Origin of the sequence: Vibrio sp. TRT 17S01 (assembly GCF_050113695.1) — a bacterium.
Taxonomy (GTDB): domain Bacteria; phylum Pseudomonadota; class Gammaproteobacteria; order Enterobacterales; family Vibrionaceae; genus Vibrio.
Window position 1 is genome coordinate 1 of record NZ_JBNJOG010000001.1, and the last position, 57,671, is coordinate 57,671.

The following is a 57,671-nucleotide window of genomic DNA, read 5'->3' on the forward strand; positions in this document are numbered from 1 at the left end:
AATGGCAGGTCTACCTGGATTCGAACCAGGGAATGGCGGCATCAAAAGCCGCTGCCTTACCGCTTGGCGATAGACCTGCAGGCGATAGTCGTAAAGACTGATCAAATTAGAAAAGTATGGTGCGGAAGGAGAGACTTGAACTCTCACACCTTGCGGCGCCAGAACCTAAATCTGGTGCGTCTACCAATTCCGCCACTTCCGCATCTTTTCCTAAAGGCTTTTATTAAAAGCACTTAGGAATGGTGGCTACGACGGGATTCGAACCTGTGACCCCATCATTATGAGTGATGTGCTCTAACCAGCTGAGCTACGTAGCCATACCATGTTTTCTTCCTTTCAAAACCATATCAGTCTCGTCGGGAACGGGGCGCATTATGCGGATCTGTGTGAGAACCGTCAACAGTTTTTTTGAATAAATCCCGACAAATGAATCGTTCGGTTTCTTTTTGAACAAAGAGGCGCGTTAATGATCGAAAAGTGCAAATAATTTGGCATCAGTTTATGGATTTTATTTCTACGGAGTATAAAAAAAGCCAGTGATAGCACTGGCTTTTATATGCACTCTAAGAGAGTAAAATCATCGAGTTACTTAAACGTTGAAGCGGAAATGAACAACATCACCATCTTTAACGATGTATTCTTTACCTTCTAGACGCCATTTTCCTGCTTCTTTCGCGCCATTTTCACCGTTAAATTGAATAAAGTCGTCGTAACCAACGACTTCTGCACGGATGAACCCTTTTTCAAAGTCGGTGTGGATCTTACCCGCTGCTTTTGGTGCAGTTGCTCCAACAGGGATTGTCCATGCGCGAACTTCTTTCACACCAGCCGTAAAGTAAGTGTGAAGTTCCAATAGTTCGTAACCAGCACGAATCACTCGGTTTAACCCCGGCTCTTCGATGCCCATGTCTGCAAGAAACTCTTCACGATCTTCATCTTCTAGCTCTGAAAGCTCAGACTCGATTGCCGCGCAAACAGGAACAACAACGTTGTTTTCTTTTTCTGCAAATTCGCGTACGGCATCTAGATATGGGTTGTTTTCAAAACCATCTTCATTTACGTTCGCGATGTACATAGTTGGTTTTAATGTTAGGAAGTTCAGGTAGCCAATCGCTGCCAACTCTTCTTTTGCCAACTCAACTGTACGAGCCATACCACCTTCAGTTAATACTGGAAGCAGTTTTTCTAGTACGGTCAGCTCAAACTTAGCATCTTTGTCGCCGCCTTTTGCTTTCTTAGCGTTACGTTGGATCGCACGCTCACAAGAGTCAAGGTCAGCCATAGCAAGTTCAAGGTTAATCACTTCGATATCTTCGATAGGTGATACTTTACCTGCAACGTGAACAATGTTTTCGTTTTCAAAACAGCGAACAACGTGACCGATAGCATCAGTTTCACGGATGTTTGCCAAGAATTTGTTACCTAAACCTTCACCTTTTGATGCGCCTGCTACTAGGCCAGCGATATCCACGAATTCCATAGTGGTTGGTAAGGTTTTCTGCGGGTTAACGATTTTCGCTAGCGCATCCAGACGAAGATCTGGCACCGGAACCACACCAGTGTTTGGTTCGATTGTACAAAACGGGAAGTTAGCGGCTTCAATACCCGCTTTAGTGAGTGCGTTAAACAGAGTTGATTTACCAACGTTTGGTAGACCAACGATGCCACATTTAAAACCCATGATAGTAACCTTATTCAGCTTTGAACGTGTGTAAGCGGTTTTGTGCTTTGGTTAAGCCGTCTTTTAGCAAGATATCTAAGCAACGGACAGATTCATCGACTGCTGCGTCTAAAAGCTCTTGCTCTTTTGCAGGCGCTTTTCCTAATACAAAACCAGCAACTTTGTCTTTGTGTCCCGGATGGCCAATGCCGATTCGAAGACGGTAGAAATCTTTGTTATTAGCCAGTTTGCTGATGGTGTCGCGTAAGCCATTGTGCCCACCGTGCCCACCGCCTTTTTTAAACTTAGCTACCCCTGGCGGCAAGTCGAGCTCGTCGTGTGCCACCATGATTTCTTCGGGTTTGATTTGATAGAACTTTGTCAGTGCAGCGATCGACTTTCCTGACAAGTTCATAAATGTTGTTGGGATAAGCAAACGGAGGTCTTGACCATTCATCATAATGCGCCCGGTGTAACCGAAAAACTTCGATTCCTCTTTGAGCGTTGTGTTATGAACGCGAGCTAACTCTTCTACTACCCATGCGCCCGCATTGTGGCGTGTTTTTTTATACTCAGGGCCTGGATTGGCTAATCCGACAAGAAGTTTGATTTGTTGACTCAAGGTTGGGATCTCTCTGCAATCTCAAAAAGCGCAGTATGATAGCACAGAAAACTGGCCTGATGACAGGTGATTGGTTTTGCCTCAAATAAAAAGCGCTTCCATCGGGAAGCGCTTTAAAAATTCAGTGTTTATAACAATCGTAAGATTAGTTAAACATTGCTGAGATAGACTCTTCGTTGCTGATGCGGCGAATTGCTTCTGCCAGCATGCGAGATAGGCTAAGTGTGGTGACTTTGCCTGTCGCCGCCATCTCTTTAGAAAGAGAGATAGAGTCAGTGACAATCACTTGATCAAGAACAGAGCTCTTGATGTTTTGCGCAGCGTTGCCAGAGAAAACAGCGTGTGTCGCGTAAGCGAAAACGCGTTTAGCACCACGCTCTTTTAGCGCTTCAGCCGCTTTACATAGAGTGCCACCTGTATCGATCATGTCATCAACGATAACGCAATCGCGTCCTTCAACATCACCGATGAGGTTCATCACTTCAGAAACGTTAGCGCGTGGGCGACGTTTGTCAACGATAGCGATGTCGATATCACCTAATGCTTTTGCTGTTGCACGAGCGCGTACAACACCACCAAGATCAGGAGAAACAACAACAGGGTTTTCAAGACCACGGTTTTCCATGTCTTCTAGAAGAACAGGCGTACCGAAAATGTTGTCTACAGGAACATCAAAGAAACCTTGAATCTGTTCAGCGTGTAGGTCAATAGTCAGAACGCGGTCAACCCCAACGTTAGAAAGAAAGTCAGCAACAACTTTTGCAGTGATTGGCACACGCGCAGAACGTACACGACGGTCTTGGCGAGCGTAACCAAAGTAAGGGATAACTGCTGTAATACGGCCCGCTGAAGCACGGCGCATTGCATCAATCATTACAACCAATTCCATTAGGTTGTCGTTGGTTGGTGCGCATGTTGATTGGATAATGAAAACATCACTACCACGTACGTTTTCGTTAATTTGAACAGCGACTTCGCCATCAGAAAAACGAGAAACAGTAGCGTCACCAAGGGAGATGTATAGACGATCAGCAATACGTTGGGCTAGTTCAGGTGTTGCGTTACCAGCAAATAGCTTCATATCAGGCACGGTGGAAACCTCAGGGTTGCGTCCAGTTTTAGATAATTGAATTGTGGGCTGAGCGATGCTTAGCCAATGTCTCATGTAGAGGCGAAATATTACGCCCTTTAGCTACAAAAGCAGAGACAGTGTCAGGTAGTTTTTCCAAAACCGAACGAGCGTCGTCTTCACTGGAAAACTCAGCAAACACGCACGATCCAGTCCCGGTCAATCTCGACGGCGCGTATTGTAGCAGCCATGAAAGTTGCTTATCAACCTCTGGGTACAGCATTCGAACAATTTTTTCGCAATCGTTTTCGTAAGGAGTGGAAAGAAGTGTTGCCAGCGCTCGCTTCGGCGTATCTCGTGTTAATTGTGGGTGAGTAAAAATATCTGCCGTTGCGATAGCCACATTTGGACGAACGACTAAATACCATTGTTCTTTAGGTTCGGCTTGGGTGAGTTTTTCACCAACACCTTCTGCAAATGCGGCGAAACCTCGGACAAATACTGGGACATCGGCTCCTAAGTGCAGGCCAATCTGAGCAAGTTCGTCATCGGATAGCGCTAACTGCCACAAATAATTGAGCGCAACCAATACGGTTGCCGCATTGGAAGAGCCACCGCCAATCCCCCCACCCATAGGCAATATTTTATTTAGCTCAATATGAGCCCCAAATTCACAACTTGCGTATTTCTGCAGCGCAGTCGCGGCTTTCCAAATAAGGTTGTCTTGTAGTGGAACGCCGGGTATTTCAGGGGTGAGTGTAATGTCACCGCTGGAATTCGCGGTGATGATCAATGTGTCACCATGATCGACAAACTGAAATAAGGTTTGAAGTTCATGGTACCCATTTTCACGTTGGCCAGTGATATACAAAAATAAATTGAGTTTTGCGGGAGAAGGCCATTGAGTTGTGCTGGTGATCATTGGGTTAAAGTCCACTTAGATACGATGATGTTAATTTTGGTGCTGGCTTGTTGAAGCTTTAATTTTTGTGGAAGCGGGAGAGGAAGGCCATTAAAAGGCTCATCTCGATAATTAAGGTAATCAAGTTGCCACGTTCGTGATTCAAGCGTTTTGCTTAATGAGGCTAAGGTGTTGTGGGCGTTGGTCGTAAAATGTTCAACATTGCCAGGTTCTCCGAGCAACCAATGATTGAGATCTTTAAATGGAATGGCTAAACCGGTTAATTGGTAGATCAACGTATCAGCATCATCGGCAGTCAGGGTTTGATCATCGTAGGTTTCAACGACGGCACCTTTTGGTGTGACTGATAAATTAAGGACAGTTTGCCCTAAGAATGTAGAAAGGCGCAGCTCGCTATTTTGCGGAGAATGTTTCCATTGGAAGTTAAGGGATTGGCGTTGGTCTGGGGAAATATAGCCAATTTTACCAACCGCTTGATAATGAGAAATGCTCGCAAGGCGCTGTTGGTGAGTTTGCCATTCGACGTTGGTGGTGCTGTTTTGCACGGCGGCACAACCCGATAAGAACAAAAGAGTTAAAGCCCAGATTAACGGCAAACGAAATCGTATTTTCATCGTTGGATAACTGCTCAATCAATACCTTTGAATGGCGCTACTATATCATTGATATCACGAAGTCACGAAAACATATCCTCGTTACCCTTTCAATAACCGAGGCCATCAAGTAAAATTCCGCCCTGTTTGCTTTTTATCTGACCCAGAGAATCATCCATACATGTCATTGCTTGCCATTGGTATTAATCACAATACGGCATCGGTAGAACTGCGAGAGAAAGTCGCGTTTGGCCCTGAAAAATTGCCAGTTGCACTAACGCAGCTTGGCGATAACCCAAACGTCAACGGCTGCGTTATCGTCTCTACCTGTAACCGGACCGAAATTTATTGTGATGTAAAACCATCTGGCAAAAGTAAGTTGATTGACTGGATTTCTCAGTTTCATCAAGTGAGTCCTGAAGAATTAAAACCAAGCCTTTATATTCATGAAGAGCAGGCGGCTATTCGTCATCTGATGCGCGTTTCCTGCGGTTTGGATTCTTTGGTGCTTGGTGAGCCTCAAATTTTAGGGCAGGTTAAACAATCCTATTCGGATGCCCGTGAGCACAAAGCCGTTGATACATCAATCGAGAAGCTGTTTCAGAAAACATTTTCTGTCGCTAAGCGTGTTCGCACTGAAACGGACATTGGTGGCAATGCTGTCTCCGTTGCGTATGCAGCGTGCACGTTAGCGAAACACATTTTTGAATCTCTGGAAACGTCAACGGTCTTATTAGTTGGCGCTGGTGAAACGATTGAATTAGTTGCGAAGCATTTATCTGCCAATGGATGCCAGAAAATGATTGTAGCCAACCGAACGCGAGAGCGGGCGTTACCACTTGCGGAAGAGTTTGGTGCGGAAGTGATCAGTTTAGAAGAAATTCCTACTCACTTACCGCGTGCAGATATCGTGATCAGCTCAACAGCAAGTCCCTTGCCTATTATTGGTAAAGGCATGGTCGAAACTGCGTTGAAAGCCCGTCGTTGTCAGCCTGTTTTATTGGTTGATATTGCGGTTCCTCGGGACATTGAAGCACAAGTCGGTGAGCTCAATGATGCTTATCTCTACACAGTAGATGATCTGCAATCAATCGTTGACAACAATATCGAGCAACGGAAAGTTGAAGCCATTCAAGCTGAAGCGATCGTCAGTGAAGAAAGTGCCGCATTTATGACATGGATGCGCTCATTGCAAGCGGTTGATAGCATCCGAGAGTTTCGGAAATCGGCCAATGACATTCGTGAAGATCTGCTGAGTAAGAGTCTCCAGTCATTGGCATCGGGTGCCGATCCAGAAAAAGTGTTATTAGAGCTGAGTAACAAGCTCACCAACAAATTGATCCATGCTCCTACCCGAGCGCTACAAAGTGCAGCGGAGCAAGGAGAGCCAGCTAAACTGGCCGTAATTAGACAGAGTTTGGGTCTTGAAGACTCATAATCAAAATAACCCCTGAGTTTAAGAAAACTATGAAAGCCTCCATTCTTATCAAGCTAGAAACGCTTGTAGAACGTTATGAAGAAGTTCAGCACCTACTTGGTGATCCTGATGTTATTGGTGATCAGGATAAATTCCGTGCATTGTCGAAAGAGTACTCTCAACTAGAGGAAGTGACGAAGTGTTTTCAAGCCTATCAGCAAGCACAAGAAGATCTTGTTGCTGCCGAAGAAATGGCAAAAGAAGACGATGAAGAAATGCGCGAGATGGCTCAGGAAGAAATCAAAGACGCAAAAGAAGCGATTGAGCGTTTAAATGACGAACTGCAAATTCTTTTATTGCCAAAAGATCCAAATGACGACCGCAACTGTTTCTTAGAAATTCGTGCAGGTGCTGGTGGTGATGAAGCAGGCATTTTTGCGGGTGACTTGTTCCGCATGTACAGCAGATTCGCTGAGAAAAAAGGCTGGCGTATTGAAGTGATGTCTTCCAATGAAGCGGAGCATGGCGGCTATAAAGAGATGATTGCTAAGGTCACTGGCGATGGAGCATATGGTGTGCTGAAGTTTGAATCTGGTGGTCACCGCGTACAACGTGTACCAGCGACAGAATCGCAAGGTCGTGTACATACTTCGGCATGTACGGTTGCGGTGATGGCAGAGATCCCAGAAGCTGAAATTCCTGAGATTAAAGCCGCTGATCTGAAAATCGACACCTTCCGTGCATCAGGCGCGGGTGGTCAGCACGTTAACACCACAGACTCAGCTATCCGTATTACTCACTTACCAACAGGTACCGTTGTAGAGTGTCAGGACGAGCGTTCACAGCATAAGAACAAAGCGAAAGCGATGGCAGTACTTGCTGCACGTATTATTCAGGCAGAAGAAGCCAAACGTGCTGCTGAAGTATCAGACACACGTCGTAACCTGCTTGGTTCAGGTGACCGTAGTGACCGTATTCGTACCTATAACTACCCTCAAGGACGTGTTTCGGATCACCGTATTAACCTGACGGTTTACCGCCTAAATGAAGTCATGGAAGGTGATTTGGCGAGCTTGGTTGAACCTGTTATTCAAGAACACCAAGCAGATCAGCTAGCTGCTCTGGCGGAAAACAACTAATTCAATGTCTGCACAATGTCGTGTTGAAAACACATTAAAGCAGGCAATCGCCCAGCTTCAGGAGAGTGGCAGTGAATCGCCTTCTCTTGATGCTGCGGTATTACTTTGCCACACCCTTAAAAAACCACGCTCCTTCCTACTGACTTGGCCTGACAAAGAACTGTCACAACAAGAGTTAAATGCCTTCTCTTTATTGCTAGAACGTCGTCTTTCCGGTGAGCCTGTTGCCTATATTGTTGGGGAGCGCGAGTTTTGGTCATTACCACTTAAGGTATCGCCATCAACGTTGATCCCAAGACCGGATACGGAAAGGTTGGTGGAAATCGCTTTGGATAAAGCGGAAGAGAATGACGGCCATCTCCTTGATTTAGGTACCGGTACGGGGGCGATTGCACTTGCACTTGCTTCAGAGCTACCTAAGCGACATGTGATAGGGATCGATTTGAAAGTTGAGGCGCAGCAACTCGCAAGAGAAAATGCAGCGAACCTTAACCTTACGAATGCCGCTTTTTATGCAGGAAGTTGGTTCGAACCTTTGGAAACAGGTACGAAGTTTGCTTTGATTGTGTCAAATCCTCCTTATATTGATGAGCACGATCCACACTTGGTGCAAGGCGACGTGCGGTTTGAGCCTCGTAGCGCCTTGGTCGCTGCTGAAAATGGCTTGGCTGATATTCGTCATATCATTGACAAGGCGAGGGAATACTTGTGCGAAAATGGTTGGCTGCTTTTTGAGCATGGATATCAGCAAGGGGAAGCGGTAAGGAAGCTATTTACGGAGTTTGGCTACGGCCAAATTTCTACAGAAAAGGACTATGGTGGAAATGACCGAGTAACATTGGGTCAATGGAACACCAAAAAATAAGAGAGAATGTCGATGTACGAAGGTTTAAAGCACTTTCACCTGTTTACGATTGTATTGAGCGCAACGTTATTATCCGTTCGTTATGCTTTGATGATGGCGAATTCAACGCTGCAAGAGAATAAGTTTTTAAAAGTCTTCCCTCATATCAATGACACTTGCTTGTTGCTGTCAGGGATCGGCTTGATTCTTATCACTGGATTTATTCCTTTTACTGCGGCAGCTCCGTGGCTGACAGAGAAAATTACCTGTATTTTGGCGTACATTGCGCTAGGTTTATTCGCGCTTAAACTGGGCAAGAACAAATTGCTACGTACATTCTCATTCTTTGGTGCATTAGGTTGGTTAGCCATGGCGGGAAAAGTTGCCGTGACTAAAGTTCCAATGTTCTTAGGTTAAAATTTTCGAGTAATTTGAGGTAGATCATCAATCATGCTTGAGCTATTTGATGAAGACTTTGATGCAATGGAACTTGCTGAAGGGGCGCTGGTATTAAATAAGGCCATCAATCCAGAGACAGAAGTTCATTGGGCTGAGTTAGAGCTGGCGCGTTTATTGTCAGCAGCAGAGCTTGAATTGGTACATGAACCCAATGAGAAGCAGCGGTTTGAGCGTTTTATTCGTCTCTTCTATACCGAGTGGGGTTTCTCTGGCGATCAAGAAGCGTATTATGATTCGGCCAATGCTTTTATGGATAAAGTACTGCAACGCCGAAAAGGTATTCCCGTCAGCCTTGGTGCACTATTGCTCTATTTTGGTAAGAAACTCGGGTTTCCACTAACCGGTGTGACATTCCCAAGCCAGTTTTTATTGCGCGTTGAATGGTATGGTGAGAAACCTCAATATATCAATCCTTTTAATGGCGAATATGTTTCTGAGCATACACTAAGCGCATGGCTTGTTGGACACAGTGGTCCATTTTCTACGCTGAAAGAAGAACATCTAAAAGAAGCGGATAATCCAACGGTTATTGGACGCTGGCTGGCGTTGATCAAAAGCGCGTTGCTGCGCGAAGAGCGTTATACTCTTGCACTACGTTGTACTGATCTGGCGTTAACCTTTGTGCCTGATGACCCGTATGAGATTCGTGATCGAGGGTTTATCTATCAACAATTGGATTGCCATCAAATCGCGATGACGGATTACCAGTACTTTATTGATCAGTGTCCAGATGATCCGGCGGCTGAGCTACTAAAGAATCAAGTTAATGCAATGGGTAACCCGCAAGTTATTTTGCATTAACTCAATAAATAAAGAGAGAAGATGATGGAACAAAAAATCGTTCATGTTGGTGATATTCCAGTAGCTAACGATAAACCTTTTACCTTGTTTGCTGGAATGAACGTTCTGGAATCCCGCGATCTGGCAATGCAGATTTGTGAACACTACGTAAAAGTAACTGAGAAACTGGGTATCCCTTATGTATTTAAGGCGTCGTTCGATAAAGCGAACCGCAGTTCAGTGCATTCATACCGTGGTCCGGGTCTTGAAGAAGGAATGAAGATCTTCCAAGAGCTTAAAGACACGTTTGGTGTGAAAATCATCACCGATGTACATACTGAGGCTCAAGCTCAGCCTGTGGCTGATGTGGTTGATGTTATCCAGTTGCCAGCATTCCTAGCCCGTCAAACTGATCTTGTCGAAGCGATGGCAAAAACAGGCGCAGTGATTAACGTCAAGAAACCCCAGTTTATGAGTCCTGGTCAAGTGGGCAATATCGTTGAGAAGTTCGCAGAATGTGGCAACGAGAACGTGATCCTATGTGAACGTGGTTCATGCCATGGCTATGATAATTTGGTTGTGGATATGCTGGGCTTTGGTGTTATGAAGAAAGCCTCAAACGGCAGCCCAATTATTTTTGATGTGACTCACTCTCTACAAATGCGCGATCCGTCTGGTGCGGCTTCAGGTGGTCGTCGTGAGCAAACGGTTGAGTTGGCAAAAGCAGGCTTAGCAACAGGTATTGCAGGTCTATTTATTGAAGCGCATCCAAACCCAGAGCAAGCACGCTGTGATGGCCCATCAGCATTGCCACTAGACAAGCTCGAGCCGTTCTTAGCGCAAATGAAAGCGCTAGATGATCTCATTAAAGGTTTTGATCATATCGATATTCGATAGACATATTTAGAAACAATAAGGCTGCCTAATAGGCAGCCTTTTTTGTGCAAAAATCGATGATATTTTCGATATTTGTTGTAAATGCGACCACTTTATCATCAACCAATGAATCGGCGTATTTCACAGTAAAACGTTTGCTTGTGATCGTTTCTCTTCTCAGGTGTAAGCTGTGAGCGTTGTTGCAAGTTATTGACAATAATATCGTGATCAAATCGTCATAAATATGAAAACGAACTGTCTGACGTTTTCAGTTAATTTAAACTATATCAAGTTTTATAGGTTCCACAGGCTTAGTTTTCTTTGTGCAAGAAGCAATAGTTATTAATTCTCTGTATAGAACCTATATTCAAAAGCAGTGGAAATCCCCAAAAGTTCAAAAGGTATGACAATGAAGCAACGCCTGATCGTAAAAAGCGCAATTAGCGCGGCAATTTTGGCTACTCTAGCGGGTTGTGCAACAGCACCTCAGCATGAGTGGGAAGCTGATACAACCTATAAGCTGACAGTTCTTCACACTAATGACCACCACGGTCGTTTCTGGCAAAACAAATACGGCGAATACGGCATGGCTGCACGTAAGACGCTGATTGATGAACTGCGCGCTGAAATTGCAGCAGAAGGTGGCAGTTCGCTACTGCTTTCTGGTGGTGATATCAACACAGGTGTACCAGAGTCAGACCTTCAAGATGCTGAACCAGATTTTAAAGGCATGAGTAAGATTGGTTACGATGCGATGGCGCTGGGTAACCACGAGTTTGATAACCCGTTAGAAGTTCTATTTAAGCAGAAAGAGTGGGCCAACTTCCCAATGCTTTCAGCAAACATCTACGACAAAGCAACTGGTGAGCGCATGTTCCAAGCGTACCAGATGTTTGACAAGCAAGGCATCAAGATTGCTGTTATTGGTCTAACGACTGAAGATACAGCGAAAATCGGCAACCCAGAGTTTATCGGTGGCATCGATTTCCGCGACCCTAAAGAAGAAGCGAAAAAGCTAATCGCTGAACTTGAGAAAACTGAAAAACCAGACCTAATTTTCGCTGTGACACACATGGGTCACTACGAAGATGGTAACCGTGGTATCAACGCTCCGGGTGACGTAGCATTGGCTCGCTACCTAGACGAAGGTTCTCTAGATATGATCGTTGGTGGTCACTCTCAAGAACCTGTATGTATGGAAGCGCCAAACGTTGTTAAGAAAAACTTTAAGCCTTCTGATGAGTGTAAGCCAGACATGCAAAACGGTACTTACATCGTTCAGGCTCACGAGTGGGGTAAATATGTTGGTCGTGCTGATTACGAGTTCCGTAACGGCGAGCTAACCATGGTAAGCTACGATCTGATCCCAGTTAACCTGAAGAAGAAGGTTAAAATTAACGGTGAGAAGAAGCGCGTTCTGATTGAAGATGAAATCAAACAAGACGCAGCACTACTTGAGTTCTTACGCCCATACCAAGAGCAAGGCCAAGCACAGTTAAACGAGAAAATCTCTGAAACTAACGGCAAGCTTGAAGGTGACCGTAACGTTGTACGTTTCCAACAGACTAACCTAGGCCGTTTAATCGCGACTGCTCACATGGAGCGTGCAAAAGCTGACTTTGCTGTGATGAACTCTGGTGGTGTCCGTGACTCTATTGAAGCGGGTAACGTTACATACAAAGACGTACTGACAGTTCAACCATTTGCAAATATCCTGACATACACAGACATGTCTGGTCAGGAAGTGCTTGATTACCTAAACGTTGTAGCAACGAAGCCAGTTGACTCTGGTGCTTACGCGCAATTTGCAGGTATTTCAATGACTGTTGCTGACGGTAAAGTGTCTAATGTCTTCATCAGTGGCAAGCAATTACGCCTAGATGAAACTTACCGTTTCACAGTACCAAGCTACAATGCGGCTGGTGGTGATGGTTATCCGAAACTCACGGATCACCCAGGTCACGTAAACACTGGTTTTGTGGATGCTGAAGTATTGAAAGAATACCTAGAAGCCAATAGCCCAGTTGATGTGAACAAATACGCACCTTCAGGTGAAATCGTATATAAATAAGCATTAAAACGTTTGACTCAATCAGCGTGATATTTTTAACTAAAAGCGCCGCAATTGCGGCGCTTTTTTGTGTTTAGAAACCAATAAAAAGTTTCGTAAAGTTTAACTATATAAATACCAATATAACCATTTGAGTTACGATTCACAGCGCAGGTGGTTATGTTGGTGGGTATAAGGACAACGTCGTATGACCCCAGCAATTAATTTGGCTAAAAAAAAGAAAATTACCCACAAAGTTCACCAATATGAGCACGACCCACGCGCGCAGAGTTATGGCTTAGAAGCAGCACAAGTGTTGGGGCAAGATCCGGCAAAGGTCTTTAAAACGCTGCTATTTTGTTTAAATGGTGAAGCAAAAAATCTCGCAGTAGCCGTCATCCCAGTTGCTGAAAAGCTAAACCTTAAACTTGCTGCTAAAGCGGCAAAAGGAAAGAAAGCAGAAATGGCAGATCCCGATATCGCACAAAAAACAACAGGGTATGTAGTGGGGGGGATCAGTCCGCTAGGTCAGAAGAAAGCCTTGCCGACATTCATTCACCAAAGTGCATTAGAGCAGGGCAGTATATGTGTCAGTGCAGGCAAAAGAGGGTTAGAGATAGAGCTCGCGGCGCAAGATTTAGCGACATTGACGCGGGGACAGTTTGTGGAGCTGTGCTTATAAGCGGTTGAGTGTTTGTATAATGGTTATGATACGAAGGGTTGGCTGATATATGCCAACCCTTTTTCTTTTAGTTCACTATTTTGCTTCTTCTTCCATTTGAGCATTGTCCACAACGTGGTTCTCGCCTAAATCTTTTGGCAAAACTAGGTTTAGAAGAATTGCTACGATACCGCAAAGGCTAACGCCTTGAAGGCTGAATTCGCCAATACCAAATGCCATACCACCGATACCAAATACGAGCGTGATAGCCACAATCACTAAGTTGCGAGATTTATGTAGGTCGACATTGTTCTTAATCAGAGTGTTTAAACCAACGGTGGCGATGGAGCCAAACAGAAGAATCATGATACCGCCCATTACTGGCATTGGGATGGTTTGTAGTACAGCTCCAAGCTTGCCAACTAGAGCAAGTACAATGGCTGTTACCGCAGCCCAAGTCATGATCACAGGGTTAAACGCTTTGGTTAGCATTACGGCACCAGTAACTTCGGAATAAGTGGTGTTTGGTGGCGCGCCTACCATGGAAGCGGCGATAGTCGCGACGCCGTCACCAGTAATGGTGCGATGTAGCCCTGGTTTTTTGATGTAGTTTTTACCAGTCACATTAGAGATGGCTAACATGTCGCCCACGTGCTCGACCGCAGGTGCAATGGCCACAGGAATCATAAATAGAATTGCGTTGATATTGAATTCAGGCATGGTGAAGTTCGGTAAGGCGAACCATGCAGCTTCTTTTACAGGAGTAAAATCCACAATGCCATATCCTAGGCTTAAGCTGTAACCAACGACGATACCGCCCAGAATTGGCGTCAGTTTCAAAAAGCCTTTCGCAAAGACGCTGAGGATTATGGTGGTCAGTAGTGATGCAACCGAAATAACCAGTGATGCGTCAGCATCGATCACTTGAGCGCCATCCACTTTACCTAAAGCCATGCTGACAGCAACAGGCGCTAAGCCGAGACCAATCACCATGATCACAGGACCAACCACAACAGGTGGCAGTAATTTATGAATAATTTCTACCCCACGTACTTTGATCAATGCACCCATCGCGACGTAGACAAAACCCGCTGCCATCAAACCACCCATAGTGGCAGGAATACCCCAAGTCTGAACCCCGTATAGGATAGGTGCGATAAAAGCAAAAGAAGAAGCAAGGAAAATTGGCACGGTACGGCGAGTGACAAATTGGAAAAGAAGGGTTCCGATACCTGCGCCGAATAGAGCAACGCTTGGGTCTAGGCCTGTCAATAACGGCACTAACACGAGGGCCCCAAATGCGACAAAAAGCATTTGTGCGCCTTGGATGGCATTTTTCATATTGTTCTTCCTTTAGGTGGCGGTAAGTAGTAATTACTCTACAAAAATAAAATTCGCGGGATTCTATCACTGTTGCAATCGATTACAATCTGAATCAGATCAAATATTGATGATTAATTAGTAAATTATGATCTTATTCTGAGGGGCAGATAAGACTTTGTAACCGTATTGATTAGTCCTTTAGTTGCTCTGCCTGAAATTGTTGCTTATCATCGGTGTTCGCTGACATGAATGTAGGAAAAGTATGCGTAACTTAGCGTTAATGATTTTGGGGCTTGTTGGATTACCCGCTTATGCACTGACGAATGTCGATCTGTATCGAGCAGAAATTGTATTGGATCAAACTGAAGAGAATGCAGATAGCGAAGCTCGTGTTCAGGGCATGACAGAAGTGTTAGTTCGCGCTTCCGGTGATCAAACTGTCGCGAACAACCCTGTGGTAAAAAAAGCGCTAAAGCAAAGCTCTCAATACCTAGCACAGCTAAGTTATGGGCAGTTGCAAGGTGAGCAAACGATGCGAATGAGCTTTAGTGCGCCACATATTCGCTCATTATTAACGCAAGCCCAACTCCCTTTCTGGCCATCTGCTCGCGCAAATATTCTGGTTTGGCTGGTGGAAGAAACGAGCCAAGATCGAAATATTGTTTGGGAACATGCTAATTCCAAAGTACTAAACGATATAATGAGCCAAGCCAAACAACGCGGTTTGCCAATGACGATCCCTGTTGGTGATTTCGATGATATTACTGGAATCGCTGTATCTGATTTGTGGGGAGGTTTCGCTCAAGCCGTGGGGCAGGCCAGTCAACGCTATCCTGTTGATGCTGTGTTAGTGATCCGCGCGCAGGGAGATAATGTTCGTTGGACTTTATATGATCAAAAACCCGCAACAATAGGCATTACGCGTCAAGCTCCGTTGTCAGGTTCAAATAGTGGTTCATCTGCTAGTGAAAAGATGGTGAACCAAATCAGTGATTACTACGCAAAACGTGCTGCGGTTGTGGTGGCAAGTGAGTCTTCTGAAGCTATAAAAGTACGCTTCATTGAACTTGGTGATGCTGTTGACTTCTTCACCCTTGAAAACAAGCTTAAAAAGCTAAGTTCAGTTGCATCTCTTGATATCTTGAAAATCCAAGGCCATGAAGTGACCTTCAACGTGCATTTATTAGCGTCTAAAACGCAGTTTGAACAAGAAGTAGCTCGAATGGGACAAGTGACACCGCTTGAACCGATTGTTGAAACTCCAACGCAACCAGAGTTACCAGTTTCTGAACCCGTGATAGATGGAAATACAACAGAGGGTGTTCAACAAGGCGATGACGTGCGCCAAGAAGAAGTATCGATAGCTCCGTTACTGCCTGCTGAAACCATTTTGATGTATAAATGGCAGCACATCGAACGCCATGAGGCTGTGCCTGAGCAAGAGCAAACGGCCTCTGATGAAACGCCGGTGTCAGAACAAATCTCACAATAACAAAAAAGAGCCTTTCGGCTCTTTTTTACTTTTCAAACTTTGCTTTTTCTTGTTTCTCGACTTCGGATAGGCGCTTGAGTTTGAGTCCCAGCTCTTTTCCTCTTGCACGAGCATAGAGAATATTGCCCGCAAATCCAGCGGCTGTGAGCAGCAATTCAACTGCAGCTAACCATCGCTCACCTCCGTCGACATACAGAATCGTTAATGCATGAAGGAAATAGAGCATCAAGATAAAGTTTGCCCAAGCGTGGGTATAAGGTTTGCCTGCCAAAATGCCGGGAAGAGGGAGTAATAAGGGAATAACCCACGCAATGGCGAGTGTTGTACTGCTAATGTGAGGATGTGGTGACAATGACAATTGCCATATCGCGACCCAAGCCAGTAGCGTTAAATTGCCACACAAGGCCAGTAAACGATATAGCTTGGTTCTTGGTTGCATCTCATCCATGGCAATTTATCCTTTTAACTTTGTTGCTGTGGTGGCCAGTCTTTTCCCGAGCTGTTGAGCGAGTTCGATTTCTTCTTGAGTTAATGATTCCGCTTGCTTACTCACCGACGATGCACCATAGGGAGTACCACCACTTTTTGTGGTGTGTAGTTTTGGTTCTGAGTAGGGAAGCCCCATAACCAACATACCATGATGAAGCAGAGGCAACATCATGGTTTGTTGCGTGGTTTCCTGTCCGCCATGCAAGGTAGAAGATGAGGTGAAGACACAAGCAGGCTTATCAATTAAGTCTCCTGCCACCCAAAGCGCACTGGTTTGATCCCAAAAATGCTTTAAAGGGGCGGCCATGTTACCGAACCAGACTGGGCTACCCATAGCCAAACCATCGCACTGCTTCAGCTCATTGAGAGACAGTACGGGATCTTGTGAAGGACCGTCACGATCACCAATACTGTCGACCGTACGCAGCAAGGCTTCACAATGAGGGACTGATTCAATCCCTCTTGCGATGTGTCTGGCGAGGCTTCGGGTGCTACCGTGACGGCTATAATACAGCACCACTATTTGACAGGTCATAAAATCTCAAGCACTTGCTCTGGTGGGCGGCCATGTCTGGCTTTGCCATTTGCCACAACAATAGGGCGTTCGATGAGTTTTGGATTGGCTGCCATGGCTGTAAACAGTGCTTCGTCAGTTGCGTCTGCTAATTTTAGTTCCTTATAGAGATCATCTTTTGTGCGCATCATGGCTCGCACACCATCAACCTCAAGCTGACTATATAGCGTTTTTAGTTGTTCAACCGTTGGCGGTGTATCAAGATACGTAATGATTTCTGGTTGAACGTTGTTTTCCTCTAGCAGTGCTAATGTTTGACGGCTTTTAGAACAACGAGGGTTGTGATAAATCACGACTGACATAAATTTCTCCTTCATTTTTATGATTATTGCAGTGCCATAAAGCGCTCACGATCAATCATGAGCTGGTCGATACGAGCATCGAAGCGAGCCTGCTTTAAACTTCCTAATTCAGCCAGTTGGCTGGCCTGAGTGTAATATTGGATTGCTTTGTTCCAATTGGCTTTCAAGGCCAATATCTCAGCACGTGCAGCAAGCTCTTCATCACTGTGACCCAGGTGTGTTTGTGCTTCTGACAATAGGTGCCAGCCGTTAACATCATCGGGGTGATCATGAGTGTAGCGTTGTAGTGCACGCACGGCATCTTCGTTCTTATCTTGTTTTACCAGTGAGTTTGCAAGATTGATGGCTAAAACCGGATTGTTGGGATTGGTTTTCAGCGCTTTCTTCAGCATGTTTTCCGCTCTATCTGCTTGATTCTGAGCGATGTAGAGATCCGACATCGCATCGAGATAAAAATTATTAGCGGGATCCTGTTTGAGCAGGGCTTTCAACAGCGGCTCTGCTTTATCAAAATGACGATTATCCAGATGAACAAGGGCACGCCCGTATTGGAATGAAGGGGCAAGCGAAGGTGATGCTTTTTTCTCGGTACGTGCAAACCAGTCTAAGGCCGCATTTTCATTGATCCCCGCATAGCGAGCAACAATTCGGGCGCGAGCGAGATGGTAACTAAGTGATGGCGAGACACGTTTCGCGGGATACTCGCGGGCACGTGTTCGGCTATCTGTAATTCGGTCTTCTGGTAACGGGTGAGTCAGCAACATTGGTGGTGGTTTGCTGGCATAGCGGTATTGGTCTGCAAGGCGGCCAAAAAATCGAGGCATTGCGCTCACTTCAAATCCAGCTTTTGCTAAGGTCGCGATACCAAAGCGGTCGGCCTCTTTTTCATTACTGCGAGTGTAGTTGATTTGGCTTTGCATATTACCCGCGGTCGTAGCGGTAATGGCTGCAATCCCAGCTTCAGGTGCGGCGATAGCAAGCAATAATGAACCCGCTAACGCAGCAATGGTTGCTGGAGAGCGTCGAGCCTGATCTTCCATTCTTCGCGCAAGATGGCGTTGTGTCACGTGTGCAATTTCGTGTGCAACAACCGAGGCAAGCTCACTTTCACTTTGTGCGTGTAAGAATAACCCGGAATGAAGGGCAACATAGCCACCAAAAAACGCAAATGCGTTAATGTTGCGGTCTCGGATCATGAAGAAGGTGAATGGCGTTTTGACATCATCCGCATTCGCAACTAATCGATGACCTAATGAGTCAATGTACTCATTTAAAACAGGGTCATTAACGATAGGTTTGCTCGCACGCAGCATGCGCATGTAGGCATCGCCGTATTGCAGTTCTTGATCGATGGTTAATGTGCCGCTGGCAGCTGTACCAATGTCTGGGAGATCTAATGAATTGGCTTGAGCAATAGGGGCTGAAGCGAGAGCCGTTGCAACACATAGGCAAACAAGCGAACGGGTACGTCTAAACATAGTACAGGGGGTTACTCCATGATTTTATACGCTTTGGACACGGTCAGGCAGAATTGGTTTCACATTCATTGCCATTAATTGAACAGTATTCATAATATTGGTTAATGTCTGTGCATAAACCTGCTTTCATTGGCATCCTTTTCACTGACGCTGCGAAAAAAACACTATACAATGTCAACTCTATAATATTCATCGGGACGAAGAATGAAACCCAATATTTTAGATTTGCGTGAAGAGCGATGTCCTATGGCTCTTTTGCTTGCCAAACGTCACACAAAATTGCTGGCATTAGGTGAGGTGATGCAAATCTGGGTGGTGGAGACACATTCGATGAAGGATATTAAACGCTACCTCCGTAAGTATGGCTATACTGTGGCGTGCGAAGCGCAGGATGATTACTACTGTTTGCAAGTGACTAAAGGAACCTTGTTGAATGTTTGAAATGGTGAGTCGTTGGTATAAACGACGTTTTTCTGATCCCCATGCGGTGAGTTTAGTCGCGATATTACTGTTTGGTTTTATCACGATATACTTCTTTGGTAATTTAATTGCCCCTTTGCTGGTTGCGATAGTTCTTGCTTATCTTCTTGAATGGCCAGTAACTCAGCTAAGCCGCCTCGGCATTCCCAGAACACTTTCTGTAATACTGGTCATTGTGACGTTTACATCATTGATGATTTTAGCTGTATTTGGCCTAGTTCCTACGATTTGGCAGCAAGTTGGCAACTTAATCAACGATATTCCAAACATGTACACTGGGCTTCAGGCATTTATTGCGGAGATCCCTCAACGTTACCCTGAGCTGGCACATTTTGAAATCGTTGAGTCAGTGGTTACCAATGCGAAAAACCAAGTGATCGTGATGGGTGAAACGGTGGTGAAAGGTTCATTGGCGTCTCTGGTCAGCATTGCGACTTTGGGGGTGTATCTGATCTTAGTTCCATTGTTGGTATTTTTCTTATTAAAAGATAAGCAAGAAATGCTCTCGATGGCGAGCGGAATTCTACCGAGAAACCGAAAGCTCGCGACAAAAGTTTGGATTGAGATGAATGATCAAATCTCAAACTACATCCGCGGTAAAGTCATGGAAATCCTCATTGTCGGTGGTGTGAGTTACGTGACATTTGCCATTTTAGACTTACGCTATTCCGTGTTGTTAGCTGTCGCGGTCGGTTTTTCAGTTTTGATCCCTTATATCGGGGCTGCCGCTGTAACCGTGCCTGTTGCTATTGTTGGTTTGTTCCAATGGGGATTGGCGCCGCAGTTCTATTGGTTACTTGTCGCCTACGGCATTATCCAAGCCCTTGATGGCAACGTATTAGTTCCGGTGCTGTTTTCTGAAGCCGTGAATCTACATCCTGTAGCAATTATTGTTGCCGTATTAGTGTTTGGGGGCTTATGGGGTTTTTGGGGCGTTTTCTTTGCGATTCCTTTAGCCACGCTAGTTAAAGCGGTTTGGAATGCACTGCCAAGTACAGAAGAAGAACAACCGTCAGCTGATTCTTAACAACCCTCAATTTGAATGACTAAGGCTTCATCTCCTCTGGAGGTGAAGCCTTTTTTATCGTTAAAACAAAAGGTTTTACCTAGCGATATTAGCGTGCCTATACATATAATTAATAAAATGTGTTAATAATATTTTTGTTACTTATGTAAATAAAAAACTTAAGTAACCGTTGGCTGGGGCGATAAAGGGAAATAACGATAAAAAAAGCACCGATTTCAGATTGAGGAAGAGTATGAAGTTTAGCCAAAAAATAGTCGCAGCATCGTCTGCGTTACTGCTTGTCACCGTTAGCTTGCTATCCGTTCAGCAGCTAAGTACCGTAAAATCCGAAGTAGAGGCATTGGTTGACAACAGCCTCACTGAAATGGTGAAGGGGGTGCAAAATACTGTTACGTCAGATATGAACAGTAAAAAATCTCTAGCTCAGTCGATCACTGAAGTTATTGAACTTCACCCACAAGATCATGATTACATCAAAAATGTGTTAGAGAGTCCTGAGTTAAAAGGGAGCTTTCTTGCTGTTGGGTTGGGATATGAATCTAACGGTTTTGTACTAGAAAATGATGACGGTTGGGATGTCGGCCCTGATTATGACCCACGTAAACGTCCTTGGTATCAGGATGCAAAAAGCAAAGGTCAACTGGTCGTTACCGCGCCATATATTGATGTCTCGACTAAGAATGTCATTATTTCAATCGGGACACCGGTCAAAGACAATGGGCAGTTTACTGCTGCAATGTTCTACGACATGGAATTGAGTGGTCTAGCGACACTAGTCAATAGCATTAACCTATTGGATGCGGGTTATCTGTTTATTGTCACTGAAGACGGTACAACCATTGCTCACCCTGACGTCAAAAATAATGGTGAGAAGCTAGAAAAATACCTACCGGGCGTCAAAATATCGCAAGGTAGTCAGCGCGTTGAGCTTGAAGGGGTTTCTTATCTCATTGATTTCGAATTAGTCCCTTCAGAAGGTTGGTATATCGGGGCGATTGTTGATGAGTCGATTGCGTTTGCTGCTATAGATAAGATGCGTAATAGCTCTATTCTGTATGTCATCATTGGTGCGGTTTTGAGTATTGTTGTTCTGACATTCTTGATTAAGGCATTAATGAAACCGCTAGGTGTGCTTAACGAAGCAATTGAAGATGTGGCTTCTGGCCAAGGTGACTTAACTAAACGTCTAGATACCAATACAGATAAAGAGTTTGCTACCTTAGCTGAAGGTTTTAATACCTTCACACAAACCTTACAACACCAGATTACTCAATCGAAAGCGATCGGGGCTGAAATTCTACGTGGTACAGAAATGACCGTTGTTGGCGCGCAAGAATCTGCAGAAGCGATGCGCAGTCAATTACATGAGTTAGAGCAATTAGCAACCGCTATGAACGAAATGGCCGTTACCGCGACAGAAGTGGCGAATAACGCGCAAGGAGCGGCATCAGCTGCGAAAGAAGCCGATGATGCAACACGTGATGGTTCTGGCATCGTGGGTGAAACAACCGCATCAATTGATGCGTTGGCAGCTCGTATTGATCAAGCGGTTGAAGAAGTGCAAGGGTTAGAGTCTGCTACCGCAAATATTGAGACCATTTTGAAGGTGATTAACGATATTGCCGATCAAACCAACTTGCTTGCACTGAACGCAGCGATAGAGGCAGCTCGAGCAGGGGAGTCAGGGCGTGGTTTTGCTGTTGTGGCTGATGAAGTTCGTACTCTTGCGCAGCGGACACAAGAATCAACCACTGAAATTCGCAGTATGATTGAGCAGCTTCAAGCAGGTGCAAGCTCGGTCTCTGCCGCTATGAATGAAAGTAAGAACACCACGGTTGATGCGGTAGATAAAGCTCAAGCCGCAAATGAGGCGCTAAAACGCATCAGTGAGTCGATTCAGGTGATCACGGATATGAATATGCAGATTGCCTCGGCTGCAGAAGAACAAAGCTTGGTCGCCGAAGAGATCAACAGTAATACTGTGAAGATTAAAGATCTGTCAACACAGGTGGCGGATGCAGCTGAAAGCTCAAGCGTTGCAATGCAAGTTCAAACAGAAAATGTGCGTGAACAAGATGCAATTTTGAATAAGTTTATTGTGTAATGATAAATACAAAGCGCCAGTCACTGACTGGCGCTTTTTTGTAGGAGGTTACCAAGTGTATTTATGCTTGGTTCAGGTAATTTAAAACGACTTCATGATGATCTTTGGTTTTAAATTTATTGAACACGTGTTCAATTACACCTTCTTCGTTGATCAGGAAGCTGATGCGGTGCAGGCCGTCGTACACTTTACCCATAAAGCGACACCCTTGGGAATATTCTAAGACCTAAATTTTGACGATTATTGATAAACTCTATTTTTAACAGTGAGTTAGGTTGGTAAATTTTCTTTTTGAACCTTAATTATAACAGTTGTCATAATTTTTTGTAAATCGGGCTTCTTTTGACACTTTTCCAAGCGCAAACTTGTCATAAAAAAACTTAGGCAGTGCTATGAGGTGAAGGTGATTGTCATTGCGACAGAATCGCTTGGTGATCACAATCCATACACTTATCACCAAACTCACTTTTGGACAAAATGAGATAGCTTAACACCTGCAATAAAGCATTTATGGGAGTGCTGTAGCAGAGCTTGCAATAGATATGGTTTTAGCACCTCTTGATAAGGCAACATACAAATTTTGGCTATTCATGTTACTAACATCAATGATTAAGCTGTGATCTGCTTCCAAGCCCTTAAGCAATAAAGTACTACCTATAGCCAAGTTTGGAATACGGGTATCACCTCGTTGACGTAGGCTTTCTCTGGCTCTTTCCATGCCCTGTTTGAAGCTCAAGGATGGCTCACAAACAACGCTATTTATGGCACTCTTTAATGCACTGAATGCAGCACGTCGATAAACTCTAATATTATCGTCAGTTTCAACAGTATTCATAATTGCTAGAAAGTTAGCTGCTGTTTTCGATTGAATAAATACGATTATTGCAGCTTCGGTTAGACTTGGTGCGTTCCTGTTTCTACCTGCTAATATTGTCCTTATTCTTGGAACCCAATGTGAACTTCCCATTCCAGTAGCCAGTGAGCCAAAAATATTGATTACGCAAGTCGCTAATTGCTCACCCAGTTCAACGTCTAGTCGCTCAGAAAAAGTAACTAAATCTCTTAAATCAACGGGTTCAACCACATCAATCCCGTTATTTTGGCTCGCATATAAATGTCGTGAATTTGCGTTGATTGAGTTACCAATAACTAGTAAAGAATCTTGGGGATAAGCGTTTCTAAGCTGGTATTGTGCCGTACTTTTCAGACGCATATTTTCTTGATGATTTTGACTCAGTTGAATATGCGATACTGAGTTAGGGCTATGTGTTAAATCAATATTGTTTCCGGCTGCCAACCTCCTACGGCATTCCAACACCCACTCACCCAGTTCTTGGTTTTGTGCATTTATCCAGCGCCAAGGTGTATTCAACTCGGTTAGCAGCGGGAAATAATTTAAGACCTCTGCTTGCCAACTGGGAATCTGTGTACCTCGAAAATTGAAAATCAACTGCATAGGATCCCCTAAAACTGTAGTTGGGATACACTGTGAAATAGAGCAAACAATATTGTGTTGCTCTTGGTTACAGTCTTGGTATTCATCAACAATCAGCCGTGAGTATGATGCTCTGATCACTTCATGCAGACTTCCAGTAGCCAAGTAGCTACTCACTGCATTTCTTAATTCAGGGTAATACGTTCGAGAGTTTTCAACGGGTGAGGCTATTTGACAATTTTGGCTAAAACTACTCGCGATTCTCACCGACCAGCCATCAATAGTCGACAATACATAGTTCTTTGCTGGAACATTTGCCCTAGTAAGTCTCTTTCGAAGAGCTGCAACGCCAGCAGTTGTGTGGGTTAAAACCAGGTATGGCTTAACAGGCGGAATCGCCAAAGCTTCAACTATTAATTGAGTTTTTCCGCATCCTGCTGGAGCTTCAATAGCTCCAATTTCATTTTCTAATATGATTTCTGCTGACACTTGTATTCCCTACTGTCGTGCCCACACAAGAAGGTTATCTAACACTTGAGTAAATTCAGGTTGTATGGATAGTTTGTTGGACCAAAGAACTGTTTCTGCAACATTTTCCATAGGCTCAATGTCTTTGAACCATTCTTTTTTCTTTGCTGCTAGACCAAGGTATAGTCGATGAGCATCATGAGGAGTCTGAGTACAAATTGAGAGGTTAAACTGATTTTCAGATGCATTTGTAATGTGTGCATTTACCGCGTTATTAGTTTTTCTCTCAACCGCAATATTTAACAATTGCGGAATTAGATTAAGGTAGCAATTATTAAATATTGCCTGCTCAGTAGCTTGGTTATCACCCCATTCAAACATAGGTATGCCCAGTTGTATTGCTTCGTTAATGGATGCTTCCTGCTGATCATTGATATCTGAATCTTTAAATATTGCAACAGGGTAACCTAACTCATTAAAGACCTTAGCTCGCTTAAACATATGACTACCGCCGCCATCTGCGTGCATAACACCAAGCGATTGGATGCTATGCTGCCCATGTACTTGCTCAACAGCATCAATACCATTTAAAAGTCCAATTTCTGTTTTTCCTTCGCAGACTATTACTTTATTACTCAAAAATGCCTCTGCACATACTCGCAAAGTTGATTGATGCTCGTCACTACCATTCATCGAATATATAAGGTGATTTGTTTGAGGTTGCCCAGCTACTGAAAACTTCCTCAGAATATGTAGCTGTGACGATTTTAATTCTCGGAGAACAAATGGGGAATGTGTTGTGATAAATACTTGTTGTATTGGTTGCTGTTCTTTTGCACCGATTTCTTTTAACAAACGACTGATTCTAAATGGCTCAAGGCCAAACTCTACCTCATCAATGATCAACAATTTTGAGGTGGAAACCAATTTTTGAATTCCCGCTAAAAGCAATCTAGTAGAGCCTGTACCCATTTGCCTAACTGGCGTTGCATTAGCATCATGTAAGCTCACTGCGCCATGCGAAACTGAAACGCTCGACACATCAAGTAAAGCTTGTAGCTCACCTAAATTTACGCCGAGTGAAGATGCTACACCTTGAACACTTGCGAGTGCATTGTTGAACCCATCCACATCTTGCTGTGCAAAGGCTTGTCTGGCATTGCGAGAAACTTCGGTGAGTACTTCACTTACATCAAATCTATCGTCTAATAACTTGTTTAGAAGTGAGTTACGCCCCCATGTAAAATGGCGCGAAGACCCTTCCCCTAATCTGGTGGGTGATATTAGCTCCCTGTGACTCCAAGGAAGCCTCTTCTCTAATCCTTCCTGAGCAGCGCGATGTGAATATAAGCCCCAGTCTGGGTCTAAACCTTTATCCACGACCAAACTAACTGTAATAACAGTTTCAGTGCCTGCCTGAGGTTCGTCGTAGAACTCCCGAGTAGCAAGGTTGTAGGAACGGAGGAAACTACCATAGCGCTCAATGCTCAGAAGTTCGTCATTTAAGCACCCTAAAGTGACATAAATTTCAATTCGATTATCAACATTGGCGTTATAAAAATCAGCATCTGTAAAACTGATATTTCGCCTAGCACCTAGACAAAAGTCAATTGCATCAAGGATGGAAGACTTTCCTGAGTCACCTGGACCAATGATGCAATTGACACCTTCTGTTGGATACCAGTCTAGAGATTGAATACCTCTAAAATTACGTATAGCGATGTGACGAATAATCGACATAAAACTTCCCAGCTCAAATTTCCTTTTTAATTACAGAAACATAACTTAATATGCATCAAAATGCAAAGTCCCCCCACTGAGACCGACGCTTCCGTTTTAAATGGCCCGCTACTATGTACGCTATTCCTTGTCAACTTATTTAGTGTCTAAATCCATCAACATTGGGATTAGTAAGTGCGTTTAAGCCTTTGTTGATAGCGGTTCAACTCGTAATGGGGTAGAAATGCTTCAGAGTGATTTTTGCAAGAACCTCTTGCAAAATTGAGGGGGGAGTTTGTGCAACAGCTTGTTGCATAAATTAATCTAATGATGGTTTCTTGCCTTCTAAACACGTTTTGGGGCAAAGGTGAGTTTGCTGTGAACTTTTCTGGCACACCTCTGGACACTATCTGCAATCGAAACAAACGGGGCGTCCACATATGGTAAAAAATGACATCCAACCACTAGTATTGCCTGTCTTTGTATTTCCCAAAAGCTTGAGTTAGTAGGTAGGAGTAATAACCGTAAATTTAACCTTATTTATGGTTGAATCTGAATTTCCCAGAAAACTGACATGAATTGCGGTAAGATTAACCGAAAATTTAATAAAATTTACGGTTGAATCAGGTGATTGGTTGTTAACGCTGGTATTTTTTCTCTAGCTCTTTCTCATATTCATCCATATGTTTCGAGAGCCAAATGTGAACTTTTTGCGCATAGAGAGCAAAAACACCAATGGCTAAACTCAATGCGAATACAACACTTAAAAACTACATCCTAGTCCTCCCATGGTTTACATAGCGCTAATTATTACTAGCAAACAATCCTATCAGTACATCTATTTTAGCTGTCTTCCATGAACCACTGCTCGTTTATAGCATTAACAAAAATACGATGCTTGGACTAGTTTTAGTGAAGCAAAGCCAGCTTGCTATTAATTGAAAAGATTATGCAACTAGCAAACGTCGAAACATTTCCGTGTTAAAGTTATCAGGCTACGTCATATGTCACCTATTGTGTAAATGTAGTTAGATTCGGAGGTACTTTAATGTTCAGTGCAGCTTATGAAATGCTCGGAGGTGAGAAGCGTAAAGCTCAGAGCGTAATTGATAGTCTAAAAATTATTCGTCAAGGGCTTCCTGTTGAAACGCTGGATAGAGGAATGTTAACTCTTGGTCTGACTAAGACAGATTACGCGAAAATTATTGGCGTTAATCTTCGTACTCTCCAGCGAAAAATGAAAGAGCCAAACGCAACGCTAAGCTCAACTGCCAGTGAACATGCTCTTATGCTTGCAGATATGGTCAAAGAAGCAGATGAGTATTTTGGTGATCGTGATGCGACATTACGCTGGTTAAATAAACCCAGTTTGGTGTTTGAAAACGAAACACCACTTTCACTCTGTGACACAAAAACCGGTATCATTATGGTGACAGAAGAGATCAATAAGTTGACGTACGGATATACGGCTTAACTGGAAACCTACCAATGGTCTGGTCACAAAGCCACTTTTCTGACGTAGCAGGGAAAGTTGGTCTGTTTGGTTCTGCGACATAGGTTCTTAGACACACTATGATTGGGTACAAGCGTGTTAGTTCCAGCTCATTTAGCGCATCTCTGCCTTACAAAGTAGGCTTCATCCGGAAAAAGATGGCCAATGACTCAACATATCAATCTGATTTTATGAGATAAAAGCATCTCAAGAAAAATCACCATACTTGATACGATTTAATGCATCTAAAACGCGCTTTAAATCACCTTTAAGCACAACTTCTAGCGGAGTTAGACCAGATAGCGCTGGAATTGCGGAAGTTAACCATTCTGATCTCAAACCAGAGTCCTCAAACACATCCTCCATTTGCTCTTTTAAAGTAGGGTGTTGTGAAAGAATATACTCTATAGACTTCGACTGGGTATCATCCTCAAGTTCAACTTTGCGTAAAGTCCATGAGCCATCGTTATTGTCGAGCCATTCGATTTGATCGCCTTCTTCCCATTGCAATTCTTCTTGCAGTATTTCTGGAATGTTCAAGAAAGCTTCACCATCACAGGTCTTCTCAATTTTAACTTTCATTGCTGCTTAGAACCTTATTCTATTCACATGGTGATTTATGACACGCTTACTCTAGTGTAGCAAAAACAGATTGCCATTAATTGGAACGAACATGCAACTAGCAAACTAAACATAAGTTACTTAAATTACACTTTTTAATAATTTCTTATACAGACACTTCAAAAGTGACTTATAATGAACTTATGTATTAAGGCGACCCCAGTAGTAACAAAAGTGCATTAAAAGGCATTTATGAAAAAAGGTAAGATGGTAAAGGCACAACCTATGCCTGATTTGAATACCGAGTTCAGTATGGAAACGCTGGGAGCCGCCATTCGCTCAAAGCGCACCGATAGAGGCTGGCGTATTGATGATCTCGCTTCAAAAGCCAATTTATCTCGTAGGACAATCATGAAGATTGAAAAAGGCGATACTAGCGTCACCTTTGCCAATGTACTCGTCCTCATGGATATCTTAGGGCTGTCGTTACGCCTTATCGACTTAAACCTATTTGTTCGTCCACACACCAAATAACCTACCAAGACGAAAACAACGTGATAAGCAATGAGGATGGTTGGTATGAGTAAGTTGCAACAATTAGACGTGTTTATCGGTACGAATACCAAAATTGGTCGTTTGATTCTTCCTGTCGGAACAGAAACAGAGTTCTCCACACATCCCTGTTGATGATCAGGCTTCGCCACGAAGTATCCAGAACTATCTCAGAAATCTACTTCCTAAAGGAGAAGCCTTTGAGGAGATAATACAAAACACCACTATTTCCAAAAGCAATACGTTTGGGCTAATTCGTAAGCTTGGTGCGGAAACATCTGGCGCATTATCTTTTCGAGTCCCAAACTCAGAACCTGAGGAAACCAGCTTTAGAGCTGTCCCTGATGATGAGCTCATAGAACGACTAGAGCGAAATTTAGCCCCATTAGTTTATTGGGACGGTAAGGTTCGCCTTTCAGTTGCTGGTGTTCAAAACAAATTAAACTTACTTAAGCGCGGTGATGAATGGGGATTTGGTGAAGGAAAATTAAGTTCGAACTACATTCTGAAGTTTGAAAGCGGTAAAGCACCGTGTATTGCTGTGAATGGGTTCTTTTGCATGACATCAGCTAAGCTAGCAGGTTTGGACGTCGCTAATGTTGAGTTAACCCGTATTGGGAAGACTAGGACACTGAGCATAGAGCGGTTCGATCGTGCCTATATCGAGGCTCGTGATGTCGTTCAACGAAAACATGTTATTGCCTATTGACAGGCAGAAGGCTCATATGTGTTGCAGCTTTGGTTGGTGAAATATTCGGGTTAGTGAAGAAGCTAAGATGGACGTGTTCAAATACATCGAGACAAGTTAAAACACTATCCGGAATTAATTGATTTCTTCAAGTTGACATGATACACTCGGCAGTGATTGGTAATTAGTTAGGTTTAACGTCCCTCCCTCATACCTAAACATTCTATAAGTCAACAGATAAGGATATCGGAACGGAATCTCTATGAGTCTTATTTCTTAAGGGAATGTGTAATTGTTGGAAATTGAAAAAATTATTGAATACCTATCCGAAAATCGATCAATTTCGGTACGTGACAAGTTGCGGTCAAAAAAGAACACTGACTTACCGTTGATACAGCCACGCTCTGGTGTGGGTAGTTTCGACAAGATGTTCAAGATGCTTAAGTCTTTTGAGCAAAGCGGTATACCAGATATTTTAACGCTGACAATCGATAGCTATACCCGATTGGGACACTTTGACAAAGCATCAGCCTTAAAACATTCTGATTTACTTAATGGATTTCCCTTAGTGTCGCATGGATATGTTCGATGTAGGCAGTTAAGTAATGAGCTGAAATCGCCACTACAAGTTCGTCATGGATCACCTATTAGCGAGAGACTCTTTTTACACTCAATGGCCGCGGGAATAACAGCTTTTGAAGGGGGCGGAATTTCTTACAATTTGCCTTACTCTAAAAACCACTCTTTAGAGGACTCGTTACAATCATGGAAGAGGATTGATAGCTGGTGCGGAATGGCTGCCGCTAAGGGTATTTTCATAGATAGAGAGCTATTTGGCACTCTGACTGCTGTGTTAGTTCCACCATCGCTATCGATAAGCATCTCTGTACTGGAAGGATTGCTTGCTATAAGTCAAGGGGTCAAATGTTTATCAATCGCCTACCCTGAAACTGGCAACGAAAGTCAAGATATAGCTTCACTGATGTCTATCAAAGACATTATGCGCAAGTACACTGCTGAAATGTTTGGCAATGAGGTAGCCGAGTCCATTGAGATATATTCCGTTCTACACCAGTTCATGGGACCTTTCCCTTCCAATCCTATTGCCGCTACTGAGCTGATCAAACAGGGAGCTAGGATAGCACGCCTAGGTTTTGCCGATAAGATTATTGTAAAAACCTATAACGAAGCAGTGTGTATTCCTTCTGTGGAGGACAATATTTCGAGCATGAAGATTGTTCAAGAGGAAATGCTTCTTTGTGAGTTGACGAGAAATAACAGTCTAGATATTACGTTCGAGCAAGAGTTAATAGTGAAAGAGGTTGATGAGTTATTAGCACCTGTATTAACAAATAAAGAAGGCTTAATAGATAGCATAGTTAAAGCTTTTGAAATAGGGCTTTTAGATGTTCCTTTTGCACCAAGTATTTATGCCAAAGGCAAGATATTGCCAGCAAGAGATAGTGGGGGGGCTATTAGGTACTTAGATAAAGGTGGTCTCTCTTTATCGCGTGAAACGATGCAAATGAACCATAATTTGATTGGCTCGAAGCGAGATTTGCATTGGAAAGAGCGGTTATATAACGACATTTTCTATTTCTCAGACCACAAGCCAAAGCACACCAATAATGCTTCATATCGAAACAAAAGCGTTAGGGTGTATCAATCAAGTGATATTAAGCGCACAGCAATACTGATGGGAGCTGAAAGTGATGCACACGCAGTGGCAAACTATGTTGTAGAAAAAGTTCTTATTGAGCATAAATTCAAGGTGACTAATTTAGGAGTTTGTACATCCCTACAGGAGCTAAATTCAGCGCTGGATAAGGAGGACGATCTATCCATAATTGTCATTGGTTCGACAAATGGTCACGCACTTTCAGACATGGAAGGTTTGCAAAGTATTCTTACCTCTAAAAATATTACCTGTCCAATTGTTTTGGGCGGTAGACTTAGCATTGATGGTTCATCAGAAGAGTCAACTAGACGAGAGCTTGCAAGCCACGGTATAACAGATTATTTTGATAGTATTGAAAGCTTTGACAGTTTCCTTCATCAATATTTCAAAGCCTCAAAAACTGTTGCTTAGGTAAATATTTATGTTTAAGTTACTTTTCAGTCAAAATCCTTTGACAGCAAGGCTGTTTCTGTTTCTAGTATTTCCTTTGGTCTTAGTATCCGCCAGTTTATTAAATGCGTATCTTAATTACTATTCCTTACAATCAAAGGAGATTATATCTAGCTACGGTAGTGCCACTATTTTTATCGAAAATGATATTCCTAATGTAGTGTCCGAGAATGACTTAGCTGCTTTTTTTGCATTAGGATATGTCCATGCAAATGATCGCTTTTGGCAGATGGATTCTACAAGGCGAATTGCAAAAGGTCGGGTTAGTGAAATTATTGGAGTATCAGGTTTACAGAATGATATTTTCTTTCGCAGCTTAAACCTAAAAGAGGTAGTAGAACGGACATGGGAATTAATTGACCATGATACGAAGTTAATAATTAAGTCGTATGTCCAAGGAGTTAACTCCCGACTAAATGAAGGAAAATATAAACCACTACCATTTTACCTTTTTGGTGAAACCCCGGAGCCTTGGACTGAATATGATACCTTACTAACGCAGAAAGTTTTAGCCTATAGCCTTAGTGGAAATTTTGTTAAAGAGCTGGAATATCTAGATCTTGCTAAGGTAAAAGGACCTAGTTTCTTCTTAAAATATCTAGGCTATGAACTATCGAAAGAAGAACAAAAAAAGCTACGAGACCAAGTATACAAAAGTTATAATTACGAAAACACAATAACTCAATTTTCCGACCAAGATATTATTACTTCAGGGAGTATAGGTAGTAATGCTTGGGTGGTCTCAGGCCAGCACACAGAGACAGGGTACCCGTTGTTAAGTGGGGATCCGCACTTGACTTTGACAGAGCCAAGCCAATGGTATGTTGCGAAGGTTGAGGCTGGAAAATACAACATGCAAGGCGCTACAATACCAGGAATACCTGCAGTTATTTTCGGAAAGAACCAGAAAATTTCTTGGTCTGGTACTAGTTTCATGGCTGATGTAGTTGACTACATAGAACTTTCAGAAACAAATGTCGACAAAGAGCAGCTAAAAACAACCGTTGAAGAAATACGTGTTCGTGCCGATTTTCCATCACTACTAAGAGCACCTATTAAGCCAATACAGATTGAAATATCGAGCTATAGAGGCAGTCCTATCCCTTTTTTGCTAGAAGGTCCGAATAGCTTTCCATTGTATGCGGTGAAGTGGACGGGACTCACTAAGAATGACCAATCTATATCCGCCTGGCTTGAAATCAATCGGTCAGAGAATTGGGATGATTTTAGAATGGCTCTTTCTAGAATATCCGCTCCAGTGCTAAATTTTTTATACGCTGATACTGCCGGAAACATTGGCTCTCAGGTGGCAGGCCTCATCCCGAAAAGGAAATCAATACAAGGGATTTTGCCAAGTCCTAATTTCTACGACGAACATTGGGCAGAATTTATTGATTTTTCTCATCTACCAAGACAGTTCAATCCCGAAGAGGGGTATATTGTATCAGCCAACGAAGAGTTGAAAATGCCAGACGATTTGAACGCGGGCTGGGATTGGGCTGAAGATTATAGGCGAAATCGTATAGCAGCACTAATTGAAACTCAAATATTAAAAGCTGAACAGGGCATCTCAGTTAATACTTTTTTACAAATGCAAAGCGATACTGTCGATGAGTACGCGCTAACAATCACTGAGAGTCTTAAAAAATACCTACAGAAGACTGATCTAAGTAATGAAATTCAATCCCAACTTATAAACTGGGATGGTTCTTACGATAAAAATAGCCTTTCTGCATCTGTTTTCGAAATGTTTTTGTTCCATTTAAAAAAGAATGCGCTTTCCGATGAATTTGAAGGGTACTGGACAAATCGAGGACTTTTAGATGGCCTTCAAAAGTATGTTTATAGGCCAAATCATAAGATCGTAAAAGAGATTACCGCTGGAAAAAATGTTGACTGGTGTAATGATATAAGAACTATCGAGGAAGAGACTTGCGAGAGCATTATCATCAAATCATTAAATGACTCCATTATCGAACTAGAGCTGTTGACAGGTTCAAAAGAACCGCAAAAGTGGGAGTGGGGTGAATTATCTAGCCGTGTTTACTCAAATCAACTTTTTTGCTCCTCAAATGTAAATAGTTTCACTACCAAAAAATTCTTATGCGATGTTTATAGCGTTGAGACGCCCGGAGAGGGGTCTATCAACTCAATTAATGTTGGTTTTCCTATTCACAAGGAAAATAGTGGATTTGAACAAGTTGTTGGGGCGACGTATAGACAAGTCATCGATTTATCACCAGTAAAGAATTCAATCTACTTTCTTCCAACGAAACGAAATGAAAATCTCTTCTTTGAATGAAAGTTGAGGTTTCCGAATCAGGCATTAGAAAATCGCTATGTTATTGAACATTCTGAGTAAAGACAGTCCTAATAAGGTCTTTATATCATTGATACTAGGCTCGATATCAGGGTTGTTGTACGGATCCCTGATACCGATTGTAATGTTGAGTCTTCCATTTGAAAAGCACAGATTGATTGACACGCTGCAAGATCCAAATTTACAGACAGCGATTGGAGTGGTATCAAACTATCAGTTTGCTATCGTTTTTGTATTAGTTTGTCTATTGATAATGTTTTTTAAGTACTTGTCACAGGTACTTATTACGAGTGCATCCATAGCTAGTTCAAAATCCCTAAGATCATTGATTTTTGAAAGGTTGTCTAGGGTAGACGTAGTAGAATTCGAAAAGATTGACAAAAACTCTCTTAACAATTCTCTGTCCGTTGATATTCAAGCATTTCTAGATGGTGCACGATTTTTTCCTGATCTAATAATAAATACCATCACAAGTTTAGGAGTGCTTGCCTATATATATTACCTTAACAACTTAGCGTGCCTAGTTATTCTGTTTATCATTTTCCTAGGAGTAACTATTTACCAAATGCCGATATTGATTGGGCATCGATATTTGAGAAAGTCTCGAGAATCTTTCAACGTTCTTATGACTCACATATCAGACCTTATACATGGCTACAAAGAGTTAAAGCATGATCACAAGCACAAGGACGAAATACTGTGCAGAGATATTGAGAAAGCTCAGACTAGGATGATGAAAGACGAGACAATAGGAGCGAAGTATATCATTGGTGCTTTGTCATTCGGCGATCTTTTATCATTCTTTGTAATTGGATTTATTTGTTATGTTTTCATTAGTAGTAATCCGATACCAATTGAGGATTTGCTTGGGATATTCTTAGCTCTAATTTTTCTAGTGAACCCAATGGCAAGGTTACTCAACTCAATCCCTTACATTGGCAAGGCAAATATTGCAATTGCCTCAATATACGAGTCTGCAAACCAAATAAAGTTAGAGGCAATTAAACGAAATCAAACTATGACAGAAAATGTGATTCATATCCTAAAGACAATTGAACTTAGCGATGTAGGATATAGCTATGAACAGAACTCAAGTGATCGAATTTTTAGCCTAAAAGATATAAATATTCAGTTGGAGTCTGGAAAGATTAATTTCCTGATAGGTGCCAATGGTTCAGGAAAATCAACTTTAGGAAAGATATTGTCACTTTTATATAGACCTAGCAGCGGATCGGTAAAGTTAAATGGGTTGCTGGTTGATGAGGAAAACATAAACGACTTCAGGTCGTCTATAAGATGCATTCACTTCAGGTTTCACATAATAGAAAGCAGTTGCCATAAGTTGATAGAAAACGACAATCCGTTTATAAATAAAATGCTTGAGCGCTTAGAGCTGAAGCAATTTATTAGTTCGAGTGGGGAACTGCTAGTGCACTCGATGTCAGATGGCCAGCGACGAAGAGCTGCATTAATTCTTATGCTCATAGACGATCCATCGTTTATGTTATTTGATGAATGGGCAGCAGACCAAGATCCATCCTTTAGGGAGATTTTCTATACAGAAATTCTTCCGGAACTAAGTAAACGCAATAAAATGATTCTTGTAGTAAGCCATGACCATAGCTATTTCGATTTCGCTGATAAAGTGTTCGTCGTAGAAGATGGCAGGGTTTCTGAAAGATACTGATAGGTAGCTATAACATGAGTTTGAGTAACAATGATTTTAACTTAATAGACATACAAAAGGATATCTGGTTTGACCAAAAAATTGATAGTAAGTCTTCTAAGTATAATATTGGTGGATTCGTAAAATTTGATTCCCAAGTCGATCTCGCCCTACTAGAACAATGTATCATTACGTTTGTTGGCTCTCATTCTATCTATCAAAAGTCTTTTTACGAGGATGCTACTGGCGTTCCTATGGTGAAAGACCTCCCCCCGAAACGTTTTACAATAGAACAACTAAATCTAAAGAATGAAGATAATGCAGTTTCTTGGATGTCTAGCCAAATGGATATCCCCATTTCGTTATCAAGTGATGTACTCTTTAAACACGCATTTATTGTACTAGATGATGGAACAACTTATTGGTTTTGCAAGCACCACCATTTGATTGCTGATGGATGGAGCTTCTTGCTCTTAACTCGTCAGGTGGGAGAGCTATATAATGGTAAACTCAAAATCAACGGGTCAGACTATTTTGAATATATTCTGGATAAGCAAAAGTACCTAAATTCCGATCGGTATGTTAAAGACGCCGATTATTGGAAGAACTATTTAACAACAATGCCGGAGTCAGCATTCAGTTTAAAGTCTAACGGCATCGGAAAAAACAACCACAGCACATTTTGGCTAGAAAAACACAATATTGAAAAAATTAGACACTTTTGTGAAGCGTATAAAGTATCTGAGACACACCTTTTTTCGGCCATTGTTTATTCAATAATAAGCAGATTTTATTGGGTCGACGAGGTTTCTATTGGATACCCAGTTCAAAATAGAACGAAAAAGTCGCATAAAGGTATCGTAGGCCCATTTGTTGGGATGATCCCTCACATAGTTGCAGGTTGCAGCGGTTCAAAAATTGGTGATTTAGCCGGAAACATAAAGTCGTGTCTTCGGACTCATTATAGGCATCAGCAAATTCCTTTTACAGACATTGCAAGTACCTCTGATTGTCAACGAAGTGGGCTCGAAATCGTTGACTGTATTATTAATTATGTACCTCATAATCATAGCCAATTTTTTGGACAAGCCAATTCAAATACATATTCAATTGCCAATCCTCATTCGACCGTACCTTTGTCTGTCTCAATATGGGATTTTGGGAATCACAATGGCATGCAATTTGATATTGTAACAAATAGTTCATTCGTTAGCGATTTAGAACATAAATCTATTAGTGATGCAATCTCAGTAGCTATATCAGATCTGAAGATTGAAACAAAAGTCGCAGGCTTAAAGTTAGTTTCAGACGATGTTCTTCATACTGTATTAACAAAGGCTAAAGGATCTAAGCTTGAGAATACTATTGATGTCGTAGATCGATTCATTTCCGTAAGGAGCTCCTTTAAGTCTGAATTGGCAGTTGTCGACAATGCCGCTAGTTGCAGTTTAACCTACGATGACCTTGATAGACGTTCTTCGGAAATTGCTGTAACTCTGATTGAGAAGCACGGTCCTGGCAATCACTATATAGGGGTGTGTTTTGAGAATAAGTGTGAGTTAATCGTTGCTATACTTGGTGTACTAAAGGCTGGTTACGCATACGTTCCATTTGATCCAGAGGCTCCGTTAAACCGACTGATTTATATTTCAAAAGATGCCAGAATCGTCGAGATTTTGAGCGATCTCTCTACTCTAGGTGGAATAGAACCAAGCCTTTTCAGGAAGAAATACCTTAACATTAAGGATAACTGCCAGGTACGAAAAGAGGAGGATATAGCCTACGTTATCTACACATCTGGTAGTACAGGTGTACCCAAAGGTGTGAAAGTAAGTCGCTCTAATCTTTCAGGTATGATTAAAGGGTTCGATGATTCTTTTCCAGCTAATGTACGCTCCGGACTTTCATTATCTCCATATTTCTTTGATGTCTCAGTATGGGAAATGTTTTCGTTACTATCTATCGGTGGCACAGTTCATTTTCTTGCAAAAGAAAATGCCCTCAGAGCTGAATCCTTAGTCGCACACATAGCAACGAACCATATATCTCAGATTTACATTCCTCCAAATCTACTAAGTGAATTTGTCGTTGCTGCTGAGAAGTTGTGTACACCGCTTACCTTGAGCCGAATCTTAATTGGAGTAGAACCAATTTCTCATGGTCTAGTTGAAAGACTGTTTAAATTGAAACCAGATCTAGTTGTTGTTAATGGCTATGGCCCAACTGAAGCAACAATTTGCTCAACTTACTATAGATGTAACAGTGAGCCCACAGATTTGCCATTCATACCAATAGGCACTGCCGTTCCTGGAAGCTCAGTACTTCTTGTAGATCGTGACCAAAATATTGTCCCATTTGGTATCAGGGGCGAGATTGTAGTTGTGGGCGCTGGTGTATCTGAAGGTTACGTTACACCAGACCATGGAAATTCTAACAGATTTGGTACTGACATTAATGAATTCATTGAAGGTAGGTTCTATAAAACCGGTGACCTAGCAGAAATGCTTGAAGATGGAAATCTTTATTTCAATGGTAGAAAAGACTCTCAGGTCAAAATTAATGGCTTTAGAGTCGACACCTTGGAGATAGACAGCGTAATTAGGAACTTGGATCGTGTTGATGATCTACGAGTTGTTGTTAATACCAATTCAGAAACACCTTTCATAGAAGTTTTCTTGGTGAGCCATACATCTTTTGACATGCGCGATATTGAAGAGGCATGTCTCATCAACCTGCCTGTATATATGCAACCAAGTAAATATACAATAATTGATGAATTTCCGCTGACGCCAAATGGAAAACTTGACAAAAGTAGACTCCTCGAACTTTCCACTTCAGAAATAAAACAAACTTCTGAGTTTAATGATATAGAGAATGTTGTAAAAACAGTTTGGGAGGAAGTTCTTGATACAAACATCCCAAATAAGTATATCGATTTTTTTGCCTTAGGTGGCTCTTCCCTAAAAGCGGCAAATGCATTGAGTATCCTCAAAGATAGGCATAGGCTATCGACTGAATTTAGCAAGGCATTCAAGTATAGGACAATAGAAAAATTCTCTACTCAACTTCAGAAAATTGATGGTTTGGATACTATAGAAGGCAATGAAAGCGGAGAATCGACGTTATCACTGTCGCAACAACGGCTATGGTTTTTATCACAACTAGATAAAGCTTCCACGGCATATAATATGCATATTCCATTAACTGTGAGTGGAGATATTGACGAAATTGTGCTCGGTCAATCCTTAAGAGCATTAACCCAAAAACACTCCCAGCTAAGAAGCGTATTTAAGTCAGACAATGAGTTTCCGAATTTGCACGTCATGGAACCTTTTGATCCGCTGATTGTTAAAGTTTTTAAGGATACTCTATTTCATAAACAATGTAACAAGATCCTTAAAGAGCTTTCAACAAGAGAGTTTGACTTAGAGAATGGGCCGCTCTTCGAGGTTTACTTGTTTAAAAAGGAATCACGAGCAGAGTCCATAATTCTCTTGTGTATGCATCATATTATCAGTGATGGTTGGTCTATTGGATTGTTACTTAAGGACCTCTCCACACTCTATAACTCGCTTATGAAAGGCGACAAAGTTCATGATATAGAACCAAAAATCAACTACTTGAACTTCTCCGACTGGCAGCGGAGCGCTATAACAGATGAGGTTATAAATAAGAAGGCAGATATTTGGAAAGCTCAATTAGGGCAGTTTCCTGAGCTATCTACTTTTTATACTGATAGAGTTCGGCCAGCTAAGCAAAGCATGAACGGACGAGTATATTTCTCAAGATTTGATAAAGAGCTTAGTTCTAGATTGAATAAGCTTGCGATAGATTTTGAGTCCACACCTTTCGTTTTGTTGCTTAGCGCATTCTCTGTATTGCTCACAAAACATAATGGGCAGTCTGAAAATATCATTGGTACGCCTGTTGCAAATCGAAGCCAACATAGATGGGAGGAGGTTTTTGGATTTTTTGTAAACACACTACCCATTAAAGCTTCAGTTGACTCAACTGTCAGCTTCCAGAAATATGTCGAAGAGCTGAGTTTAGTTGCTTATAGCTCGTTCGACCATCAAGATGTTCCATTCGATTTCGTTGTTGAAAAAATCAATCCAACTCGTAATGTCAGCTATAGCCCTATTTTTCAAGTAATGTTCATTCTTCAGGACGGAAGTTCTCTAAAGTGTGATTTCGGAGGTAGGGCAGCTAATTACTATCAGAATCCATATAGACAGTCTAAGTTTGACTTGACGTTAAGCCTTACGGAAATAAACGGAGAGTATTTATTAGATTGGGAGTACGCGACGGATTTATTTGACGAAGCAACGATTCGTCGACTTGATCAGCAATTCGGCATATTGCTCGATCAATTGCTGCTTAATCCAGAAGCTAAATTGGGGGATGTTCAGTTTTTCTCTGAAGATGATCGTAAGTTATTGGAATATGTTAATGGTACGGAATTTGATTTGGACCTGGATTCAACTATTCTTACAGGTTTTTCAGATTCTGTTGCCTCCCATGGAAATGCAGTAGCCGTTGCTGTGGATGGAGAGTCGATTACGTACTCAGACTTAGATCGTCGATCAAGTCAGCTAGCTGCATATTTGGTCGAGTCAGGCCTCACCAAAGCTTCTGTAGTAGCTTTATGTTTAAATCGTTCAATTGAAATGGTTGTAGCCATACTGGCCATTGTTAAATCAGGATCAACTTATTTACCGCTGGATCCTGATTTCCCTACAGATCGGTTACGTTACATGTTAAATGACTCTAAGGCGGCATGTGTTTTAACCTCAGAGGTCTTAAGAGCGAATTTATTCACTGACGCGCATAATGTCTTGTTAGTTAATGATGCCTTAGAACGATCATCGGAATATTCGATCGAAGAGATTAACAGCCTTCCAGCTTCAGGTGATTTAGCTTATCTAATATATACATCAGGCTCTACGGGTAACCCGAAAGGCGTTATGGTATCCCATAGAGCTTTAAACAACTTCTTGTGCTATATGAAGGAAAAGCTTGGTATCGATGCAGATCACAAGATGCTCGCGGTCACGACGATTTCCTTTGATATCTCTTTGCTAGAACTTCTCCTACCGTTGATATCCGGCGCATGCTTATGTTTAGCGAAAAAACACGAAGTTGTTAACCCTGATGACCTCGAACGAATCATTGACGACGCTTCAATTAATTTTATGCAGGCGACACCGTCAACGTGGAAAATGCTACTTCAGAATGACTGGAAACCTTCAAATACTTTTAAAGCACTTTGTGGTGGAGAACCACTACCTTTGGATGTAGCGGAGTCACTGTCTCAATATTGCAAAGAGCTATGGAACGTATATGGTCCAACCGAGGCTACGATATGGGCGACTATGAAGAAAGTGGATCCAGCTAACATACGTACAAATAACATAGGTACCCCCCTCGGAAATACCAAAATACATGTTTTAAATGAACGATTAACTGAAGTTCCAGTAGGTATTGTCGGAGAGCTGTGTATCTCGGGTGAGGCTTTGGCGGAAGGCTACCTCAACCAAGAAGAGTTGACGTCTAGTAAGTTCATAAACGTCGAATTGAGTGGCAAAAAGACGAGAGTCTATAAAACAGGTGACTTAGCAAGATGGACATTAGATGGAGAGCTTGAATGCTTAGGCAGAAATGATGATCAGGTTAAGGTGCGTGGGTACCGAATTGAGTTAGGTGAAATTGAGTCTGTATTGAATGCTCATGAGTTAGTAAAGGAGAGCGCAGTCGTAGTTCAAGGCGAGGGCGATAGAAAGTCTATTGCTGCATTTGTAGTACCGAGTGAAGATGGACATACGAACGAGTCAACAAACGGTAATTTATGGCAGTCCGTTTGGGATGACAGTTATAAGGAAGCTCTAATAGAAGTCGATTCCTTTACTAATATTAGTGGCTGGAAAAGTAGTTACACTGGCGAAATGTTGCCTACTTCCGTAATGGTAGATTGGCTACTAAACACCGTGAACATGCTCAAGCCTTATGTGAGTTCAGCTGTGCTTGAAATTGGGTGTGGTACCGGCATGTTGCTCTTTAAATTATTACCTCAAACCGATTCCTACACAGGTTTGGACTATTCACAGTCTGCTTTAGAATATATTGAAGCGGAATTGGGGCAAGTCGATTGTCGGAGTCGTGTTGAACTGCACAATATGCCTGCGGACCGCATTGACGAGCTTGGAGTAAGTCGATTCAACACAATTATTCTAAACTCGGTTGCCCAGTATTTTCCGAACTTTCAGTACCTTAGCTCTATAATACAGAAAGCAATAAACACTGCCAAAAAGGGCGGAAAAATTATTATCGGTGACTCACGAAATTACGAATGGTCTCTGCAATTTTACATCAGCTTAGTTCAAGTTGAAGATCTAAAATCTTTGGAAGAAAAGCAGGAAAGACTTAGAAAACTTATAGATGAAGAGCGAGAGCTACTCTATTCTCCAGAAGCACTCAGTAAGGTCATCAACAAATCTGATCGCGTTTCTCATATAGAATTTTTGTTAAAGACATCGACCTTTGAAAATGAAATGACAAACTTTAGATATGATACAGTTGTTCATCTGGACAAGGCAGCTTTTTATGTGGGAGAAAAATCAACATGTTTATGGGACAAGGACATTGGGAACGAGCAGTTCGACTTAGATAGTTCTGATGGCGTTAAGATAGTTACCAATGTTCCCAACGGATACGTATCCAGTTTCCCTAATTCATTTTCAGTTGATGCTACTATCTATTCGACACCTGGAGACATTGCTCTTTATATTAGTGACAAAGGAAACTTTTCAAAAATACTATACGAATCTGCCGAAAGAGCTACGGTAATTGTGAGCGGTAAACCTTTAGATGATGTTGTGTTCCCTGAACTACGACCTACGTTTGAAGCAAAAACTGACCAATACAATCAGCCTTATCAAGATATAGATTTCTCATTATCAAGGGAGGGAATTTTAGAATGGTTAAGGGTTTCACTTCCACAATATATGGTACCATCTCGAATCGAATTTATTAGTGACATTCCACTAACTCCCAACAAAAAGGTTGATAAAAAGTCATTGGTAGAGAAGGGGGCTAGTGTTAAGGAATACCAAGAGGTACTCAGTCTAACTCTTACACAATCTAAGCTGTTTGAGATATGGAACTCTCTATTGCCTTCAATGGTTAGCTCAATAGAAATAAGCTTTTTTGAGAGTGGCGGTCATTCACTGTCAGCTATGTTGTTGACCAATAGGATTAGAAAAGAATTCTCTATCGACATTAGCGTCGGTAAGATTTTTGAATACCCATCAATTGCTAGCCAATCTTCTTGGATTGATGATCAGCTAAACCAATCTTTACCTTTGCTTAATCATAACATCGACTATTCTACCCTCTCCTTATCTCAACAAAATATATGGTTGCTTGACGACTTTGAGAATACAGAAAATTCATACAATATGTCTGCATTGCTCCATATACGCGGGATAGTCAATATTCAGAAGCTTGAAAGTGCACTGATGTTTATAGTGAAAAAACGAAAGGCGCTTAGAGCAACTATACGAAGTGAAAATTCTATACCTAAGTACAGCTTTGTAGAGCCATATAATCCACTTAGAATAAGCGATGTAAACTTACCTTACACTAGTGTTGAGGATGCCCAAAAGCTCTCCGAAGTTTCTGACGCCATGAATCATCAGTTTGTACTTTCAGAGGGACCGTTATTTAGAGTAGATTTAGTAACTTTCTTGAATGATGAAAGCCTACTAATCGTCAATGTTCACCACATAATTTCAGATGGATGGTCAGTCAACCTACTCATATCTGAACTTGAAAGCCTCTACAACATTACAGCGGACAGCGAATCTTATGTCGAAGATGAAGAATTCTTGAGGTTCAATCACTCTCAAAACCAATGGCTGGGTTCCGTTAGATCAAATGAAACAATCAAGTTTTGGGTAGAAGCACTAAAATCCGCTCCGACACTGACAACATTCCCGCCTACATTCGTACGACCGGATATTAGGGAATCCAAGGGTTCAAGGTTTACTCTTAAAATAGAAAAGGGTTTAGCTGAGTCGATTGAAAAACTATGCGGTGATCTTAAAGTAACCCCATTTATGTTCTTTTTGTCCGCGTTAAATATTTTGCTCTATAGACACACTCTCCAGCGATCGCAGGTTATAGGCTCACCTATTGCAAATCGTAATATGGCTGAGTCAGAACACGCTGTAGGTATGTTTGTAAATCTGTTGCCATATGCAATTGAGGTTCATCCAGATTCGAGCTGGATAGAGGTATTAGAAAATTCAAAAAAAGTATCTAGCATAGTGCTAGAGAATCAAGAGTTACCTTTTGAAAAGATTTTGGAAGTAACGAGGCCGACTAGATCACTGGCATTTAGCCCAATAGTTCAAACCGTCCTATCATTTTTCCCCGGTGGACGGAGTAATCTGCAGCTTGAGGGATTGCAGACAGAGCTTGTTCGCCCAAGTGAACTTAAAATCAAATTTGATAATCACATTAGCATTTCTAAGTTAGATAGCACCCAAGAATATGAGATAGATTGGCAATTTAATAGTTCATTGTATTCAGAGCAATATATTCAGTCATTAGGTAAGCAATTTGTGGCATTGTGTCGTTCCGTGACAGATGACCCACATCAAAAAGTAGAATCAATTTCCTTCCTTACAAGTAGAGATCTTGCGATTTATAGAAAGCGGCACAATTTAAATCGAATTGGCAAAGCACCTTTGAATACTGTGGTCGACGGATTTGTCAAAATGGCTAGGGAAGTACCTGATAGTATAGCAGTGGTATGCGAAGACCGAAAACTAACTTATAGCGATCTCTACAGTTCTGCTGCTAGAGTTGCAAAGCATTTAAAGTCAGGCCTTGGTAATTCGAAAAATGTCGTTGCAATTCATTTAGATAGGTCATTGGAATCTATAGTTGGCCTGTGGGGTGTTTTGTTGTCTGAAAATGCTTATATGGGCATAGACGTAGACTTCCCGAAAGCAAGAATAGAGAGAATGCTCAAGGTCGTTGAGCCAGACTTTATTCTCACGTCAATAGAATATAAGGAGCTTTATAAAGCATTTAATAAGCCAATTGCCATCGTTGAAGACATAATGTTTGATGAAACTTTAACACTTGATGAAATTAACTACAGCATAGATGTTAACGATCCTGCCTATATCATTTTCACTTCCGGATCAACAGGCCTACCAAAAGCTGTCGAAGTTCAGCATGGAGCAATCTCAAATTATACTAAAGCTATAAAGACAAATAACTATGAACACGTTGGCAACTACGGGTTAGTCACAACTATTGCTACTGATATGTGCAAAACATTTATCTTTTCCGCGTTAACTAGTGGGAGTACTTTACACGTATTAAGCAAGTCCATAATAACAGATCCATTTAGACTTAAGGTTTACCTCAACGATAACCGGATTGATTATCTAAAGACTGTTCCTTCACATATGTCTGCTCTGGTTGAAACCAAAGGCCTTTTAGCCAAGTGTAAACACCTCATGCTGGGAGGAGAACCCCTCTCAAAGTCGCTAGTGAGAAAACTCAAATCTGACTACAAGAACCTATCAATACTGAATCACTATGGACCTACAGAAACAACCGTTGGAATGCTAACGCTTAATGTTGACTCTATGGACGAAAGAGAGATTTCAAGTAGCTATCCATTGGGATCGACGATTAATGGAATGAGCAGTGTCATTCTTGGTGAAAAGAAAGAGATTTTACCAGTAGGAGTAATAGGTGAAATCTATATAGCCGGACATGGCGTTTCCCTTGGGTACAGAAATAATACGAAGGCCACCAACGACAGTTTCATGGAGATTACAGTAGACTGTAATCGAATGCGTTATTACCGTTCCGGTGATGTAGGACGCTTGAGATCGGATGGATTAATTGAAACGTTGGGAAGAGTAGATCAACAGACAAAGATTAGAGGATACCGTATAGATCTCAATGATATAGAAAGTGAATGTGAACGTCTTCCTGGGGTGGAAAGAGCAATTGCAAAAATAACTGAACATAAAGACATTGAGTTGTATATCTTACCTGGCAAAGAAAAATTGGTGATAAGTTCGGTAGTCAGTTTGATGAAGAAGAAACTCCCGGCTCATATGGTACCGTCATCCGTCACGGCATTAGATACTATTCCGCTAACGCATAACGGGAAAGTTGATAAGAGCAAGTTAAAACCAGTATCTTCAAAAATCGATTCAAAAACATATGAGTACGCCACAGCAACAGAGAAAAAGCTCGCAGAAATATGGAGTTCCTTATTGAAAAGGAAAAACATTTCTCCGAGTGATGATTTCTTTGAGTTAGGTGGGCATTCATTGCTCGCAGCTCAAATGGTAAATCGCATTAGTGATGTTTTTAATATCGAGTTACCTGTAACCTCACTTTTCCAACACACAGATATCTGTTCATTGAGCAAATTCATTGATAGCAAATCTGAATCTAGCATGATTGTAGAAAGGGATTCTATGCTTGAATTCAAGCATGCGCTGTCTGCTTCGCAAATGAGGATTTGGGTTCTATCGCAAACAAAAGAACTAAGTATTACATATGGTACTCCTTCATGCTTATCCATAAAGGGGTCGATAGACGTTGCGCTGCTAGAAAATGCGTTATCCATTGTAGTTAGCAATAACGAACCGCTCCGGTCCGTATTTATCGAAACTAACGGAATAGTTGAGACGAGATTGAGTGAATCGTCGGTGAATTTTGAACTCGATTCAATATGTAGGGAGCAGGGTTATCTGGCAAAACTTGACAAATTTATCGACAATAATGCTGGGCATGAGTTTGATTTAAAAGAAGGGCCACTTTTAAGATTGCAGCTTGTTCAAATCGTTGAATCAACAGGAGAAGTTTTCGAAAGCTATCTTCTATACAACTTGCATCATATTGTCAGTGACGCTTGGTCTGTTAGCATCTTTACCAATGAGCTAATCGATGCTTACGAAAAATTAGTTAAGGGTGTAGCGAATGAAGTTAAAGACAAATCTTTATACTACCAATATGTTGCTTGGCAACATAATTTTTTGCAATCCAAGCTTTATATTAACCAGTTGAACTACTGGAAACACTATATATCTAATCCAAATAGTATTCTTGAACTTAGCGTAGCTAAAGAAAGACCGCATTATCCGAGTTTTGAAGGTAAACACTTCTACAGCATGATTGATTCGAATCGCTCGAAGGCTTTCACTACATTTCTGAAAGATAAAAGAATGACTTCGTTCATGGGCTTTGCCACTCTCTTTAGTAGTCTTTTAAGAGTCAACGTGAATGACAATCTAGTTACTTTTGGAACCCCGGTGTCAGGAAGAAGCAAGAAGTCATTTGAAGATCTAATCGGATGTTTTCTGAATACGCTTCCTCTTCAAATTGAAGTCGATTTGAGCATGCCCTTATCATACGTATTAGAGAGAGTTAAAAACGATTCAATTGGGCTGCTGGAAAATCAATACGTTCCGTTTGAATTGTTAGTTGAACAGTTAAAAGTTGACCGGCATGCAAGTATCAACCCGATATATCAGACTATGTTGATAATGCAAAATGCGCCAGCAATCTCTTTGAACACGGATAATCTTGAGATTGCTGAATATAGATCCGGTAGAAATACCTCGAAACTCGACTTAACCTTAAATGTATTAGAAAGAGATGGTCGGTTCCAATTAGATTGGGAGTACGCTACGGATTTATTTGACGAAGCAACGATTCGCCGACTTGATCAGCAATTCGGCATATTGCTCGATCAATTGCTGCTTAATCCAGAAGCTAAATTGGGGGATGTTCAGTTTTTCTCTGAAGATGATCGTAAGTTATTGGAATATGTTAATGGTACGGAATTTGATTTGGACCTGGATTCAACTATTCTTACAGGTTTTTCAGATTCTGTTGCCTCCCATGGAAATGCAGTAGCCGTTGCTGTGGATGGAGAGTCGATTACGTACTCAGACTTAGATCGTCGATCAAGTCAGCTAGCTGCATATTTGGTCGAGTCAGGCCTCACCAAAGCTTCTGTAGTAGCTTTATGTTTAAATCGTTCAATTGAAATGGTTGTAGCCATACTGGCCATTGTTAAATCAGGATCAACTTATTTACCGCTGGATCCTGATTTCCCTACAGATCGGTTACGTTACATGTTAAATGACTCTAAGGCGGCATGTGTTTTAACCTCAGAGGTCTTAAGAGCGAATTTATTCACTGACGCGCATAATGTCTTGTTAGTTAATGATGCCTTAGAACGATCATCGGAATATTCGATCGAAGAGATTAACAGCCTTCCAGCTTCAGGTGATTTAGCTTATCTAATATATACATCAGGCTCTACGGGTAACCCGAAAGGCGTTATGGTATCCCATAGAGCTTTAAACAACTTCTTGTGCTATATGAAGGAAAAGCTTGGTATCGATGCAGATCACAAGATGCTCGCGGTCACGACGATTTCCTTTGATATCTCTTTGCTAGAACTTCTCCTACCGTTGATATCCGGCGCATGCTTATGTTTAGCGAAAAAACACGAAGTTGTTAACCCTGATGACCTCGAACGAATCATTGACGACGCTTCAATTAATTTTATGCAGGCGACACCGTCAACGTGGAAAATGCTACTTCAGAATGACTGGAAACCTTCAAATACTTTTAAAGCACTTTGTGGTGGAGAACCACTACCTTTGGATGTAGCGGAGTCACTGTCTCAATATTGCAAAGAGCTATGGAACGTATATGGTCCAACCGAGGCTACGATATGGGCGACTATGAAGAAAGTGGATCCAGCTAACATACGTACAAATAACATAGGTACCCCCCTCGGAAATACCAAAATACATGTTTTAAATGAACGATTAACTGAAGTTCCAGTAGGTATTGTCGGAGAGCTGTGTATCTCGGGTGAGGCTTTGGCGGAAGGCTACCTCAACCAAGAAGAGTTGACGTCTAGTAAGTTCATAAACGTCGAATTGAGTGGCAAAAAGACGAGAGTCTATAAAACAGGTGACTTAGCAAGATGGACATTAGATGGAGAGCTTGAATGCTTAGGCAGAAATGATGATCAGGTTAAGGTGCGTGGGTACCGAATTGAGTTAGGTGAAATTGAGTCTGTATTGAATGCTCATGAGTTAGTAAAGGAGAGCGCAGTCGTAGTTCAAGGCGAGGGCGATAGAAAGTCTATTGCTGCATTTGTAGTTATAAAGAGTGACGGTCTCGACGTGGAAAGTCAGTCAAGTATTGAAAACTCACTATCAGTAGAGCTGCCGTCTTACATGATCCCTAAATCGCTGACAACATTAGAGGCATTACCTCTTACAGCGAATGGAAAAATCGACAAGACAACATTAAAGAAAGCTACAGTAATTAGACCTTCTTTGAAGCAAAGCGTTGAACTTACAGAGCGTCATAAGGAGATTTCCGAAATTTGGAGAATGGTGCTTGGTCATTCTTTATTCACTGAGTCTGATAACTTTTTTGACGTAGGCGGTAATTCCGTATCGATAGTACAGGTGAAGAAAGAGATATTGAGTAAGTTGGGCTTTGAAATTCAGATAGTTGATCTATTTAGACACACTAGTGTACATGCTTTAGTTTCTTTATTGGATGACAGAAATAAGCCTATAATCAAGAGCCAAGTTACTGATTCAAAATTAAGAAAAACTAAGGACCGGCGTCAGGCTTTAATGCAAAGAAGGAGAGGAAAGTAATGAGTAGTACTGATATTGCTGTAGTAGGAATTGCATGCAGGTTTCCGCATTCAAAATCTCCAAATGAATTTTGGAGCAATTTAGTAGAAGGAAAGGACTGCATAACCGATTTTTCTAAGGAAGAGCTTCTACGAAATGGAGAATCCAAAAAAAGGATTGACAACCCGAACTATGTAGCTTCAAGAGGTATTCTTGAGGAAATAGACACGTTCGATAGTAAATTTTTTAACCTTTCCCCAAAAGAAGCCGAGATAGCGGATCCTCAACATCGTTTGTTTTTAGAATGCGTGTATGAATGCTTAATGGACATAGGTGGCGAGTGGCGTGGAAGTGAAGTAGGACTGTTTGCCGGATCAAGCTTGAGTACATATATGCTCCACATGATCGAACAAGGGGCCCATAAAGAAGTAGACAATTATCAATTGTTGATTGGAAATGATAAGGACTTCCTGTGTACTAGAACTTCGTACGCCTTGGATTTAAGAGGGCCTAGTGTAACAGTACAGACGGCCTGTTCCTCCTCATTGATTGCAGTTCACATGGCTATTCAAAGTCTCTTAGCAGGGGAATCTAACGTTGCTATAGCAGGCGGCAGCAATATTAAACTCCCTCAAATAGCCGGCTACGACTATATCCCTGGAATGATTTACTCGGAATCGGGACGATGTCGTCCATTTTCGGAGAGTTCGGACGGTACTGTTAGTGGTAATGGTGTGGGTGCTGTTGCTATGAAGCGCTTGGAGGACGCGGTTTCTGATGGTGATGAGATTTATGCCTTGATCAAGGGTAGTGCCACTAACAATGATGGAAACCGAAAAGCTGGATTTACTGCACCGAGCGTAGACGGTCAGAAGTCACTACTGGAAGAAGCTGCTCTTGTCTCAAATGTAGATCCTGAGTCAATTTCTTTTATTGAATGTCATGGTACAGGTACTTCTTTAGGCGATCTCATTGAATTTACTGCTCTTAAAGAAGTCTATTCTAAGAATTCTACAAGTCCATGCTATTTAGGTTCAGTTAAATCGAACATTGGGCACACAGATGCTGCCTCGGGAATTGCTGGGCTTATTAAAGCTGTATTGTCGCTGAAGAATGACATGATACCTCCAACTTTGGGATTCACAGATTTTAGTTCAGACTTAGAGGCCCACACTACAAGGTTTAAAGTAAACACAAGCAAAATCGACTTTCCAAAAGAACATGTCAAAAGAGCAGCGGTTAGTTCATTTGGAATAGGTGGCTCCAACTGCCATCTGATATTAGAAGAGGCACCACCCAGTAATCGTAGGACCAGAAAAGCATACGAGGAAACATTTTACGATAAGAAGCACTGTTGGTACGAAGGGTTTTCTCCAAGTCAGGAAGAAGGTCTCGAAGATACCGAAAGTCTAGTCAAGGAAATCAATGAGGCTGAGTTAGTTCGAATGACCACCGCTGCCTGGTGCAAAATTCTTGGGCATACGACGATTAGTGATGACCAGACTTTTTATGAATTGGGTGGTGATTCGTTCGCAGCAATCTTGGTAGTGGATGAACTTAAGGGAGTTCTTAGAGAAGACATAGACTCCAATATTTTACTGAATGATTGTAGTCTCTTGGAATTTACCTGCTATCTCAAAGAGCAGTTAACCAAGGAAACAGCTAGCAGTATTTTGAGTAATATCATAGTTCCATTAAGTGAAAATGAGTCGGCAAAACAATCGCTATTTATGATTCATCCCGTTGGTGGATTTGTCTATCACTATAGGGAATTGAGTGAGTTAATCATACCAGATTTCAATGTATACGGCATTCAATCAAAACAAATTGGTCGATCAGAGATGAATGAGATATCTGTCGAAGAAATGGCAGAATGCTATTGTAGTGAAATCAAAGCAATGGATGATATCGATGATGTTTATTTGTGTGGTAGCTCATTTGGTGGAATGATCGCGTTTGAAATGGCAAGGCAGTTTAAAGAATCGGGTACTAACGTAAAGTTTTTAGGTCTTATAGACTCGCCTTCGCCTAAGTCCTTTAAAAGTAAGCTAGAAACAGAGGATAAAATCATATCTTACTTAATGAAACTCGGATATGACATCGATGTTGACTTTTCAAATGATAATAGAACTAAGCACGAAAAAATAGAGTATTGTCTTGATTTACTTTTAACCTCTCACTTTAAAGAAACACTTGGAAAACTTGATCTAAATGTCGAAGGTTTGGTCCAAGCACTTGAGCTGTTTCAGATAAATATGAAAGCAATGCACAGCTATAGCTCTGATGGTGAGTGTGATCAATTGCTATACTTTAAAGCATCAGAAAGCGACTCCTATCTTCCAGAAGCGAGTGAAAGATATTGGATGAAGAAGGCAAATTTGGAATTTAGGTGCGAAGAAATTCCTGGCAATCATGTGACCATCATGAAAAATCCAAATGTTAAAGTTTTGGCTTCATCTTTGAATGAGGCACTAAAAGGGGCACTACAAGTCAATGCTTAATAATATTGTTACGAACTTAGAAAACGCTACTGCTGAAACTCCGTTAGCACCAGAACTAGTAATGGCTGCTATGCAAGGCTATCAAATGACTCAAGTTATTGTAGTCGCTACAAAACTAGGGATATTTCAAAACTTAGGCTCAGAGAAAAAAAATCTATGTGATCTTGCAGCCTCCTTGAACGTAAACAAAGTTTGGCTAGACGACTTATTGGAGATGTTATGCTCACTTTCGCTATTAAGGAAAGAAAACGGTCTTTATGAAGTTACTACTTTAGGTGAAATGTTAACCCTAGAAAGCCCTAGATCATTCAACGGTACCGTTCTTTCAATATACGATACATTCAGAGCCTGGGGCTCTTTGTATGACGCATACGCAGAAAGTAGCTCGGGATTTAAAAAAGCATTTGGCGTCGAAATGTATGACTTCTTAAACTCTAATAAAGGTAGCGAAGCTGCCTTTGCAAATTGGATGAAGGAATCACACCGGGAAAAAGTACTACCGCTACTTAGGAAAGTAGATTTAGGAAGGCATGCTTCATATTTAGATTTAGGTGGCAGCCAAGGTGCTTTAGCCAGCTATCTTTCTAAAGAATACCCTAACGCGAGAGTTACTGTCTTTGAACGACAAAGTGTGGTTGATGTTGTAGAAGAAGAGGTCTACAGGAGTAATGTACGATATGACTTTGTGGCTGGAGATTTTTTCGATTTAGTTCCGGATGGTCACTCAGCATACTTCCTTTCACGAGTATTATTGAATTGGAGTGATGCTGATGCAATTCAGATTTTAAGAAATGTAAAAAAAGCGCTAGGGGAAGATTCAAAGCTATATGTTATTGACTTTATGTTGCCCGACAATGATAGAAATGCATCTCAACTGATAGCAAGTTTACATTTGATCGCTATTGGCGGCAGAAACATGCGTCGTGAACAAGAATACCTAAATATGTTCAGTGAATCAGGTTTTGAGAAGGTAACCAAATTAGAAAGTCATGGGCATTTAAGTTTATATGAACTATCTTGAGATACATTTGTATTCTGCGATAAGTTAAAACGAATATTTTTAAAATTAGTAGTCAAAGTTAGTGAGAAATAAAGCCTAATCATTGACGCAGATTTATTGTAGAAGTAGCTTAAAACTCTTGTGTTTGAGTAAGTGATGGATAAAACTATTCCTCTATACGAAACCTAGTGATGGGCTTTTATAAGCCCATTCATAACCGTTTAGTTCCAAACCCAGGCGATATATTGGTTACCGCTAGTCGGATCTCAATAGGATTAGTTTTCTATCCAACATCGATGAACAAGCTAGCTAATTGTGCACAGAAGTAGTGCAGAAACGAAACGAGAAACATCGGTAGCCGGCCCCCCCGTCCGACTACTTCTGACCACACAGTACTGCAAGAAAATGCTGATATTTATTTTTGGGGACTGCATGATGTGGTCATAAAAGTAGAGTTGTTCAGATGAGCTATGCATCTTCCTTAAAAAGAGTAAATATTGGATATTGAAATCTATGAATATTTATAGCGAATACAAAGGTCTTGGTAGAGATATCTATAGCGTTGCATATATGCGCTTTATTGTTGCAGCAGGCATGTTTGTAATGCCGATGTTAACCTTTATATTTATCGATAAGCTGGGTCTAAATACTTTGAATGCCGGGGTTCTAGTAGCCATTTGTACGAGCTCCTATATTCCTGGCTCTTTGCTGGGAGGATGGCTTGTTGACAAATATAGTGATCGATTCACGTTAATAGCTTCAATGTTTGGCGCTAGTGTATTTTGGTTTCTAAGTGGGATACTTGCTTTTGAACTAGAAATGGTCGTAACAATAGTCATAGCATTCTTATTTTTAGGAATGACAGACCCTGCCATAAATTCTTATATTGCCAATAACAGTCGTGAGGATTCTGTTAAGGGCGCTTTCAGCTTATCCTATTTGGCGAAGAATGTCGGGTTGTCTCTTGGGGCCTTAGTTTCCGGCTTTTTATTCTCTAAATATCCTAAGCTAGTCTTCTTCATTGAAGGTGGCGCTCTGGTGACCTCAGCGATAATTGGCTTTTGTCTTTTAGGTCCATCAAAGAATAATGAAGATAAATCACCCAAAGAAAAAGCAGGGGCTGAGGGATATTTAAGTCTTAAAACTGTATTGGTTCTATTTACTATTTTTATCTTAGTACTATGTTATTGTCAGACCCTTTTTACACTACCAGTCCAACTCGAAACACTCTATAAAGAAGAAAGCCCTAAACTATATGGAATAATAGTAAGTCTCAATGCTGCAATCGTATTGCTGTTCACTCCCTTACTAGCTAAAGCGACCAAAAACCTAACATCAAATCAGATTTTAGCGATTGCGTCTGTTTTCCTTGGAGTTGGCCTTGGCGCACACTATTTTTTAACTACCTACTCCTTAATACTAGCTTTTGTGTTTGTATGGACAATTGGTGAAATTTTAATTTGGAGTAACAGTCCCGTGCTAATAAATGACATGGTGAAAGACTCTGAGAGGGGAAGGGCAAATGGAATGCTATCGTCAGTCAATGCGTTAGGCTTCGTAGTTGCTCCATTATTTGGAGGATACTTCTTATCGATGTTTCAAAACGATTTGATATGGCCCGCATTAACTCTCTTATGCGGTTGTGGAATTCTTATAATATATGCCCTGTCTAATTGGCAAAAGTCAGCGACGGCATAAAGGAGTACCATCATGAATACTGAATTAGTACCGATTAGTCATCTAGATAGAATGATGTTGCATAAGATGTTCCAGTTCTATTTGTATGATATGTCTAGAGTTATGAAATGGCCTTTTTCTGATAAAGGAGATTTTGAAGTCGACTCGTCTATCGTTGATGCTTATTTCAGTGAAGAAAACCATTTTCCTTACTTCATTAAACAAAATGATATGATTATCGGCTTCTCCTTGGCCAGAAGATACCCGGGCGACAAAGATTTAATGGATATGGGGCAGTTCTATATAGCTGCTATGTATTCAGGTAATGGGCTAGGTAAATATGCGTTTGAGAAAACATTGCAAAAACACCCAGGTAATTGGCAGGTAAGAGTACTAGAAGGTAATACTCCAGCATATGCATTTTGGAAATCAACCATTAGTAAATTATCCAGCAGTTCCGTCAATGAAATCCTTGATATTTACCATGGGAAAAGGATGACTTACTTTCATTTCGAGTCTAGATGAATGAAGCAAGTTATATGCTTTCCATATCTAGGAGCTGAGATGTGCTATCAAAGGAACCTGAGTGGTCTTATGTATTCAGGTACCTCTTTTGTATACTTAGACTACCGAAACTATTACCAATTAGACAGTCCTATTGACTATTCCACCTTCGTCGATTTAATCGTAGATGACATTGTCAGGGATTCAAAAAAAAAATATTCATTCTTAGGCATTAGCATGGGTAGCACGGTTGCACTGCATGTTTTAAACAGAATGTATAATATTGGTCTTGGAGACTGCATTGATGAGATTTCTGTACTGAGTTCTAAATTTCATCTTAACAACTCATTTAGTAAATTATTGTATTCGGATTTAGCTTTAATCGAAGAACTTGAAAGGTACGGCCAGTTTTCGAGTAGTGATTTTTCTGACCCCGAAGTACTAGACTACTTTTTGACAGAAGTAAGACGAGACTTGAGAATCCTAGATTTGCTGAATTCTAATCCTGTTACTCAGGTATTCGAATTGAAGGGATGTGTTGTTACTGGAGTAGATGATAAGGCTGTTACTGAAAAGGATATAAAGAGTTGGACACAGTTTTTTCCTTCCATTAATGTCCATTCAGTGCAGGGCGGTCACTTTTTTATGAAAGACCGCGGAATGGACCTCTATGAAATCCTAAATTAACTTTGGTCAAGTAATGTTTCCAAAATTTGCCAGTACACACTCAGATTTTTTTTCTGGTATGCCTTTTGTCAAAGTTCAGACATATATGGACTTTGACAAAAGGTATTACCTCGTTGATTTGTCTTATGATATTAATGAGTACTCTGAAAGTATGTTTATGCTGTTCGGTATAGATATGCCAGCAGCCATTCAGAAGTCCGTGCGAAAAAGACAAGCAGAGTTTCTTGCTGGTCGCATTGCTGCAAGCATTGGATTGTCATCGATTGGCCGAGACAAAACTCAAGTGACAATTGGAAAAGATAGACAACCTACTTGGCCGCAAGGAATAGTTGGATCAATTAGTCATGCCAATGATCGAGCACTCTGCATCCTGTCCAGCAATACTCAAAATGTAGTTGGTATTGACGTTGAAGAGTTCCAAAGTCAGGAATTAGTGTCAGCAATAGGTGGTCATGTTTTATCTGACGAAGAGTGTCTTAAATGCGATCATTATGGTCTAGGTGATTACTTAGTTGTTTTGATATTCTCAGCTAAGGAAAGTATATTTAAAGCATACTATCCATTTGTTCGTACATACTTTGGTTTTGAAATTGCGAATTTTACTTCACTTGATGTCAGGCGAAATGTATTGCATTTTGAGTTAAATGATAACTTTGCCAGACATTACAATTTACCAAATTTTGTTGAAGTTCAGTATGTCATTTCGGATAAATACTGTGTGACGGTTGTTTTAGAACAACGCTAAAACACCTAACCTAAGCCACTGCACCTTAAACACTAAAGCCAAGTTTAAACTGAAATCGCCAAGCGTTGTGAGTCACTCTTAAATGCTTTGATACTCATTGAGCCTTCTCCTCCAACTTAGCCTCTCGACTAAGCTGGAAGGTGACGAAACCCAAAACGGAGAAGACTCTATGAGATTCTATAACAACCAGCATAACTATTACTGTGGCATTGATCTGCATGCTCGCTTACTTTACGTCTGTATTCTCGATTCACTTGGCAATAAAGTCCTACACAAGAAGATTGAGGCAGATCCCGATGCACTACTTGAGTTAATTACGCCTTATCAAGACAACATCGTCATTGGTGTCGAATGTATGCATTGCTGGTATTAGGTCAGCGATCTTTGCCTTGATTATGCGTTTGACTTTGTACTCGGTCATGCGCTGTATATGAAAGCGATCCACGGTGGTCGAAGAACGATCGTATCGATTCTTTCAAAATTGCGTTACTGCTTCGCGGCGGTAATTTCCCTATCGCCTATGTTTATCCAAAAACGATGCGAGCAACACGAGATTTGCTGCGACGAAGAACCAAAATCATGCGCCATGGCGCTGACCTCAAAGCCCACGTAGCCAACACCTCCTGTTTTTAAGACTACATATAAAAGATTACTTGCGGCAGGAAAACCCAAAAAAGTAGCCATAGTTGCCTGCATGAGAAAGATGGTTGTGATCTTAAACTCGATGCTCAGAGACGGTGTAATGTGGGATAACAATAGCGCCAAAAATTAACTATTGACGCCATAGTCTCTTGTTAGGTGAATTAGTATACAGAAAATCGGAATTCTTCTGGTCTATATGGCTCTAGGGTGCCAACACAACTCTCTTTGAAGAACTGGATTCTAGTACTAGACATCTCAAAGCAGTATTTAGGGTCAAATTTCAGCATAGCTTCATGCTGGAAACGTCTTGGAGCTAACTTTATTTCACTTTCCCATGTAATATCGTAGCCGTGCTGTTGAATCCAGAACCGAATAGCTTTTAATTACTCTTCCATAAAATCATAATTTCCGTGAGCGCGGTGCTCTAAAAGAACAGCGTTTCGAAGAAAAGCGAACTCATTATCTTTATATTCAAAGTTTGAAACCACGGCTATTGGGCAATTTCTACTCGCATTTCTCAGTTGACCATGTTTGTAAAAATCACCTGCATCCACGATTAAGTTTTGTGAAAAACACATTTCATTTGCTTGCCGAACACTCAACTCTGAAAAATCCACTTGGTGTCGTAATGCTATAGAAATCCCTCCAGCCAAACGGGTTACATCCGATAGGTCTGATTGAAATGCAAACTGATTTACAAGAAGTAGATTTAACTCTTCCCATGGCTTAATCACGTCATTTATGAACCTATTCTTGTTCATCTGCCCTCCTTCACCTAACGCCGCGTTAAGTGGTGAACAACGCCAGCCACCA

General features: G+C 41.5%; 37 protein-coding genes, 3 tRNA genes and 5 pseudogenes (1 of these 45 running past the window's edge). 27 read left to right on the forward strand and 18 right to left on the reverse strand.

What is annotated here, in order from left to right:
- Positions 1 to 2: 2 nt before the first annotated feature.
- The 8 genes from ACQEXS_RS00005 to lolB form a co-directional block, all read right to left on the reverse strand.
- Positions 3 to 77, reverse strand: a tRNA-Gln gene (locus ACQEXS_RS00005).
- A gap of 40 nt (positions 78 to 117) precedes the next feature.
- Positions 118 to 202: transfer RNA gene (locus tag ACQEXS_RS00010), tRNA-Leu, on the reverse strand.
- 38 nt (positions 203 to 240) lie between these two features.
- A tRNA-Met gene (locus ACQEXS_RS00015) sits at positions 241 to 317 on the reverse strand.
- 272 nt (positions 318 to 589) lie between these two features.
- On the reverse strand, positions 590 to 1,681 hold the full coding sequence (gene ychF / locus ACQEXS_RS00020) for a redox-regulated ATPase YchF (RefSeq protein ID WP_427011990.1): 1,092 nt from the start codon (positions 1,679 to 1,681) through the stop codon (positions 590 to 592).
- Positions 1,682 to 1,691: 10 nt separating this feature from the next.
- On the reverse strand, positions 1,692 to 2,282 hold the full coding sequence (gene pth / locus ACQEXS_RS00025; protein ID WP_427012410.1) for an aminoacyl-tRNA hydrolase: 591 nt from the start codon (positions 2,280 to 2,282) through the stop codon (positions 1,692 to 1,694).
- 145 nt (positions 2,283 to 2,427) lie between these two features.
- Entirely contained in the window at positions 2,428 to 3,372 is a 945-nt protein-coding gene (locus ACQEXS_RS00030; RefSeq protein ID WP_367988468.1) for a ribose-phosphate pyrophosphokinase, read from the reverse strand.
- 28 nt (positions 3,373 to 3,400) lie between these two features.
- Positions 3,401 to 4,273, reverse strand: a complete 873-nt coding sequence (gene ispE / locus ACQEXS_RS00035; protein WP_427012411.1) for a 4-(cytidine 5'-diphospho)-2-C-methyl-D-erythritol kinase — start codon at positions 4,271 to 4,273, stop codon at positions 3,401 to 3,403.
- On the reverse strand, positions 4,270 to 4,887 hold the full coding sequence (gene lolB / locus ACQEXS_RS00040; RefSeq protein ID WP_427012412.1) for a lipoprotein insertase outer membrane protein LolB: 618 nt from the start codon (positions 4,885 to 4,887) through the stop codon (positions 4,270 to 4,272). The genes ispE and lolB overlap by 4 nt, the downstream gene beginning before the upstream one ends.
- Positions 4,888 to 5,047: 160 nt before the next feature.
- Between lolB and hemA the strand changes: the two genes are divergently transcribed.
- The 8 genes from hemA (at position 5,048) to ybaK (ending at position 13,113) form a co-directional block, all read left to right on the forward strand.
- Positions 5,048 to 6,304, forward strand: a complete 1,257-nt coding sequence (gene hemA / locus ACQEXS_RS00045) for a glutamyl-tRNA reductase (RefSeq protein WP_367988471.1) — start codon at positions 5,048 to 5,050, stop codon at positions 6,302 to 6,304.
- Between the two features lie 29 nt (positions 6,305 to 6,333).
- Positions 6,334 to 7,422: a peptide chain release factor 1 gene (prfA, locus tag ACQEXS_RS00050; protein ID WP_367988472.1), complete on the forward strand. Its 1,089-nt coding sequence runs from the start codon at positions 6,334 to 6,336 to the stop codon at positions 7,420 to 7,422.
- 4 nt (positions 7,423 to 7,426) lie between these two features.
- Positions 7,427 to 8,287, forward strand: coding sequence for a peptide chain release factor N(5)-glutamine methyltransferase (gene prmC / locus ACQEXS_RS00055; RefSeq protein ID WP_427012413.1), 861 nt, complete (start codon positions 7,427 to 7,429; stop codon positions 8,285 to 8,287).
- 12 nt (positions 8,288 to 8,299) lie between these two features.
- Positions 8,300 to 8,683 carry a SirB2 family protein gene (locus ACQEXS_RS00060; RefSeq protein ID WP_427012414.1) on the forward strand — a complete coding sequence of 128 codons (384 nt, stop codon included), beginning with the start codon at positions 8,300 to 8,302 and terminating at the stop codon, positions 8,681 to 8,683.
- A 33-nt stretch (positions 8,684 to 8,716) separates the two neighbouring features.
- Positions 8,717 to 9,526 (forward strand): SirB1 family protein, encoded by an 810-nt coding sequence (locus ACQEXS_RS00065; RefSeq protein WP_367988476.1) that lies wholly within the window; start codon positions 8,717 to 8,719, stop codon positions 9,524 to 9,526.
- Positions 9,527 to 9,550: 24 nt separating this feature from the next.
- Entirely contained in the window at positions 9,551 to 10,402 is an 852-nt protein-coding gene (kdsA, locus tag ACQEXS_RS00070; RefSeq protein WP_367989144.1) for a 3-deoxy-8-phosphooctulonate synthase, read from the forward strand.
- 388 nt (positions 10,403 to 10,790) lie between these two features.
- Complete coding sequence (gene ushA, locus ACQEXS_RS00075) at positions 10,791 to 12,452, forward strand: bifunctional UDP-sugar hydrolase/5'-nucleotidase UshA (RefSeq protein WP_367988477.1); 1,662 nt, start codon at positions 10,791 to 10,793, stop codon at positions 12,450 to 12,452.
- A gap of 187 nt (positions 12,453 to 12,639) precedes the next feature.
- Complete coding sequence (gene ybaK, locus ACQEXS_RS00080; RefSeq protein WP_427011995.1) at positions 12,640 to 13,113, forward strand: Cys-tRNA(Pro) deacylase; 474 nt, start codon at positions 12,640 to 12,642, stop codon at positions 13,111 to 13,113.
- Positions 13,114 to 13,188: 75 nt separating this feature from the next.
- Here the strand turns inward: ybaK and ACQEXS_RS00085 are convergent, their stop codons facing one another.
- A complete protein-coding gene (locus tag ACQEXS_RS00085) occupies positions 13,189 to 14,433 on the reverse strand; it encodes a uracil-xanthine permease family protein (RefSeq protein ID WP_367988479.1) in 1,245 nt (414 codons plus the stop codon).
- Between the two features lie 244 nt (positions 14,434 to 14,677).
- Between ACQEXS_RS00085 and ACQEXS_RS00090 the strand changes: the two genes are divergently transcribed.
- Positions 14,678 to 15,907 (forward strand): DUF2066 domain-containing protein, encoded by a 1,230-nt coding sequence (locus ACQEXS_RS00090; protein ID WP_427012415.1) that lies wholly within the window; start codon positions 14,678 to 14,680, stop codon positions 15,905 to 15,907.
- A gap of 25 nt (positions 15,908 to 15,932) precedes the next feature.
- On the opposite strand, the gene ACQEXS_RS00095 is transcribed toward ACQEXS_RS00090, so the two are convergent.
- The 4 genes from ACQEXS_RS00095 to ACQEXS_RS00110 are packed head-to-tail and all read right to left on the reverse strand — an operon-like array spanning position 15,933 to position 18,750.
- On the reverse strand, positions 15,933 to 16,355 hold the full coding sequence (locus tag ACQEXS_RS00095; protein ID WP_427012416.1) for a DUF2069 domain-containing protein: 423 nt from the start codon (positions 16,353 to 16,355) through the stop codon (positions 15,933 to 15,935).
- 6 nt (positions 16,356 to 16,361) lie between these two features.
- The gene (gene wrbA / locus ACQEXS_RS00100; protein WP_427012417.1) at positions 16,362 to 16,931 is read right to left on the reverse strand and encodes an NAD(P)H:quinone oxidoreductase; all 570 of its coding nucleotides are present in this window, start codon (positions 16,929 to 16,931) and stop codon (positions 16,362 to 16,364) included.
- Positions 16,928 to 17,272 carry an arsenate reductase (glutaredoxin) gene (gene arsC, locus ACQEXS_RS00105; RefSeq protein WP_367988483.1) on the reverse strand — a complete coding sequence of 115 codons (345 nt, stop codon included), beginning with the start codon at positions 17,270 to 17,272 and terminating at the stop codon, positions 16,928 to 16,930. Before arsC ends, wrbA begins: the two co-directional genes overlap by 4 nt.
- A gap of 23 nt (positions 17,273 to 17,295) precedes the next feature.
- Positions 17,296 to 18,750 (reverse strand): M48 family metalloprotease, encoded by a 1,455-nt coding sequence (locus ACQEXS_RS00110; RefSeq protein WP_427012418.1) that lies wholly within the window; start codon positions 18,748 to 18,750, stop codon positions 17,296 to 17,298.
- A gap of 204 nt (positions 18,751 to 18,954) precedes the next feature.
- Between ACQEXS_RS00110 and ACQEXS_RS00115 the strand changes: the two genes are divergently transcribed.
- The 3 genes from ACQEXS_RS00115 (at position 18,955) to ACQEXS_RS00125 (ending at position 22,361) form a co-directional block, all read left to right on the forward strand.
- The gene (locus tag ACQEXS_RS00115; protein ID WP_367988485.1) at positions 18,955 to 19,191 is read left to right on the forward strand and encodes a sulfurtransferase TusA family protein; all 237 of its coding nucleotides are present in this window, start codon (positions 18,955 to 18,957) and stop codon (positions 19,189 to 19,191) included.
- Positions 19,184 to 20,257, forward strand: coding sequence for an AI-2E family transporter (locus ACQEXS_RS00120; protein ID WP_367988486.1), 1,074 nt, complete (start codon positions 19,184 to 19,186; stop codon positions 20,255 to 20,257). Before ACQEXS_RS00115 ends, ACQEXS_RS00120 begins: the two co-directional genes overlap by 8 nt.
- A 232-nt stretch (positions 20,258 to 20,489) precedes the next feature.
- Positions 20,490 to 22,361 carry a methyl-accepting chemotaxis protein gene (locus ACQEXS_RS00125; protein ID WP_427012419.1) on the forward strand — a complete coding sequence of 624 codons (1,872 nt, stop codon included), beginning with the start codon at positions 20,490 to 20,492 and terminating at the stop codon, positions 22,359 to 22,361.
- 61 nt (positions 22,362 to 22,422) lie between these two features.
- Here the strand turns inward: ACQEXS_RS00125 and ACQEXS_RS00130 are convergent.
- From ACQEXS_RS00130 to ACQEXS_RS00140, 3 genes and pseudogenes are all read right to left on the reverse strand, one after another.
- A pseudogene (locus ACQEXS_RS00130) lies at positions 22,423 to 22,563 on the reverse strand (thioredoxin-dependent thiol peroxidase); the annotation flags it as partial.
- Between the two features lie 306 nt (positions 22,564 to 22,869).
- Positions 22,870 to 24,285 carry a UvrD-helicase domain-containing protein gene (locus ACQEXS_RS00135; protein ID WP_427012420.1) on the reverse strand — a complete coding sequence of 472 codons (1,416 nt, stop codon included), beginning with the start codon at positions 24,283 to 24,285 and terminating at the stop codon, positions 22,870 to 22,872.
- Positions 24,286 to 24,294: 9 nt separating this feature from the next.
- On the reverse strand, positions 24,295 to 26,004 hold the full coding sequence (locus ACQEXS_RS00140; protein ID WP_427012421.1) for an ATP-dependent nuclease: 1,710 nt from the start codon (positions 26,002 to 26,004) through the stop codon (positions 24,295 to 24,297).
- A 1,027-nt stretch (positions 26,005 to 27,031) separates the two neighbouring features.
- Between ACQEXS_RS00140 and parS the strand changes: the two genes are divergently transcribed.
- Complete coding sequence (gene parS / locus ACQEXS_RS00145; protein WP_427012422.1) at positions 27,032 to 27,457, forward strand: type II RES/Xre toxin-antitoxin system antitoxin; 426 nt, start codon at positions 27,032 to 27,034, stop codon at positions 27,455 to 27,457.
- A gap of 225 nt (positions 27,458 to 27,682) precedes the next feature.
- On the opposite strand, the gene ACQEXS_RS00150 is transcribed toward parS, so the two are convergent.
- On the reverse strand, positions 27,683 to 28,057 hold the full coding sequence (locus tag ACQEXS_RS00150) for an MbcA/ParS/Xre antitoxin family protein (RefSeq protein WP_427012423.1): 375 nt from the start codon (positions 28,055 to 28,057) through the stop codon (positions 27,683 to 27,685).
- Positions 28,058 to 28,288: 231 nt separating this feature from the next.
- On the opposite strand from ACQEXS_RS00150, the pseudogene ACQEXS_RS00155 reads away from it, so the two are divergent.
- The 14 genes and pseudogenes from ACQEXS_RS00155 to ACQEXS_RS00220 all read left to right on the forward strand — a co-directional run.
- A pseudogene (locus ACQEXS_RS00155) lies at positions 28,289 to 28,623 on the forward strand (helix-turn-helix domain-containing protein).
- Positions 28,616 to 29,288: pseudogene (locus ACQEXS_RS00160) on the forward strand (HipA domain-containing protein); the annotation flags it as partial. The pseudogenes ACQEXS_RS00155 and ACQEXS_RS00160, both read left to right, overlap by 8 nt.
- Before the next feature lie 280 nt (positions 29,289 to 29,568).
- Entirely contained in the window at positions 29,569 to 31,365 is a 1,797-nt protein-coding gene (locus ACQEXS_RS00165; RefSeq protein ID WP_427012424.1) for a hypothetical protein, read from the forward strand.
- 10 nt (positions 31,366 to 31,375) lie between these two features.
- Positions 31,376 to 33,706 carry a penicillin acylase family protein gene (locus ACQEXS_RS00170; RefSeq protein WP_427012425.1) on the forward strand — a complete coding sequence of 777 codons (2,331 nt, stop codon included), beginning with the start codon at positions 31,376 to 31,378 and terminating at the stop codon, positions 33,704 to 33,706.
- 37 nt (positions 33,707 to 33,743) lie between these two features.
- Entirely contained in the window at positions 33,744 to 35,411 is a 1,668-nt protein-coding gene (locus ACQEXS_RS00175) for an ATP-binding cassette domain-containing protein (protein WP_427012426.1), read from the forward strand.
- A 14-nt stretch (positions 35,412 to 35,425) separates the two neighbouring features.
- Positions 35,426 to 49,123: an amino acid adenylation domain-containing protein gene (locus ACQEXS_RS00180; RefSeq protein ID WP_427012427.1), complete on the forward strand. Its 13,698-nt coding sequence runs from the start codon at positions 35,426 to 35,428 to the stop codon at positions 49,121 to 49,123.
- A complete protein-coding gene (locus ACQEXS_RS00185; protein WP_427012428.1) occupies positions 49,123 to 51,603 on the forward strand; it encodes a beta-ketoacyl synthase N-terminal-like domain-containing protein in 2,481 nt (826 codons plus the stop codon). The genes ACQEXS_RS00180 and ACQEXS_RS00185 overlap by 1 nt, the downstream gene beginning before the upstream one ends.
- Complete coding sequence (locus tag ACQEXS_RS00190) at positions 51,596 to 52,624, forward strand: methyltransferase (RefSeq protein ID WP_427012429.1); 1,029 nt, start codon at positions 51,596 to 51,598, stop codon at positions 52,622 to 52,624. Before ACQEXS_RS00185 ends, ACQEXS_RS00190 begins: the two co-directional genes overlap by 8 nt.
- Before the next feature lie 492 nt (positions 52,625 to 53,116).
- Positions 53,117 to 54,301, forward strand: a complete 1,185-nt coding sequence (locus tag ACQEXS_RS00195) for an MFS transporter (protein WP_427012430.1) — start codon at positions 53,117 to 53,119, stop codon at positions 54,299 to 54,301.
- A gap of 12 nt (positions 54,302 to 54,313) precedes the next feature.
- Complete coding sequence (locus tag ACQEXS_RS00200) at positions 54,314 to 54,805, forward strand: GNAT family N-acetyltransferase (protein ID WP_427012431.1); 492 nt, start codon at positions 54,314 to 54,316, stop codon at positions 54,803 to 54,805.
- 216 nt (positions 54,806 to 55,021) lie between these two features.
- A complete protein-coding gene (locus ACQEXS_RS00205) occupies positions 55,022 to 55,471 on the forward strand; it encodes a thioesterase II family protein (protein WP_427012432.1) in 450 nt (149 codons plus the stop codon).
- Between the two features lie 13 nt (positions 55,472 to 55,484).
- On the forward strand, positions 55,485 to 56,216 hold the full coding sequence (locus ACQEXS_RS00210) for a 4'-phosphopantetheinyl transferase family protein (protein ID WP_427012433.1): 732 nt from the start codon (positions 55,485 to 55,487) through the stop codon (positions 56,214 to 56,216).
- Positions 56,217 to 56,385: 169 nt separating this feature from the next.
- Positions 56,386 to 56,840 (forward strand): annotated as a pseudogene (locus tag ACQEXS_RS00215) (IS110 family transposase); the annotation flags it as partial.
- Positions 56,839 to 56,988: pseudogene (locus ACQEXS_RS00220) on the forward strand (IS110 family transposase); the annotation flags it as partial. The pseudogenes ACQEXS_RS00215 and ACQEXS_RS00220, both read left to right, overlap by 2 nt.
- 253 nt (positions 56,989 to 57,241) lie before the next feature.
- Here ACQEXS_RS00220 and ACQEXS_RS00225 read toward each other — a convergent pair.
- On the reverse strand, positions 57,242 to 57,671 hold the 3' portion of the coding sequence (locus ACQEXS_RS00225) for a hypothetical protein (RefSeq protein ID WP_427012434.1). The gene runs 26 nt beyond the window's last position; the window shows 430 of its 456 coding nt (coding positions 27-456); its start codon lies beyond the right edge, outside the window; its stop codon occupies positions 57,242 to 57,244.

Coding starts and splice junctions, on each gene's coding strand:
- ychF (WP_427011990.1), bottom strand. CDS start 1,681: ATGGGTTTTAAATGTGGCATCGTTGGTCTACCAAACGTTGGTAAATCA.
- ispE (WP_427012411.1), bottom strand. CDS start 4,273: ATGATCACCAGCACAACTCAATGGCCTTCTCCCGCAAAACTCAATTTA.
- lolB (WP_427012412.1), bottom strand. CDS start 4,887: ATGAAAATACGATTTCGTTTGCCGTTAATCTGGGCTTTAACTCTTTTG.
- hemA (WP_367988471.1), top strand. CDS start 5,048: ATGTCATTGCTTGCCATTGGTATTAATCACAATACGGCATCGGTAGAA.
- prfA (WP_367988472.1), top strand. CDS start 6,334: ATGAAAGCCTCCATTCTTATCAAGCTAGAAACGCTTGTAGAACGTTAT.
- prmC (WP_427012413.1), top strand. CDS start 7,427: ATGTCTGCACAATGTCGTGTTGAAAACACATTAAAGCAGGCAATCGCC.
- ACQEXS_RS00060 (WP_427012414.1), top strand. CDS start 8,300: ATGTACGAAGGTTTAAAGCACTTTCACCTGTTTACGATTGTATTGAGC.
- ACQEXS_RS00065 (WP_367988476.1), top strand. CDS start 8,717: ATGCTTGAGCTATTTGATGAAGACTTTGATGCAATGGAACTTGCTGAA.
- kdsA (WP_367989144.1), top strand. CDS start 9,551: ATGGAACAAAAAATCGTTCATGTTGGTGATATTCCAGTAGCTAACGAT.
- ushA (WP_367988477.1), top strand. CDS start 10,791: ATGAAGCAACGCCTGATCGTAAAAAGCGCAATTAGCGCGGCAATTTTG.
- ybaK (WP_427011995.1), top strand. CDS start 12,640: ATGACCCCAGCAATTAATTTGGCTAAAAAAAAGAAAATTACCCACAAA.
- ACQEXS_RS00085 (WP_367988479.1), bottom strand. CDS start 14,433: ATGAAAAATGCCATCCAAGGCGCACAAATGCTTTTTGTCGCATTTGGG.
- ACQEXS_RS00090 (WP_427012415.1), top strand. CDS start 14,678: ATGCGTAACTTAGCGTTAATGATTTTGGGGCTTGTTGGATTACCCGCT.
- ACQEXS_RS00095 (WP_427012416.1), bottom strand. CDS start 16,355: ATGGATGAGATGCAACCAAGAACCAAGCTATATCGTTTACTGGCCTTG.
- wrbA (WP_427012417.1), bottom strand. CDS start 16,931: ATGACCTGTCAAATAGTGGTGCTGTATTATAGCCGTCACGGTAGCACC.
- arsC (WP_367988483.1), bottom strand. CDS start 17,272: ATGTCAGTCGTGATTTATCACAACCCTCGTTGTTCTAAAAGCCGTCAA.
- ACQEXS_RS00110 (WP_427012418.1), bottom strand. CDS start 18,750: ATGTTTAGACGTACCCGTTCGCTTGTTTGCCTATGTGTTGCAACGGCT.
- ACQEXS_RS00115 (WP_367988485.1), top strand. CDS start 18,955: ATGAAACCCAATATTTTAGATTTGCGTGAAGAGCGATGTCCTATGGCT.
- ACQEXS_RS00120 (WP_367988486.1), top strand. CDS start 19,184: ATGTTTGAAATGGTGAGTCGTTGGTATAAACGACGTTTTTCTGATCCC.
- ACQEXS_RS00125 (WP_427012419.1), top strand. CDS start 20,490: ATGAAGTTTAGCCAAAAAATAGTCGCAGCATCGTCTGCGTTACTGCTT.
- ACQEXS_RS00140 (WP_427012421.1), bottom strand. CDS start 26,004: ATGTCGATTATTCGTCACATCGCTATACGTAATTTTAGAGGTATTCAA.
- parS (WP_427012422.1), top strand. CDS start 27,032: ATGTTCAGTGCAGCTTATGAAATGCTCGGAGGTGAGAAGCGTAAAGCT.
- ACQEXS_RS00150 (WP_427012423.1), bottom strand. CDS start 28,057: ATGAAAGTTAAAATTGAGAAGACCTGTGATGGTGAAGCTTTCTTGAAC.
- ACQEXS_RS00170 (WP_427012425.1), top strand. CDS start 31,376: ATGTTTAAGTTACTTTTCAGTCAAAATCCTTTGACAGCAAGGCTGTTT.
- ACQEXS_RS00175 (WP_427012426.1), top strand. CDS start 33,744: ATGTTATTGAACATTCTGAGTAAAGACAGTCCTAATAAGGTCTTTATA.
- ACQEXS_RS00180 (WP_427012427.1), top strand. CDS start 35,426: ATGAGTTTGAGTAACAATGATTTTAACTTAATAGACATACAAAAGGAT.
- ACQEXS_RS00185 (WP_427012428.1), top strand. CDS start 49,123: ATGAGTAGTACTGATATTGCTGTAGTAGGAATTGCATGCAGGTTTCCG.
- ACQEXS_RS00190 (WP_427012429.1), top strand. CDS start 51,596: ATGCTTAATAATATTGTTACGAACTTAGAAAACGCTACTGCTGAAACT.
- ACQEXS_RS00195 (WP_427012430.1), top strand. CDS start 53,117: ATGAATATTTATAGCGAATACAAAGGTCTTGGTAGAGATATCTATAGC.
- ACQEXS_RS00200 (WP_427012431.1), top strand. CDS start 54,314: ATGAATACTGAATTAGTACCGATTAGTCATCTAGATAGAATGATGTTG.
- ACQEXS_RS00205 (WP_427012432.1), top strand. CDS start 55,022: ATGGGTAGCACGGTTGCACTGCATGTTTTAAACAGAATGTATAATATT.
- ACQEXS_RS00210 (WP_427012433.1), top strand. CDS start 55,485: ATGTTTCCAAAATTTGCCAGTACACACTCAGATTTTTTTTCTGGTATG.